Consider the following 52,961-nt stretch of genomic DNA (forward strand, 5'->3'; position numbering starts at 1 on the left):
GTGGGAGTTACCTATATTGTCGATGGTATACCCCGCTCGATAAATGACATTGACCCCAACGATGTGGAGAACATATCTGTATTAAAAGATGGCGCGGCAGCCGCCGTATATGGATTGCAGGCTGCGGGAGGTGTAATTATTATTACAACCAAAAAGGGATCCGGCAGTTCGCCAACCATTACCTATACCGGTACTGCAGGTGTTTCTTTGAACGCAAATTTTCCACGCTTTATGGACGGTCCCCAGTTTGCCTATTACTACAACATGGCAGATATGATGGATAAGATGGCTAACGGTATTGTTTCCGGAAAGAATGATTATACACCTATCTTTTCCAAGTCTGACGTAGAAAAGATGACCAACGGAGACCCTACTGATGGCTGGGATAATGTTAATTACATCGATAGAGTATTTGGCAGGGGGCAAAACAGCCGGCATAGCTTATCGCTTCAGGGAGCAAAAGAAAATGTAAAATACTTTGCTTCATTTGGTATGCAGGATCAGAAAGGTAATATTGATAACTTCAGTTTTAAGCGCTATAACCTAAGAACAAACTTATCAGCGCAGGTAGCAAGAAATATTACATTTGACCTGGGCGTTTCAGGAGCTGTAACAAACAAACAAACTCCAGGTTATGCAGCAGGCGGAACAGATGCAAACTCTTATTTGGGTGAACTAGGATGGTTTTCTATTGCAAAACAAACCATTGGAATGCATCCCTATTTGCCGGAAAAATATGATGAGCTGTATACCGGGGTACCTCCAAGAAATAATGCTGCAATTCCTAACAGCCCATTAGCGGCGATATATGAATCAGGATATAAAAAGACAAATGGAATTGATCTTCAAACCAATTTAGGACTAACCTACCAGGTTCCATGGGTTCCCGGACTTAAATTAAAAGCTTATGGTTCTTATGATGCCTGGACCTCAAGAAATAAAAACCTGGATACTTATTATTATGTAAATGCAGTTAGCTTACCGGATGGTACCAAAGAACATCAGTTTGTAAAAATGCTGGATGCAAAAAGTGTAACCTACAATTCGCTTGGAGAGGGGCAAACCAATGCTCAGCAACTGGTTAGCCAAACCAGCCTTGCGTATGAAAGAAAGTTTGGTAAACATGCAGTAGACGCCTTATTGCTATCTGAGCTTAGAGATTATAAGTCTAACAGTCTTTCGGCTTATGCAAGAAATGTAATGTTTCCTGAACTACCCGAATTAGGAACAAGTACCCCTGCAAACGCTCCAATTGGCGGATGGAGCAACAGAACCCGGTCTATAGGCTATGTGTTCCGTGCAAAATATGATTACGCCGAAAAGTACATTGCTGAAATTACCGGAAGATACGATGGTTCATACAAGTTTTCAGGAAACGTTGATGGTAAAAGATGGGGATTCTTTCCTTCTGCTTCATTAGCATGGAGAATATCTAAAGAGCATTTTCTGCAAAACTATTCATCGCTTGATGATTTAAAAATCAGGGCTTCAGCCGGGCTTTTAGGAAACGACAACGTAAGCGCTTATTCTTTCCTGAGCACCTATTCTTTCGGTAATCAGTTGCCGCTAAATGGTTCTTTAAATAATGCCATGTATACAAGCGTTATTGCCAATCCAAACCTCTCCTGGGAAAAAACGCTTTCCTACAATGCAGGGCTTGATTTTAGTTTATGGAAAGGAAAACTCAGCGGAGCATTTGATGTATTTTACACTTATACCTTTGATATTTTAATGTCAATGTCTTCCGGCTATCCGCCATCAATGGGAGGCTACTACTTTACTTATGAAAACTTTGGGAAAACCGATTCGAAAGGATTTGAACTGGCATTAAAGCATCAAAACTCTTTTGGCCTGGGAGGCAAGTCCTTTAATTATTCTGTAACGCCCAATATAAGTTATGCAACCAGCAGATGGGTACGGTATAATGATAGCCCGAATGCACCAGAGATCCAGAAAATAAGTGGTAAGAAAATTGGAATTATTTCGGGATGGGTTGCCGAAGGATTATTCCGTTCGGAAAGCGAAATAGATAACGCTGCATGGTATGGAAGCCGCCCTAATGTTGGGGATATTAAATATAAAGATCTGAATGGTGATGGTAAAATTGATTACCAGGACCGTGGCCTGATCGGTCGTCCTAACAGGCCCGAATTAATGTACGGCCTTAATCTGGGTGCTTCCTGGAACGGGTTCGATTTTAATGCTCAGTTTACGGGAGGGGCGTTGTTTGATGTGTCAATGACCGGAACTTATTACAATGGTTATGATGATAACACCATCTGGACACAAACTTTTAAAGAAGGTGCAAACTCACCTCTTTTCCTGGTTGAGAATGCTTACAGTATTGATAATCCCAACGGAACATTTCCCCGTTTAACGCTTGGTTCCACTACTCATGGCGGTGATAATGGTTTGGCTTCAACCTTTTGGTTCAGGGATGGAAAGTATGTTCGACTGAAATCTGCGCAGATAGGGTATAGCCTTCCTGAAGCGTTGACAAAGAGATTGGGAATTAACCGCCTACGTGTATTTGCAGAAGGCTCTAATATATTCACTATTTCGGGTTTACCCGAAGGAATAGATCCTGAATCGCCAAGAGTTAATAATGGTTATTATCCACAACAAAAGATTTTTACCGGAGGTGTAACCTTAACTTTTTAAAAGTTAAACAATTCAGTAATCAAAACCACCGAGAACATACCCCCAGATTACCTCTGGACGGTAGCAAAAAATAAACGAATGAAAAGATTTATTATAAATATAATGGTGCTGGGTCTTTTGTCAGGACTTTCATCCTGTAAGAAATTTTTAGACCTTACTCCCACAGATTCTGCTTCCGACAAGCTTGTTTGGAGCAAAGTTGAGTATGCCGATCTTGCTGTGAATAACTTCTATCACGATATCAATTACTTTGGAAGTTTTAATTCCGGCCAATCATCGGCCGGAATGACAGAAGGGTTCACAGATATGCTAAAGTACTCTTCAATGACTTACAATGCCTACATGTACATACCGAATGAACTGGCATATGGCGGATCCGTTTTAACGGCCAATTATGTGGCCGTTTACATGGGGACATGGTCTACTGTATACGATAAAATTCGCCGGGTAAATGAAGCCTTGAGCAATTTAAAAAAGTACGGAACCGCTTTACCCAATACCGAAGCAATACGCCTGGAAGCTGAGCTGCGTTTCTTCCGTGCATTTCTTTATTTTGATCTTCTTAAACGTTACAAGGAAGTAATTATTTACGACGAAGATTTGACGAAAATTTCTAAAAATGCTTCGTTAAGCGCCGAAAATGTGGGTTGGGATTTTGTAGAAAACGACTTGCTTTTTGCCGGTAAAAACCTGCCGGTTTCTAAGAATGCAAAGGGAAGGCTGACAAGTGGTGCAGCTTATGGTTTTATGTCCCGTGCAATGTTATATGCTAAACGTTGGCCCTCAGCACAAAAAGCCGCTGAAGAGGTAATAAAAATGGGTTATTCGCTTACAGCTAATTACTCAGATGCTTTTAAAGATGGTAATTCAGAAGCCATTATTCAATACAGTTTTGACAGGCGTGTGTTTACCCATGGTTTCGATGCCTTTTATGCGCCTGGAGGAGATAAAGAGGGCAGTGGCGCATATGGCACGCCTCCTCAGGAAATGGTGGAGTCTTACGAATTAGCCGGTACAGGCGGCTTTCCTGACTGGTCTGTTTGGCATACTACCAGCGGTACAACCCAAACCCCGCCATATACTCAACTCGAACCCCGCTTTCAGGCATCTGTATTATATAACGGAGCAAGCTGGAAAGGCAGAAGTATACAGGCATATGTTGGGGGAAAAGACGGGTATGCTACCTGGAAGGAAGATGCGGTACCCGCAGGCAGAACGGTTACAGGATATTTTTTGCGTAAGTTGTTAGATGAGACGTTAGATCTGAATACAGATAATTCTATCCAGCCCTGGGTGGCGCTGCGTTTAGGGGAAGTTCTTTTAAATTATGCTGAAGCATGCTATCAAAATGGTTCGGCAGCACTGGCTAATGAAGCAGTCAGAAAAATAAGAGCGCGTGTAGGATTACCCTATGTTGATAGATCGGGCGATGCTCTGATGGCTCAGATAAGACAGGAACGGAAAGTTGAATTAGCATATGAAGGTCAGTATTATTGGGATATGCGACGCTGGGGGCTGGCCCATACTGCATTTACCGGTAACAGAGTACACGGAATAAAGATAGAAAAAAATGGAAGCGGTCAGTTTGTATACACTTACGTAGACTGTGATAAACAAGATCGCAATTTCCCGGAAAAAATGTACCGGTTCCCTTTACCCGTATCAGAAATTACTAATAATGTTTCCATTAACCAATTTCCTGAATGGAATTAATCTTTATGAACAAAGCGTTATGAAAAAGAATTTATATCTTATACTCATTGCGATAACCGCCATATTAGGCTCTTGTCAAAAAGCTGTTCTAGTTCCCGATCCGGGTGTTGCTGCTTCCATCAGCAGCATAACAGCGAAGTTCGTTTCTGGCCCGTACACAGGGCAGGAAGCGATACGATATGTTATTCCTGCTGATGCAGGCGATAAAATTGTAATTCCAGTACCCTGGTTTTTTCCCGAATCCGGTTCTGATGGAACAGATCTGTATATGAAGGAAATGAAGTTGGAGGCGGCTTTGGCAAATAATGTCACTCTCTCGCCATCGTTGGGCATTGTAGACCTTACCAGAGAGAATTCGTATACATTAACCGAAGCTGATGGAACTGTACGGCATATTACAATATCAGGAGCACGCACCAAATCAAACAAATCTGCACTGACCTTTTTTTCTATAGAGGCTTTGGGCATAACAGGCTTGATCGACCAGAATACAAAAACTGTATCGCTTATTACTGTGGAAGATTTATCGAGCGTTGATGTTGAGGTTTCAGTGTCTCCACATGCCAGTGTTGTTGAATCATTAAAGGGTATAAATTTAAATAACCCCACATCTGTTACCGTTTTAGCGCACGATGGTATCGCCAAAACAGTTTACCAAATTAAGAAAACGGCACCACCTAAAATTTCTTACGGTTTCAGGGCAGGATCTCAAAACCAAAATTTCAACCTGAAGTTAGATGATTTGGGATACAGCAATAGTTCTAAGCCCAGTTTAGCTGCGTCCGGAAATTTTATAGCTGTTTCTTTAGGAGATGGATCGGCCCCTAAATATTACAACAGGAGTACCGGTAAATATACAGGAGTAATGACATTAGGCAGTGCGAAAGGTGATGGAGCAATTACCAGCGATGACAGGGGTAATATTTTGTTGATAGATCAGGCGGGTGTTGGTGGAACCGTTAATATTTACAAGTCTGCCTCTATGACGGGCACGCCGGTTCCTTTTATAACCTGGACCAATACATCTGGCTTTCCTGTAGGAAGCAGAATATCGGTTAATGGGAACCTGAATGACAAAGCTGTTATCATTGCTACTTGTCAGGGCACCAGCGTATCCGGGTCAAAATCATTTGTTCGCTGGAGCGTTGTTGGAGGAGTAGTTGGCAGCGCGGAGGTGGTTGAAGCAACAGGTATCCCTTACTGGGGTGAAGGTATAAATGGTGGCAAAATGTCATCCAGATCAAATGATGCCAATGATGGGTCATTCATTGCTTTTTATGATAGTGGAAATGACAACCTTTACCATCTTGGTAAAAACGGTTCTGTGTCATTATCCCTGGGTGCACAAACAACAGGTAATGCATGGGGTATTAATAATAATTTGACAGATGCCAAAGAGTTTAATAATGCCAAATACCTTGCATTGTATTGTCCAAGTCATTTCCCGAACTGGGGTATCAACTCTGAGCTGTATTTATACGATGTGTCTTCAATGGGCAATTTCTCCGGGAATGTGAATGCTACTAACGCCCTGGTATACTCGGCCAGTTATGGTCAACTGGGAACAATTGTAGCTGCTTCCGGGGATTTATTAATAGCTCCTACCTCAGACGGATATAAAATGCAGGTATTTACAATCGATTTCAGTGTGGGCAACTTCGCGTGTTATGAGTTTGATTGTGTAGATATCAATTAATTATTATTCAGTAAAGATGGTGGAGAAAAGGAGAATAAAAAGCTCCACCATCTTTTAATCTATTTTATAATGGCTATGAGCAGAACCGGGATTGTGCTATATGTGTTTCTAATATTAATTACATGTTCTTCCTGCAAAAAGGAAGGGGGCCGCATACCGGAGTGGAGTTGGCCGGAACATAATGGCAGCGGTTCCGGCTCGAAAGATCCGAATCCTTCAATAGTAAGCTTAGGTTGGATAAACCAGGCGGGCCGTTTTGGAACATTACCCGGTTATATTAATGTATACAGGTCCCCGGATAGTTTGTCGGGAAAAAAGGCCATAGCTTACATAGCGGTAGCAGACATGAGCAAAGGTAAATGGGATGTATTGGGTGATATAGCTCATTCAGCAACTGCTAATGGCTTTGGTGCCGGCGCCCTTAATACTCCTGCACAGTTTTATGCGAAAAAAAATGCACCTGTTATTATCAATGCAGGGCTTTTCTTTGGTGCTAATAAATTTTATTACTCGCAAAGCCTGGTATTTCGTAATGGAGAGATGCTGGCTCCCAATCAAAATTATTATTCTGAAGATTGGATCACAATCTGGTATCCTACACTAGGCGTTTTTAGCCAGTCAGATGATGGCTCTTTTCAAACTTCCTGGACTTATTATACCAACGCAGGAATAAATTACTCATATACTGAACCCGCTAAAAATGATATGACAAAAGAACCGCTGCAAGTTCCTGGCGCTACTTTTCCTGTAACTGCAAAAGTGTTTCAGGCAAAAACGGCAATTGGAGGGGTATCTGTTCTGTTGAAAGAAGGTGTGGTTAAAAACACTTATATAGAAGAACTGCTGGATGTTTCAGGGGCAACAGATCAGCCCCGAACTGCAATTGGTATAACAGCAGACAGAAAGTTGATATTTTTTGTCTGTGAAGGGCGGCAGATGACATCTGGTGTTGCTGGATTAACCACCGGTAATGTGGCTGATGTGTTAAAAAAAATAGGTTGTATTGATGCGCTTAATTTGGACGGTGGCGGATCAAGTTGTATGCTTGTTAATGGTATGGAAACGATTAAGCCAAGCGACGGCAGGCAACGTTCTGTATTGACGGCATTAAGTCTTCAGTAAAATATAGTTTCCACGATTATTGTTCTTTTTGAATAGTATCTGAATAAAATAAAAACAAACTGATGAAACATAAAAAATTTTTTTTCGGCATCTTTTTTTTAGCCGTAACGGCCTTTTGTTTTTCTTCCTGTAAGAAGGACGATAAAAAACTGGATTGGGGCTGGGGTGGTGATGGTTCTGGAGGAACAGACCCCAAAAAAGATAAACCGAGAATCGTTTGGATTGATGCTGCTGCCAATTTCCCCGACTATGCTAATAACAAAGCCAAAATTGAACAGGACGTCAAAAGAATGAAAGAAGCGGGCCTGACAGCCTTTGTCCTGGATGTTCGCCCGACAATGGGAGATGTTTTGTTTCAAACCTCTTATGCAGATCAGGTTAAAAAGCTGGACTATTGGAGTGAGGCGGGATACACTTTTTATGAACGAACTGAAACCTGGGACTATCTGCAGGCCTTTATAGATGCGGGTCATGCTGCAGGCCTGAAAGTGTATGCTGCCATTAACACATTCGTTGCCGGCAATAAATATTCTTACGGTCTGGGACAGCAGGGCTTGCTGTTTCGGGATAATTCAAAAAAAGACTGGGGAACTACTCTTAACTTGGCTTCGGGATTAACCAATACTATGGACGTTAGTTCAATCATTGATCCCGACAATGCCTATGGAACAAAGTTCCTTAATCCCAACCACGAAGGTGTTCAACAGTTCTTATTAAATATATTGGGTGATCTTGCAAAGTATAATGTGGATGGTATTATACTTGATCGGGCGAGATTTAATGATTTTCAGGCAGACTTTTCACCACTTACAAGAACCTTGTTCGAAACATATATTGGCGAATCGGTTCCTAATTTCCCTAACGATGTTATTGTACCCGGAACGAATTATTATCCCTTACCGTCTTCTATGCCCAAATACTTTAAACAGTGGATGGCTTTTAGGGCAAAAACCATACGCGGATTTATGGAAAAGGCAAGAGCGAAAGTAAAATCAGTTAACAATAAAATAGATTTTGGCGTATACGTAGGAGGATGGTATTCTACCTACTATGACGTAGGTGTAAACTGGGCCAGCCCAACGTATAATACAGGGCAGTTCTATCCGGCATGGGCAAATGCTGATTATAAAAACTATGGATATGCTGACCTCATGGATATTACACTGATTGGTGCCTACGCGTCTACAAGTAGTATTTACGGAAGCGGCGAGTGGAGCGTTGAAGGTTTTTGTAAACGGGCAAAAGATATGATTGGTAAAGATGGAATAGTAGCCGGCGGACCTGATGTGGGCAATGGCACTGGTTGGACGGGAGGTGGCAAACAATCCCAGGTTTCTCAAACCGTTGATGCAGCCATCAATGCATGTGACGGCTATTTCATTTTTGATCTGGTTCACGTAAAAAAATATGATTATTGGAACGCTATAAAGAAAGGCGTTGATGCCTATCTGGCGAAATAGTAAAGTAACGTTTAGATATTATGGGATACCGTATTTTAATTGCTCTTTTATTGATGCTGGGCTTGTACGCTGACGCGCATCCGGTAATAACATTACGTTCTGTAAAAGGTCGCGTAACATGTAACGGGAAAGGTATTGAAGGGGTTGTAGTAAGTAGCGGGGTTTCAGTAACAAAAACGGACAGGATGGGTGAGTATATGCTTTATCCGAATTCTGATGAGGCTTTTGTTCAGATATCGGTACCATCAGGATATATAGTTGAACAGAAATCTACTATCCCTTGCTTTTATCAGGAATTAGCTACAAACAAGAACGTGTATGATTTTAAGCTGATGTTAAATCCGGCAGATGACAGAAAACATGTTTTTTTCGCACAAGCAGATGTACAGGTTACAGAGCAGAAGGATTTGGCAACTTATCGTAATGAAGTAGTCCGCGACATGAAGGAACATCTTACGATCTATAAGAACCAGGATATATTTGGAGTTGACCTGGGCGATATGGTAGGAGATATGCCGAATTTGTTCCCGGAATATATTTCCTCAATGTCACCACTGAATATTCCCTTTTATCGTGTTATCGGTAATCACGACATGGCTTATTGGGGAAGGAGTTTTGAAACGTCTGAACGTACATTTAATAACTATTTTGGCCCAGCTGTATATTCTTTCAATAAAGGGAAAGCGCATTATATTGTTATAAATAATAATTTTTATGTAGGCCGGGATTATTTTTACATGGGCTACGTTGATGAAAAAACCTTTCGTTGGCTAGAGCAGGATCTTGCTTTTGTTCCAAAAGGAAGTATTGTTTTTTTGATGATGCACATTCCATCCCAACTTCAGCAGAAAACGCAGCCATTCAGTTATAATTATACCACTATAGCAGATCAAACCGTAAATGCTGTTGCACTACATAAAACTTTGGAGGGATACCAGACACATATTCTTTCAGGGCACATGCATTATAACTTAAATATTGTTTACAATGATAATTTATTTGAACACAATACAGCGGCTGTTTGTGGTACCTGGTGGAAAGCTCCGGTTTGTTTAGATGGAACGCCTCGTGGTTATGCGGTATATGAAGTAAATGATGATTCGGTCAGGTGGTATTACAAGAGTGCGGGTTTTGGTAAAGACCACCAGTTACGCATTTATTACGAAGAAAAAGCAGGGGTGCCTGAGCTGATAGCTAACGTTTGGAATTATGATGATAAATGGAAAGTGGAATGGTTTGAGAATAGTAAGCTGATGGGTGATATGGAAAGATACAAAGGATATGATCCACTGGCATTTGAATTATGTTCGGATAAGGAAAAGATGAAATATGACTGGATTAGCCCGGTTGAAACCGAACATCTGTTCAGGGCCAAAGTGAAAGACAGTAATGCTTCAATTCAGGTAAAAGTAACGGATCGTTTTGGCAGGGTATATACAGAACAGTTAAAAAGAAGAAAATAGAACAATATGAGCAAAAGATTAGTCTTCATTGCATATATTTTATTTTTATTATTAAACATTGATGCGGCAGCAAAGGTCAGGTTGACGTCTATTTGGAGCAGTAATATGGTGCTGCAACAAAACAGTGAAGTGCTTGTTACCGGAACAGCCCGGGCCTCCGCCAGGCTTTATTTTTCTGGGTCGTGGAATCTCACAAAAAAAGAAATAGCTTATACTGACAAGGAAGGAAACTTTGAGCTGAGAATTAAGACGCCCGGAGCGTCTAAAAATAGCTATACGATTTGTTTTGATGATGGAGAACCATTATATCTTACCAATATTTTAATTGGCGATATTTGGTTTTGCTCCGGTCAGTCTAATATGGAAATGCCGGTAAAAGGCTTCAGGGGGCAACCTGTGTACGGTTCTCTGGATGCAATAACCGAAGCAAAATCTAACCGGCTGCTCCGTTTGTTCACAGTGAAAAATGCCTGGAGCATCAAACCTTTATCTGATGGAATAGATGGTCGGTGGACAACTGCTGATCCTGGAAATGTTGCAGCATTCAGTGCCGTGGCTTATTTCTTTGCCAACAAATTAAATCAAATTATAGATGATGTTCCTATAGGTGTAATTAACTGTTCATGGAGTATGTCTAAAATAGAAGCATGGATGAGCAAAGAAATGTTATCCGCTTTTCCCGGAATAGCGTTACCCGATCTTCAGCAAAAGGAGTTTGGGTGGGCAGCAGGAACACCAACTTTGCTGTATAATGCCATGGTACATCCATGGAAAGGCTTTGCAATAAAAGGCATGTTGTGGTACCAGGGAGAGGCTAATACACCGGATCCCCAACTTTATAAAAAGCTATTCCCGGAAATGCTTAAGGGCTACAGGAATTTATTCCGCCATGAGAAAATGCCTTTTTATTATGTTCAGTTAGTGCCGTGGAAGTCAGTGGGTAACGATTCGCTGGACTGGGCGTATTTCAGGCAGGTTCAACTAGAGCTTTCTCAGGAACTGGAGCATGTGGGAATGGTTCATACAGGGGACTTGGGAGATGAAGTTTTTATTCACCCTCCGCGTAAAAGAGAAGTAGGTGAGCGACTGGCTTTTTGGGCGTTGTCAGATACATACGGCCTCAAGGGATTTTATCCGACCGGACCGGTCATTCAATCGGCTGTAATGAAGGATCATTTTGTAGAGATGACTTTTAAATATGGAGATCATGGCCTTAACCCTGAAAATGAAGCAATTACTGGTTTTGAAATTGCCGGCGCTGATGGCATTTTTTTACCGGCTAATGCCGTTATATTGAATGCGACCCCCATGGTCAAAGTCTGGAACGATAGTATAATACAACCTTATAAGGTGCGTTATTGCTTTAGTAATTATAAGACCGGCAATCTTACAAATAATTACGGCTTTCCGGCAGCGCCCTTTTTGTATACTTTAACAAGCCGTGTTAAAGATAAATGAGCTGGCAGATGACACATACTAAAATTGAATGATGAAAAGAAATTATAGTATAGATCTGTTTAGGGGCTTCGCCATTATTGGTATGGTGTTATCTGCTGTATTCCCATGGAGTGACAGGTTCCCTGCATGGATGTATCATGCGCAGGTAGGTCCTCCTGATTTTAAATTCAATCCATCCATTCCCGGGATTACCTGGGTGGATCTTGTTTTCCCTTTTTTCCTTTTTGCCATGGGTGCTGCCTTCCCGTTGGCGCTTACAAAAAAAATGACAGACAAAAGTTATCGTACCATCATCTTCGGGTTACTGAAAAGGGGAATTTTATTAGTTTTTTTTGCAATAACACTGGCTTTTTTGAACCCCGTTAATCTGAATGGAGCATCATGGCTGAGGGCACTAACAGCACTGCTAACGTTTTTTGCTTACTTCCTTATCTTTTTACGTTTCCGGGGAACACCTGTAAGGCGTTATGGTATTCAGATGGCCGGTTTTCTTATTATATCAATCCTTATTTACTACCACAGCAGTTTGATGGGTAAGCACTTCGATATATTCCATAGTGACATTATTATACTCATTCTTGCAAATATGGCAGTGTGGGGATCTGTAATTTGGTTGCTTACCGCAAAAAGCATATTGGCAAGAATTGCTGTTATGGCAGCAGTATGCGGATTGTGGTTAACAAAAGATGTTGCCGGAGGGTGGACTGAGGCGTTCTCTAAGCTTGGGCAAAACTGGAAGTGGATATATAATTTTTCATATTTACAATATCTCTGCATCGTACTACCTGGCTCTGTTCTGGGCGATCTGCTGCTAAAGCACCGTGAAGCAACCGCAAACTCCGAAGGTACTGAGGAAAAAACTGTTCGCTGGTTCGCTCTGGGCTGTTTTATCGTATTAGTATTTCATGTTGTTACGCTTTATTTACGATGGTTAAATATAAACGTTTGTGGCCATTTTCTGATAGGAATATTGTTTTTTATCAACTTCAGGAAGTGCCGGCAGCAACAGGTTGCTTTTTATAAAAAATTATTTGTGTGGGGCTATGCGCTTGCCAGTATTGGATTATGCTTTGAACCCTGGCAAGGTGGAATCAAAAAAGATCCATCGTCGTTTAGTTACTGGTTTTTATCCGGCGGATTGGCTTTCATATTTTATATTGTTTGCGATTACCTGACAAAACGTTACGCACGGTCAGTTATTATCTCTTCAATTGTCAAAACAGGCCAAAACCCAATGCTGGCATATTGTGCTATTGCTTTTTTCATTGCTCCCTTGTTAGAGCTATTGCATGTGCGTCCATTGTTGGGTATACTGGCAGATAAGCATCCTTTTTTAGGTTTAATTCAGACAGTGGTTTATTTGCTGTTGATGATTATAGTTACCGTGTATGCAACAGATCGTAAGTGGTTTTGGCGATCCTGAGCTCATCGAAGTGATAAGAAATTATCAGCCTGGCAATTTGCTGGTAAAATATAATAGAACGATGTTAAGATTGAATATAAAAGTAGCAAGTGCTTTAATGATAGTAGTTTTATTGTTAAGATGGACTACAAATGTCCGTGCACAAGTGAAACAATCACCGGCAATTTTTACATTACTTTCTCCTGATGGTAAATTGAAAGCTGTAATAGACACACACGGTAAGTTATCACTTCAACTGATACACGAAAGCGACACTTTATTAAAGCCATCGCAAATAGGTATAGAAGTTTTTGCTAATAATGCAGGAGGGACTACACTTCCGAAAATTATAGCAAGTAAGAAGCTAAATAATGTTCATCATATTATTAATAGTCCTTTTTATAAAAAAGCAGCATTAATTGATCATTATAACGAACTTACATTATTCTTCAAAGGAAATTGGAACCTTACTTTCAGGTTGTATGATGAAGGCCTTGCTTATCGTTTTGCGACTACATTCAGCAGCGAAATTTTGGTAAAACATGAGACTGGAGTTTTTGGTTTTGCTGATGGTTCAAAAGCTTATATACCTTATGTAAAATCAACTGGCGAGCTCACATTGGAACGGCAATTCCATAACTCATTTGAAAATACCTATACCTGCTCTAAAGTATCGGAAATGGATACAGCCCGGCTGGCATTTTTGCCATTGCTGACAGAGGTTAAATCCGGTAAAAAGCTATTGATTACTGAAGCGGATCTTGAGAATTACCCGGGTATGTATTTACAAAACAAAGAAGGCCATAATCAACTAACGGCAGTATTTGCACCATATCCTAAAACAGTTGAACAGGGTGGCTATAATCAACTGCAGCTTTTAGTAAAAGAAAGGGAACATTATATTGCCCAATCTACTGGGGTTCGCAACTTTCCCTGGAGAGTTTTTGCAGTTGCAGCCAAAGATCAGGACCTGTTGGAAAATGATATGGTTTACAAGCTGGCTACACCGTCAAAAATTAAAGATCCATCATGGATAAAACCCGGTAAAGTAGCCTGGGACTGGTGGAACGCCTGGAATCTGCATGGTGTTGATTTCAGGACTGGTATCAATAATGATACATATAAGTATTATATAGATTTTGCAGCAAAAAGTGGTTTGGAATATGTACTGCTGGACGAAGGGTGGTCCGTTAATCTTCAATACGATTTAAAACAGGTGGTTCCTTCTATAGATTTAAAAGCACTCATCAAATATGCAAATGAGAAAAACGTAGGTATCATTCTATGGGCAGGGTATTATGCTTTTGAACGCGATATGGAGGAAGTGTGCAGACTCTATTCTGAAATGGGAATAAAGGGATTTAAGATCGATTTTATGGATAGAGATGATCAACTGATGGTTGATTTTTTTTACAGAGCAGCAAGCACTGCCGCTAAATATAAATTGCTGGTAGATTTTCATGGCTCTTATAAACCTACAGGGCTGCAAAGAACCTATCCTAATGTTTTGAATTTTGAAGGTGTACATGGCATGGAACAAATGAAATGGTCAGATATTGCTGTTGATCAGGTTACATATGACGTAATCTTTCCCTTTATCAGGATGGTGGCAGGACCGGTTGATTATACACAGGGAGCCATGCGTAATGCAACTAAAGATAATTACAGGGCCATAAGCTCAGAAGCAATGAGCCAGGGAACGAGGTGCAGGCAATTGGCAGCATATATAGTATTTCATTCACCCTTGGTTATGTTGTGCGACAGCCCCAGCAATTACGAAGCAGAACCAGCGTGCACTGACTTCATTGCAAAAATTCCTACCGTTTGGGATACCTCGCTGGCCATAAGTGGAAAGATTGGCGACCATATACTTGTTGCACGGCAAAAAAAAGGTACCTGGTACATTGGAGGATTAAACAACTGGGAAAAAAAGTCATTGGATATAGAGCTATCCTTTCTCAGGAAAGGAGATTTTGAGGCAGAGATTTTTATGGATGGTATAAACGCAGATCGTGTGGGAAAAGATTATAAGCGTAAAACCATATTAGTTTCCAATCATTCTGTTTTAAAGCTGGATATGGCTCCCGGCGGTGGTTTCGCTATACGGCTTACGGAAATAAAATAATTTTTTATGGTGCTTTTGGTAAGGCTTTTAAAAAATGAATAACTAAATACGATGACGGTGACTTACAAAATAAAGTTGATGTTGATAGTACTGATAATGTTCCCCTTTTATGTAATAGGCCAGCAAATTGATAGCAGCTACGATAATTGGTATTACAAACAACGAATGGAACATTTTAAAAACACGAAACCTGAAGAACAGGCTATCGTGTTTTTAGGCAATAGTATTACTGAAAGAGGTCCGTGGGACCAGCTATTGGCGGGTAGCGTGTTCCCGGTTATTAACAGAGGGATAGGAGGTGATAACTCTTTTGGCATCCTGGCGAGAATAGATGAGGTTTTACGGTTAAAGCCTAAAGCTATTTTTTTGATGGATGGCATTAACGACCAGTTTAAAAAAATACCTTATGATATAAGTATCAACAATTATCGTCTCATAATAAAAAAGATCAAGACAGCATCGCCTCTAACAAAGATTTATATAGAAAGTGCGCTACCTATTAATGAAGCGATCCTAACAGAAGAATACGCCAGAGGTTGTAACAAGTTAGTTCCGGCGTTTAATAAAAAGCTGAAACAATTAGCAGGTGAGCAACAAGTTACATATATTAATATATGCCCTTTATTTCAAAATAAAAAAGGTGTTTTAAAAGCAGCATTTACAATGGATGGAGTGCATTTAAAACCTGAAGCATATATCAGGTGGGTTAATTTCCTAAAATCCAAAAAGTATCTATAAATGAAAATAACAGGAACTTTTATTGATGAAATTTCACACGATATCCCACATCAGAACTGGGGTAAAAAAGAGTGGGAAAAAGATTTCGAATATATGAAAGCCATTGGAATTGACACTGTAATTATGATCAGAAGTGGTTACCGGAAATTTATCACTTACCCATCACAGTGGTTACAAAATAATCTGGGCTGTTACCGTCCTCCGGTTGACCTGGTAGAAATGTTCCTTCAATTATCTGACAAGTATGGTATGAAGTTTTATTTCGGGTTGTATGATAGCGGCCGGTATTGGGATACCGGTAATATGCAACACGAAATTGATGCCAACCGGTTTGTTATTGATGAGGTATGGAAAAGCTACGGTCACTATACAAGTTTTGCTGGCTGGTACTTAAGTATGGAGATCAGCCGTAAAACTAAAGGCGCGGCACAGGCTTTTCGCTTGTTGGGTGAACAGTGTAAAGGTGTAAGCAACGGGTTATCAACTTTTATCTCACCGTGGATAGATGGTAAAAAAGCGGTACTGGCTGCATCTGCAGATCTGGCTAAAGAAGACGTTATATCTCTGGCAGAGCATGAAAGAGAGTGGGACGAAATATTCCAGGAGATACATAAGGCGGTGGATGCTGTTGCCTTTCAGGATGGCCATATTGATTACAGTGAACTGGACGATTTTTTTTTGATAAATAAACGACTTGCTGATAAATATGGCATGCAATGCTGGACCAATGCTGAATCCTTCGATAGAGATATGCCTGTTAAATTCCTGCCAATTAAGTTCGAAAAATTGAAGCTTAAACTGGATGCCGCGCGTAGGGCGGGTTATGATAAGGCTATTACGTTTGAATTTTCACATTTCATGAGCCCGCAGTCGGCTTATTTACAGGCAGGGCACTTATATAACAGGTACAAAGAGTATATCACTGCTTTGTGATATGGTAACGGATATTTGGTACGAATAGAATAATGATAAATAAATGTAAAAGAATGAAAAGTTACGGAGAGAAGTACAAAAAAGAGCTATTACAAAATGTAATGCCATTTTGGGAAAAAAATTCATTAGATAAAAGCAATGGAGGTTTTTTTACCTGCCTGGACAGAGAGGGAAAGGTTTTTGATACCGATAAGTTCATGTGGTTGCAGGGAAGACAGGTTTGGACGATGGCTATGCTGTATGCCGAATTAGAGGCTAAAGAAGTATGGAAAGAAATGGCCATACACGGTGCAAAATTTATGTTGAAACATGGACGTGATGAAAACGGCGACTGGTATTTTTCGTTGGACAAAAGCGGGCGGCCACTTATTCAGCCATATAATATTTTTTCTGACTGCTTTGCCAGTATGGGTTTGGCGGCACTGTATAAAATTACAGGTGAAGAGGAGTATGGTGATGTTGCTTATCAAACTTTTAATCGTATTCTTAAACGACAGAACAATCCCAAGGGTGCATATAATAAAAGCTATCCGGGAACCAGACCTTTAAAAGGTTTTGCATTGCCGATGATTTTGAGCAACCTCTCTCTTGAACTGGAGCATATTGTTGGCGCTGCAACAGTTGATGCCCTAATCGATAATGTGGTGCATGAGGTTATGGAAGTTTTTTATCAACCATCATCTGGTTTGATTATGGAAAGTGTATTCCAGGACGGCACTCTTTCTGATTCGTTTGAAGGTAGGTTAGTTAACCCGGGCCACACAATCGAAGCCATGTGGTTTATGATGGATATTGCGGAACGCAGGGCCGACAAGAAATTAATGATGCGATGTGTTGACATAGCCTTGCGTGCTTTAGAGTTTGGATGGGATAATGAATACGATGGTATTTTATATTTCAAAGACATTTTAAACAAGCCCCCTCAGCAATTAGAGTGGGATCAAAAATTATGGTGGGTACACGTTGAAGCTTTGGTTTGTATGGCAAAAGGTTTTGCATACACCGGCGAAGAACGTTGCCGTCAATGGTTTAAAAAACTGGATAGCTATACATTCTCAAAATTTTCTGATCCATTATATGGCGAATGGTTTGGTTATTTAAATCGCCGGGGAGAGCCACTGCTTACCCTGAAAGGGGGAAAATGGAAGGGCTGTTTTCACGTTCCGAGAGGATTATTTAAGGTTTATTCTGTATTAAAATCGGTTGATGTGGAAGCATGAACCATGTGTTCAATTATTGATTATTCACGACATTAATAGATATTTAGAATGGCACGATTAAATTTATTAGAAGAAACCCGATTTGAAAAGGTTCCTGTTAAGGTGTATAAAGATCAGGCAACAGCCTCAATTAGTGTAGCAAATCGGATTGCAGCAATTATTAAAAAAAAACAGGCAAAAGGAGAGAGGGCCATATTAGGATTAGCTACAGGAGCTACTCCGGTTAAAGTTTATAAAGAGTTGGTTCGTCTGCATAAAGAGGAAGGGCTCAGTTTCAAAAATGTAATAACCTTTAATCTGGATGAGTATTACCCCATGATGGCAGATGCGGACCAGAGTTATGTAACCTTCATGAACAAAAACTTGTTCAACCATATTGATATTGAAAAAGCCAATATTAATATTCCTGATGGTACATTATCTGAAGAGGCTATTCCCGCTTTTTGCGAGGCGTACGAACAAAAAATATCCGGTCTCGGCGGATTGGATATACAAATTCTGGGTATAGGCCGTACCGGTCATATTGGCTTTAATGAGCCGGGGTCAGCTCCGAATTCGGGTACACGGTTAGTGGTGCTGAACGACCTTACCCGGCGTGATGCGGCACATGATTTTGGTGGTAAAGAAAATGTACCTGCAAAGGCCATTACAATGGGAGTGGGTACCATTTTTAAGGCTAAGGAAATTATCTTAATGGCCTGGAATGAAAAAAAAGCAGCGATTGTTAAAAAAGCGGTAGAAGGAAATATCTCTGCTGATATACCTGCTACTTACTTACAATTGTCCAATAATATAGAATTTATATTGGATAAAGGAGCTGCTTCGCAATTAACCCGTTTCGATTTGCCATGGCTAACGCATAATGTGGTTTGGACTGATGAGCTAATTAAAAAAGCGGTAGTATGGTTGTCGTTAAAGGTAGATAAAGCAATATTGAAGCTGACCGATGAAGATTATAATAATAATGGTATGGCGCAGCTTGTAGCTGAAAAAGGACCTGCTTATAACATTAATATAAAAATTTTTAATGAACTTCAACGCACCATTACCGGGTGGCCCGGGGGGAAACCTGGCGTTGACGACTCTAACCGGCCGGAGCGGGCCCACCCCGCCCGGAAAAATGTAGTTCTTTTTTCTCCCCATCCTGATGATGACGTCATTTCAATGGGAGGAACCTTTATTCGTTTGGCAGATCAGGGACATAATGTACATGTAGCCTACCAAACTTCTGGCAATACGGCTGTATGGGATGATGATGTATTACGTTACCTTGAGTTTGTGCAGGATTATACCAGGGCAGTGCACAACGATGACGCAACTACTTCAGGAATTTATAGCGAAGTGAGGGATTTCTTTAAAGTTAAACAACCCAACCAATTAGATCCCGAAGTTGTTCGTACTGTTAAAGCCCTTATCCGGAAAGGAGAGGCTATAGCCGGAGCTCGCTTTGTAGGCCTGCCCGATGAAAATATTCACTTTCAGGATCTGCCATTTTATGATCGTGCAAAGCTGGCAAAAGAAGTTTCATTTGAGGATGATATTTTGCAAACTATAGCATTGCTTCGTAGTATTAAGCCTCACCAGGTTTTTGCGGCAGGAGATTTTGCCGATCCTCATGGCACACACAAAGTTTGCTTTGATATTTTATATGAAGCACTTAAACGGCTGTCAAAAACAGATGAATGGACAAAAGATTGTTGGTTATGGTTGTACCGTGGGGCATGGCATGAGTATCCTATTCATGAAATTGAAATGGCGGTACCATTGTCTCCCCAGGAGGTAAACCGAAAGCGCCTTGCTATCTTTAAGCATCAGTCGCAGAAAGATCTTCCGGTCTTCCCCGGCGACGATCCCCGGGAATTCTGGGTCCGGGCTGAAGACAGAACTCATGAAACAGCAGAAATATATCACAAGCTGGGACTTGCTGATTATGAAGCAATCGAGGCTTTTGTAAGATGGCATTATTAATGTTGCCTCGCTGTTATAAATATACATAACCGCTGTTAACAGGTTCGTGGCAGCAGGTGTTAAAATCGACTTTTTTAATGAAAGTATGAAATGGTGTGATCAGTTAGAACGTATTGTTGCCGGTATTGACATTGGTGGAACCAATACAAAGTATGGATTAGTAGATGATAAGGGCAATATTTTATTTCGCGGCGTGGTTGATACTAATTGTACTGCCGATTTTGAACTATTTGTTGCAGCATTGCATACGTTGTTACTTAATGGACTTAAAATCTTACAGGGCAATTATAAGCTAGTTGGTATGGGTATTTGTGCTCCTAACGGAAGTTGCATTACAGGACAGATCAGCTATGCGCCTAACCTCCCCTGGAAAAAAGATGTAGATGTGGTAAAGGAATTTGGTAAGCAATTTAAGGTTCCTGTTATTTTAGCAAACGATGCCCATGCAGCGGCATTGGGAGAAATGATGTATGGTTCAGCAAAAGGTCTGAACGATTTTTTAATGTTAACGCTTGGAACAGGAGTTGGCGGAGGTATTGTTAGCAATGGTAAAATTGTTCACGGTCATAACGGCTTTGCAGGCGAGCTCGGTCATATCATAGTAAGGCCGGGAGGAAGAAAGCATTGGGGAACGGGTCAGTATGGAACTTTGGAAGCATATTGCTCTGCAACCGGGATAGCCATTACGGCCAGGCAGATGCGTGATAAAAACCCGGCTTCTTCTTTAAGTCAGATCAGCGACGAACAAATAAATTCAAAAATCGTATATGACCTTGCTGTGAAAGGGGATGCCACAGCTATTGAGGTATTTAGATTTACAGGTCAAATACTTGGGGAGGCGTTAGCGGCGTTTATTACTTTTTTCTCTCCCCAGGTGATTGTATTATTTGGCGGTGTTGTAAAAGCAGGAAAATATATTGTAGAACCTGCTACCTATCACATGGAAAACAATCTGCTTCCTGTTTACAAAGAAAAAGTCAAACTTTTTATCAGCGGATTAAATGAGGCAGATGCTGCTATCTTGGGAAGCAGTCCATTAGCATGGGAATGATATTCAAATTGTAATACGTGCTGTTTCTAAATTAAGAATACGGTTTTTTCGTATAATCTAATTGTAGAACAAATGGTATAAGTACATTGTTTGTCTGTAATAGTGTTAAAGTCACAATTTTTTTATATAGAACAGAATATGAAATCCCCGTGGATAAATTTTACGGGCAGAAAGTGTGGATGGCATCACAGGAAAATGATGGAGCTGTGGCCGCGTGTTCTTAAATACTCTCATTTTTAGAAAGCTGCTCACTGTTGAAGTATTCCAGTAGCTCCCGCCTGTAGGTAACGCCTACCGGAAGGAGGGTGCCATTCTCCAGACAGACCTGCCCGCTGCTTATTCTCTTGATTTTTTTAAGGGCAACAATGTAGGATTTATGGATTCTTTTGAATGGCGCGCCCTGAAGGTTTTGTTCGATCTCGGTTGTGGTAGCAGGGGTGACATAAACCGAATTATGCGTATAAACCTTTACATAGTTTCCAAGGCTTTGTATATGACTTATTTCATCCAGCACCACCCTCACGATATCCTTGTCGCAGCTGCAAATTTCTCCGGTGCTGAGGACCCTTTCGCCTGGTCTTCACTGATTCGGCGGCTGCTGCTGTCAGGGCTCATTTTTAGGTATCCATTTAACAGCAGTTGGGAAATACGGGCAAGATCAATGCTCGGAGTTGGTTCCAGTTCCTATTTCGCAGCCTACCGGGGCAGCCCCTTGTGTGTTCGCAACAATAACCATTTTACAGCGTTGCTGGGAATCGAACTTCAAAGAAAGATGGATGAAAAATTTGCGCTGAAAGCTTATCCTAATTATAATCCCTTAAAGGGTCATATCAGTTCTCACCAAAGAGAGATTCCCATTCCGGGCCGTACAAAACCGGGAGTTGATTGGGGAGGCGGTCTTTCTTTTGGTTTTTAAGTTATTTTGACCTGTTTGCGTGATCCCCTGAAAATAGCTTTGTCCGCATCTTACACAATCCAACATTTTAAAAACTCCAAATTGCTGAAACACTGCCAGGCTTAGCCAGGCTTTCCCGCATTTCGGTTTCCAATTTCATCATTACAGCCCTATAAAAGAATGCCGGTAGAAGATGTGGACTATATTTGGCCTGAAAATAAAATCGTTTATTCAGCATATTGGATCGTTCTTTTATCGCAATTTCCCGGAACCCGGAAGAGTTGCAGGAACCGCGGCAAAAAAGTGTAAAAATGAATGTATAATGTAAAACCATATTCCAGTGAAATATTTTGAAACAGTAAGGCTGACCGTCCGCCGTTTTAAAGAAAGCGATGCGCAGGCATTGTTCGATTATTTTGAAAACCCACGCGTCCATTGTTTTGCTGACGAAAAAGTATCTTCGATAGAAGAAGCCCGCACTGAAGTTATTAAAAGAAGCAAAGATGCTTCACAATTTGCGGTATGCCTTAAAGAAAATGATCTGCTCATCGGAAATCTTTTTGCTGTGAAGGAAGGCGATACGTACAGCGTTGGCTGGAATTTTAATTCCAGATTTGAAGGAAAGGGATTGGCAATAGAAGCGGCGGGCGGGTTGCTGGAGTATTTATTTACACAGAAGGGCGCCAGAAGGATTTATGCGTATGTAGAAGAAGACAATACACGCTCCCAAAAACTCTGCGAACGTCTTGGAATGCGCAAGGAGGGATTATTCCTGGAATATATTTCATTTGTAAAAAATGCAGACGGAACCCCGGAATATGAAAATACCATCCAGTTTGCCCTGCTTAAAAAAGAATGGGAACAAGTGAAACGGTAATACAGGTGAGTTAGAATAGTCTGACTTCACTAAGGGCTGTTGATTCCATAATTTCTTTCCTGGATGAAGAATTGGTTGCGTTTTTTAATTTCTTTATTGCAAAATGAAAAAAATATAATCAGACTCCTGTTTTGTCAGCTGTATTATTTTTTTACGGTTTTTCGGGGCTACGGTTTGTTTGGTCTTTTAATCTTGCTGTGGCGGATATACAAGCTCCCATAAATGACCGTCAGGGTCAGAAATATACCCAATCTACCCCTGACCACTAAAATATCAACAACAATTAGGGCAGGGGACACGCCCTAATAAAAAATAATATGCCTGACCGACAGACGACAATAACAACCCGCAATACGCTGGATGATGGGTGAGCCTGGTTCGGGTGCCCGAAAATGCCAGAAATTCTTTTGTTCTAATTTTTTATTTAGCCCTGTAACGATATTGAGCGGGAAGCATACGATTCAGCCTTTGCCGGGTTATCTCTCAAAAGCGAACTTTAATACTTCCTGGTGAACATCACCCATTCAGTTTTCAGTTCTTTCTGAAGAAAGATAACGCAGGTAAAGGAACAGCTCCGGTATGTTTATGTCCACTCCGGAAATTGAGAGATATTCAGATCTAAAGCTGCAATTGCTTTCATTTCAGACTTACTGAGCTTAAAGTCGAAAATGTTTAAATTCTCAATCATATGTGCCTTTTGAACCGTTCTGGGTATAGCCACTACGCCACGTTGGTAATGCCACCTTAAACTTACCTGGGCATTGGTCTTATTGTGTTTTTTGCCAATATCAGCCAAAGTTGGATTGGTAAACAGTCCGTTTCTACCCTCTGCAAATGGTGCCCAGGCTTCCATTTGTACGCCGTTTTTCTTCAAATCATTATAAGAGTCTATCTCGTGAAAGAATGCATGCGTTTCAATTTGGTTAACTGCGGGCTTAATTGTCGCCACTGACATTAAGTCGTTATATTGAGCCGGGGTAAAATTACTGATGCCGATGGCTTTTATTTTACCGGCTTTATAGAGCTCTTCCATCATTTTCCAGGAACCTTTAAAATCTCCTCTTGGCCGATGAATAAGGTATAAATCTAAATAATCGGTGCCCAGTTTTTTTAAAGAGGTTTCAAAAGCCATTTTTGTCTTTTCATACCCTGAATCATCTACCCAAACTTTTGAAGTGATAAAGAGTTCATCTCTTTTTATACCAGTTTGTTGAATTCCTGACCCAACAAATGTTTCGTTTCCGTACCTGCTGGCTGTATCGAAAAGGCGATACCCTACAGCAATAGCTTCAGCCACCGAACGCTGGCATATATCACCTTTTAATGAATAGGTGCCAAAGCCAAGAATGGGCATCAATAAACCATTATTGAGTTTAACGGTTGGAATGGAGCTATTGTTTTTTATAGTATTTGATGCACCATATGCATGATTGCCCAAAAAGGGTAAGAAGATTGCAGAAGTTGCTAATACCGCAGTTTTTTGTAAAAAGTCACGGCGTTTAATTGGGTTTTGTTGATTCCTGGTATCCATAATATTTTTATCAATCCGGTTTTATTTTCACTGCCTGGTTAAACCCTTAAGTGTTGCTGCAAAATTTTCCTGGGGGTGCCACAGTTGTGTTTATTGCCGGTATACAAGAGGATTATGTAGTGATTTTATTGATGTTCATTGTGGTAAATGTAGTAAATAATGTTGTGATTATGTCCTGTAATTTCGCGTTATGTTACAGTAGCTGATCATTTAAAATTCGCCTTCTGTAAAAGACATTATTTTTTTAAAAGGGAATTCGTTAACCATCGCTAAAAGCTGGTCATAGATAGTTTTTTTATTTTGTATAGTTCGAAATTAGCCGCAATTATTCTCTCAGTCTGTTTTTTAAGTCCATTCCTGAATGAAGAATTCTCACCATCTCAACTTGTCCGGGTTTTAGTATCCTGTAAAAAATAATATGCTTGCCTACTTTAAAGCCCAATATCTCTTTTGATAGCGCCGCATAGCTTTTACCCAAACCTGGACTTTCCGCTATTTCTTCAAAGGCTGAAATAAGCAACGCATAATACTTATCCGCCTGGTTTTCCGACCAGGCCTCATAAGTATAATCCCAAATCCTGGTGAGGTCTTCAACGGCCTTATTGGTCAATACATATTTAGCCATCTTTTTTCTTTGCAGACTTTAGATGTTCTAAATGTTTTTTTGCGTCAAAATTTTTAGCAACGCCGCTATTAATGCCTTCTTCAATGGCTTTTTTAAGCGCCTGAACCTTGTTTTCTTCCTCTTCCAGCAATCGCAGCCCCGCCCTTATAACCTCACTGGCATTGTTATACCTGCCTGCCGCTATACTGTGCTCTACGAAATCTTCAAAGTAATCGCCCAATGATACAGAGGTATTGCGTCCCATAACATTTCCTTTTACATAAAGTTACCAAAATTTGGTAACTTTTTCAAATGCACGCCCATCATCCCTGCTCATCAAACAAATCCAACTGCCTTCCCTCCGGCTCCTTCACCTTCCCAAAAACCGTCCTCCCGCCATATTTCCAGGATTCCGCTCTTTCGTGAGCGATCACCTCGTCAATACTACCATCCGGAATAAAATCTTTAGATAGCCGGTCCGTTATTTTCGACAGCGATTGTATCGCCTGCATTTTATCCTGCCGGCCCAGCTTCGCCCTTTGTATGGCATGCTGTAAGGTGTCGATCGTTTCATCATACACTTTAGTAGGTACCGGGAAGGGGTGACCATCCTTACCGCCATGGGCAAACGAAAAACGCGCCGGATCCTTAAACTGCGTGGGCTGCCCGTAGATCACCTCGCTCACCAGCGCCAGCGACTGCAAGGTTCTAGGGCCCAGGCCTTCCAGCAATAGCAGCTCTTCAAAGTGCTGCACCTGCTTTTCCCGCGCCAGCCATAGCACCGCGCCCAGGCGCTTCAGGTCCACATCCTTGGCCCTCACATCGTGGTGACCGGGCATTACCAGGTGCCTCATCTTCGCTATTTCCGGCAGCATCCGGTCCGGGTTTTCCGTGGCCACTTCCATCATAGCCGTTTTTAATGGTTGCGCCAGCTTATCGGTAAGGTTGAGGATGTTGCCCTGGTTGGCCCCGTAAATGCTGGTATGCGGCGTTTCGGTAAACGATTGTACCGATGGGGAGTGCCAATGATACCGCCGGGCCGTAGCGCTGCTGTCGCGCATGCCTTGCTGTATCACCGTCCACTGGCCCTCGTCGCTCACAATGAAGTGATGCTGGTACAGCTGAAAGCCATCCTGCACGGCCGTATTATCCACCTTGGCGCTGAGCTTGCTGCTGCGCACCAGGTCGGGCGCGTTAAGGCCCGTGGTTTCGGCAAAGCGCAGGATATCCTGGGGCGTGTTGCGCGAGTGGCGGCCCTTACCGCCGCAGATGCAGATGCCCAGCTCCCTGTCCAGCGGGTTGATGCTCCTTTTTAAAGCCCCCATTACCGAAGTAGTAATGCCCGAAGAATGCCAGTCCATACCCATCACTGCGCCCAGGCTCTGGAACCAGAAGGGGTCGCTGAGCTTAGACAGCAGGGCGCTTTTACCCTGGCTGGCAATAATTTCTTCCACAATCGCCTTGCCCAATGCCGCCATGCGCGCTGCCAGCCAGGGCGGCACCTGGCCGTTATGAAGGGGTAAATCTGCACTGCCGGATCGCTGCATCATATACTAACAAAATTAGCATTTAAATTTGATTGGCCTCATGGCTGCGATAGTGTATGTCCGGTGTGGGCGAGGGGTGGTCTGTATGGATTGGTTTTTATTTTTTTCTTTTAGGGCGTGCCCCCGGTATGGGGCCGATGGGCAACAGTGCAGCAAGGTACACCTTGTAGCCTTAGCGAAGTAATAAAGAGCCGCTCCCAAACCCCATACCGGGGCCGGGCTATCCGCTTGTAGTCCTCGCCCCGGCTTAGGCCGCGGCTGTGGGCTACCGCTGCTATCCCTCACGCGGGGGCAGGCCCTCCGACAGGCGATAATAACAACCTGCAGCCTTAGTATCAATCAACGCGACTTTGATTACACGCCGCGTGCGGATTTGTTGATATTCCTCACCGTGTATATGAATGATATAAACCCCGTACTGTACCTGATATCCAGTATGGTTTTACCACGCCCGACAATATATTTCTGGTGAACGAGCAGCCCGGAGCTTTGCGCCATTTTTCCACGTGGCAGATCAAGGTATTTACCAAAGCCATCGAAACGCTTAGCCATTACACGCTGGATGCTGTAAACGAGCTGTAGAGCCACCTGCGTCCGCCAGGCAATTATATTCCACAGTTGATTTGCCAAGCACACCGTCCAATAGATATTCCCCCCGGAAATCGCCCTGGCAACCGATTTCCGGGGTCTTTTTTGCTCCACTTTTTGGACAAGCAAAAAGTGGATAATAAACAACTACGCGAGCGCCCGACTGGAAAAATGCAATTAAAGACTTACAGGCATATTGCAGTTTTTACAGGCCAGCGAGCGACCATTAAAAAGAGAAAAAAGAAGCGTTGGCAAAAAGGCAAAAATTTTAAAGACGCTACAAACGCGGCGTGAACATGGGTGCAGTAAAAAATCCTGTGTAAGTTTTCAGTTCGACACCGGAATTTTTACCAGCCCATGGAGCGCCTGCCATTACGGCTATTTACCCGCAAGGGCAAGGGCTGCCCAGAGATACATAAAAATTAACCAAACCATTCTAACGCACTATAAAACCTAATTGATATATAGGCAGCCCGCAGACATAATACTAAATTATAGCTGACAAACGGATAAGGCGCCGCCCCAGCGGTGCCCCGTTTTGTCCTATAATTTATATTATGTTAAATATAAAAATTGAAATATAATGCAATTTCTATTCTCCATCACATACTCTTTTCCTCTTTAATGAACTCTTTACGAATCCCTTCCAGCAGGTCGTTTTGAAGGATAACTTTTGAATCGCGTGCATAGCATTGTAAGGTAGCATAATGCACCGCATTGAGAATGGACGCCCCTGTCATTTCGTACTGACGCGCCAGCTCACGTAAAGAAATTCCTGCATCGGCAGTTAAGGAAGCCGGCATGGCTTTTTGCCACAATTGTAACCTTTCATTCACATTAGGCAAAGGAAAATGAATGATCGCATGAAACCGCCTTAAAAAGGCATCGTCGAGATTGGATTTGAAATTGGACGCCAATATCAGCAGCCCCGGGTAATCTTCCACGCGCTGTAATAAATAACTTACTTCCTGGTTGGCATATTTATCGTGCGATGACTGTACATTGGTACGTTTACCAAATAAAGCATCTGCCTCATCAAAAAATAATATCCAGTTCTTGGACTCTGCCCGTCTGAATACCGTTTCCAGGTTCTTTTCTGTTTCACCAATGTACTTGGATACGATCTGCGACAGATCGATCCTGTACACGTCTTTTTGGAACTGCTTGCCTATAAGTGCTGCTGTGAGTGTTTTTCCCGTTCCTGACGGACCATGAAACAAAACCCTGTAGCCGGGCTTTATTTTATTTTTCAGGTTCGCATCTTCTTTAAGCGCATCGTGATGCTGCATCCAGGTATTGATATCCCTGATCTGTTCCGCCGTTTGCTCATTTAAAACCACATCTTCCCAACTCATCTGTGTAGTGATACGCCGGGCAGGAAAATCCAGGCCAAAGCGGGGCGCTGTTTCTTTACCATATAAGATCTTTTCAACAAAATCTGAGGCCAGTACCATGCGGCCGCTCATAAAAGGTTCCCCTTCTTTTACAGGTTCGAGCCACAGCATATTGCTACCGTAAAAAAAATGATCCTCGGTAAAATATTGCTGTAATTCCAGCCGTTTTTCCAATTGCCTGCCGGCTAATACAAACTGTACCGTCTCCCCTGTTGGCAGCATACCGCGGTGGCTACTGCCTCTCACCCCGCCAAATTCGGGGAAATCACCACCATTCGGCAGGTATTGTGCTATAGCCGATTCAAAAAAATGGGGAAGAATATGGGGAGCTAATGCCATCATAATAATGGTAAATTCTTCTGCATTTGCCCCCTCCCCTGTTTGCTGGCGTATGTACGTTGCAAATTGGGTATCTTCGTAAAAATGATGCAATACAGGTTGAAAGTCTGCAGACTGATTATCAAAGTGTTGCTGCATCCTATGTCCAATAACATTTTTCAGACCGTTCATAGCTTCATCAATGATCTGGGCGTTTTTCTTTTCGGGGTATAAGGTATATAACACGATAACAGGTTTAATTGGTTGCTGAATGTAAAAAATAATAGCCGGATTTATTGACTTTGCTTCAAAAAAATCTTATCTTTAGTATTCTTTGATGGAAACTTATGAACAATACATTCCCGTTTCGAGTATACGGGCCGGTTATAGTCGTCAAGGCTATAATGTGGGTGGGTCGGCCACAATGTAATGGACGTTGGTGTCTGATTGAAGTATGTCAAGACGATCTTGTACAAAAGCCCGCAACGGTTATCGTAGCGGGTTTTTGCTTTATCCCCATTCCCCTATTCTTGTATATATAAGAGAATTTATCCAGAAAAAAATGGACCTGCTACAAATCAGGACACCATATCGGAATAGGTTTCTTTCCAGTACCCGGCTTGCTGGTTGTATAAAGCCTCGTTAGCCAGATGAACACATATTGCGGTTTTGGCGCCTGTGTAAACATTGGAATCGGGCAATTTTCCGGATTTAACCGCCTTGTAAAAATCCATTAATGCATACCATGTACCATCTTTTGTAGGTTCCGGAAGAATTGAAATGCCTCCCTCCTTATTCCAGGCTATTTTGGAAGCACCGGTTACGCCATCAACCACTTCGTTTGGAGGCGCAGCATTCTTTTCAGGATAAAAAACACCCCGATCTGTTAGTAAAGAAATAGTGCCTTTGGTTCCCTTTATTTTAAACAAATAACCGTCGTAAGCATTGCCACAGGTAGCCCCGAAATTACCAATAATGCCTTCTTTAGGGTAACGTACCATCACCTGCGCATTGTCGTATGTTTCCCGTCCATCTTTAAAAATATCAATACCCCCTGTTGCCTGAAATGTTACGGGGTGGGTGTCGAAAGCCCAATTAATAAAATCGATCTGGTGCGATAACAGCTCTGCTACCAAGCCTCCCGAATATTCTTTATACATCCGCCAGTTGATGCGGCGTTCCAAAGACGGGTCAGGCACCGGCCTGCGCCAGTTGCCATTCCTGTCCCACCTGCAGTCTATCTGATTCACCTTACCCAGCAGACCATTTCCTATAACTTCTTTCACTTTGTAATAAAGCGGAGAATAGCGGTATTGGTGTCCGATTTGTACCACTTGTTTGGAGCGCTGTTTTGATATTTCTACCAGCTTTAATGCCTGCGGTATATCAAAGGTCATCGTTTTTTCGAGATACAGGTGCTTACCAGCCTGCAAGCTATCTGCTGCAATTGGATAATGCATGTGGAGGGGCACTGCCACTACAACCGCATCCACATTTTTATCTTCGAGCAGCTTCCGGTAATCTTTATAAGCCCGGAAAGTACCGCTCTGAAGGATTTTACGGGTTTCATCCAGCCGGAAATCAAGCGTATCACATATTGCGGTAATGCTGAATTTCTCCTTCAGCTCCTGGGTCACATGTATCATTCCTTTTCCTCTGTCACCGCAACCTATAATACCCACTTTTATAACAGATGACTGATTATTTGCGAGCACATCTACATTTCCCATCAGGGCTCCGCCCGTTAACAGCCCCGCACCTTTTAAAAAAGTTCTTCTTTTCATATATTGTATTTAGTCCAATATCGGATCCTGTTTTTGACCACTGATAAAACAGACCTTCAGATCTTGTGCAATGGTATCTGTCAAACGTACATGAAATTTTTCATTCATAATATATAAAGGAGGAATGAAAAATTTCAGAAGCATTTTTACCGGCCAAAATATTAAAGCTGCATACATTCAACAAACATGGCTTCCGATTTGAAAAATATGCATTGTCTTACAAAAAAAATCCCAAAATACTGCTCCGTTTATCATGGATTTTGCACCAGAATATATTTAAGCTTAAGGCTTATTTGAGAACTATGATCATTTACTGGTTTTTCCTGATTAAAAATGTAACCAGATTTCCTTTATGATCAGTAGGCCATACTCCTTCCGGAACAATAAATGAATCCTGCGAATCATTTGCCGTTATTTTTCCGTATGATATGGTTTCCGCAGGCCCAACAATAGACGCATGCTTTAATAACCATGCACTGTTGGGATAATAATATATAAAATCAATCCGGTCTCTTTCATCTGCCTCAGGCGCCCAGGTAAGCTTGCTTATTGCTGCTCCCGGGTTAGCAGATGGAAAAGTAAAACCCGGATTTTTTACTGCATCCGGAAATATTTTCCTGTAGGAATCTATCATACCCATCTTAGTAAGCATCACAGAACAATCCCAGTTTACAACCAATCCATTATGATCTCTAAGGTTTTTGGTATCGGCTTGCCAGTCCAGGTGAGACGGCTCGTTAAAATCTCCGCCCAATAAGATTAATCTTCCATTGTTTATTTCCTGCTTTGCGTCTTTAATAAATGCAGTTATTGTTTCATCCCGCTGCGAGAGCCGGTTTGCTTTTAATACAGTGTCTGCATTTAATACAGGCGCAGGTAGCTTTTTCCAGGTAGTACCACTATACCCTCTTGGAAGGTAGCAGGCATAATTGGTATAATCAAGGTGTGCAGCATAAACTACTACGGTATGGCCGGCAACAGAAATATACGTTTTTGTCATAGCCCCCTGCACATCTGAGTAACAGCATAGTTGCTGATCTTCAATTTTATACTTTGAGATCATTCCTGCACTTTGACCAGACGGTTTGCCATAATAGATTTGTCCTTCTTTTTTAAGGGTATCTATTAACCGTGCAATTAAATCAGTTTTTTGAGCATTCTGAAGTTCGCAGAAAAGTACAATGTCCGGATCTGTTTGTTTTATAAGACTTACCAAACCACCAAAGCCGCCGGGCACAGCATAGGTACCATGCCATAGATTAAGCTGTAGCACCTTTAGCTGCTGGATTTTTTCTTTTGCAGTGCTGCCAAGCAGCAAAAACGCAAATACAATAAATACTAATAATTTTATTTTCTTCATCATGGAATCAATCATAAAATGCAACAATACATATCATCAAACCAGTGCTAAAATACTTATTGTATCCTTCATTTCCTGCAAAGCGAGAACTACCCTTCGAGAAGCTGTTAATAATAAGTAATTTAAATAAAAAAAATTAATGTGTCCTGGTTCTGACGAAGGGCATCAATATCTATCGCCTGCGGCTTTGTCAACAGTTCGACAGGCTCACTGTGGCCATCTGCCTGACAGCGTTACTTGTCATTCAAAGAATTTTAATCCCTTTACTGAACTTCACGGCGACAGACAAGCTTTTAATTGGCACGACATTGGTTCATTTAACAGGCATCTTTTACTCAATGCTGTTTTTAATCATAAGTGATATACATTATTTTTCCAGTAAAGCTGCAACGCACCATAGATAAGGACCCTGCCCGTGATAGTCGCCGGTATTTCGCGGTCGGTCGTAATAATACTGTTTATCGTTCTTTTTATTTGTTCCCACGCACACTTCGGATACAGCGCCTTTATCATCTACATAGTCCACCAGGGCCATCCAGGCTTTGCGGGCTGCCGGGGCATATTTCCTGGCATTTAACCATCCTTTTTTAACTCCTGTGATGAACGCATACGTAAACATGGCTGATCCGGATGTTTCTGCCCAGCAATCCGGCTCATCAATGAGTTGGTTCCACATACCATTGGGCCGCTGATAATTTTTCAGGCTTTTCATCATTTTTTGATAGCCCTGCAGAATACGGGAGTAATATTTATTATTTACAGGTAAATAGCGTAATAATTCCGTTACACCTGCCGCCATCCATCCATTGCCGCGGCCCCAGTAAAAAGGCACATCAGGCGCATGATAGAAAAGACCGTTGGGGCGTTGCAGCTCATCTAAATAAAGGGCCATTTCCCTGGCTGCCCGGTCGATATACTTCTTATCGCCAGTTGCTTGATAAGCCTTGGTTTGCACAATAGTAATCATATACATATCATCTATCCATAGGCGCGTTTGCCAGCTATACCCTTTATCTGCCCATACTTTTTCCTCAGGGCTCGCGTTTGCAGGTAATTCCCACTGTGTGTTGGCATAGGGCAAACCCAGGTCAAAATAACGTTGCTCCTTCGTAAGCTGCCAGAGCGTTAACGGCAGGCTGCCAAACATGTTGAGGTCTACATGGTTTTGAATGGGCAACAGCTCTTTTTCTGTTGAAAACAACGGCTCAAATCTTTTTTTAAGGAACCCCGCCAGCATATCATCTTTTGTCAGACGGGCAAAGTTAAGTGCACCATTCCAGTAAAAGGTTTCAGGATACCCAATCCATTTGCCGGCATGAAGCGCATGTTTTGAGTACACAAAACGGTAAGCAATAAGTCTTCCCACTTCTTCGGGTGTATAACCTTTGGGAAAGCCGGTCAGTACATCCTTCTGCGCAAACAAAAACTGAAAAGGAAGTGATAACAATAATAACGTAAAGATTCTTTTATTCATTATGCTCATTTTTTTAAATATCGTTCCATCCGGTGTGCATAACATTTGAAATGAAGTGGTGCGTGTTTGCATACCCACTACAAAGCCCGGTTGGTGCCCGCACAAATCGGGAAAAATGTCATGTACCATCTGTTATTTAATCTTTATACCTGAAAGTAGACACTTCTGCCAGGCCAGGCTGCTTCTCGCTTGCTACATGGCCGGATTTGGGCACCAGTCTGAAATACCGGAACTGCTTGCGTTGCGGCAGATCAATATACAGATTCCGCACATCAAAATTATTAAGTGCAAACACGCCAAGGGTTTCCCAGGTGTTATTGTCATTGCTAATAAGTATCTGCAGCTCCTTTATTTTTCGATCGCCTTCTTTCTGGTTTACAATAAATCCGTTCACCCTTGCTACTTCGCCCATATCCACTGTGATCCAGTGGTCGGGATAATCAGTTGGGTTGGAAGTATAGCGTGCTACCCAAAACGTTGCTGTATTACCATCTATAAGCCGGTTCCGGCTGTTAGCGGTTTCTTCTGAACTAAAGCCTGCGACAGACCATTTGGTTTTGGGATGTATATAGCGCAGCGTTTCACCGGAGGGCCGGTTCTGCGGTATATCAATATTTGTTGGCGTACCGAAATTGGGAGTACCATCAGTGTTCCAGGTAAAGCGCTGAATGCGGGGATTACGGCCTGCATTGCCATCGTTGGCAACGCTGCGTGCATGGTAAATGATCCAGTCTTCTTTACCATCAGGCGATTTGAAGAAACCATTATGGCCGGGTCCATAGGCCTTGCTAGTTGCCAGCATGGAAAAAACAGGCTGTGAGTTCTTTGTCCAGTCAGCAGGATTCATAGGGTCCCCGTTATTCTTCAAAGTAAGCAACCCGAGACAATATCCGTCAGACCAGTAGCCGCTGCCGGAGTATACCACAAATACACGGCCATCAGGATTGATTAGAACCTGTGGCCCTTCGTTAATCGGGTTGCCTTTCTTTTCCCAGTCATAGTTAGGCGTAGCAATCATTACCTTTTCTCCGGTAATCGTCCAGGGATTGCTCATTTTAGCAATATAAATATTTTGTGGCGGCGCGCCTGCATTTCCGCCCGACCATAACATATACAACTGGCCTTTATAGTCCAGTACTGTACCATCTATAGCCCACAGGTTGGTAGGGTCAGAAATTTTTCCCCGCAGTGCCCAGCTCCCCTGCACAGGATTGGGTGAGGAGTTTTCCAGCACATACATGCGGTGGTTAGCATTTGTACCGTCATCGGCGGCAAAATAGAAGTACCATTTACCGTTAATTTCGTGAAGTTCGGGGGCCCATACATTTTTTGAATAGGATTGATTTGCAGGCGGAGTCCACACATCGGTACGGCGCCCGGAAGCCAACTCTGATAAGTTTTTTGTTTCGATGATCACCAGCTTGCTGCCCTGTGTAAAGGTATAGTAGTAAGTGCCGTTTTTCTGCACTACCCAGGGATCGGGCCCGCCCGGCATAACAGGATTCGTGAATTTCTCGTCTTTGGTGAATTGGGTCAGATCATCCTCTTCTGCTGGAGGACCAGGCGTAGGCTTTACCGGATCCGGCTGTTTCACCGAAGCATCTGATTTCCCGCAGGATGTGCAGAACAATGTACTAGTGAGGATACATACAATAAGTATTAATCGTTTCATTCGTATATTTTTTTCGTTTTTCTATAAATCCAGTATCGTGAGCCGGAAACATTATTTTGTTGGAGCATACCACTAAAAGGCCTGCAAGCGGAAGGATTCAATTGCATTCGTAACTGTTTATTGTTCTTGGCCGAATGCCTGCCTGTTGGCAGACAGAGAGTCTCGCCAGGTACAAAAATTTTTGTTATCCTGTTTGATAATATGAACATTTTGTAATGAATGTTTCATTGACAGGTAATGTCTAAATTTCACAGACAATCCATTTTAAACCTCGCCACGAGTACGAGGTACAACGAAGTAAGCACATGTACCTGGGATATTTTGTTCAAGGTTTTGTCAAATCGTTTCAAACTCTAAACAGTTGTCAGAACATGGGTACGCTATACACCGCTTCTTGTGAAGCGATAAAAAATAGTTTTTACGTTTATTAGCCTTTCAGGATTTATATTTTAGAATGATCCTGCCCCGAATAATAATTCGGGGCAGGATCGTTTCACTTTCTCTAAACTAACTGCCTGCCGGCTGATAGTTAGGTTATGTTTTAAAAGAAAACTTACAGGCTTTAGGGTGTAAGACCAAGGTATAATTCTTGCATTTGCACGGTATTACCTTGTGATGTGTACGACGACTGGTAGAAACATTGTGCTTTCTGCGCATAGAATTTCAGGTATCGGTACTTAGATTTCGGCAGAGGTATATTAACAGATTCCTGCAGGGATGCTGTTGCCGCATCAGGAATGACCACGTTTGTTGCAATCACCTCGAAATTCGTACCATCGTTGCTACCCTGTATTTCGTCAAAAGCATACCATCTTATAAATGCTTGCGTTATATCTCTGTGACGTATCCTGAAATAATTTACCTCCTGGGCAGTCTTCATGTCTACGATAAAGTAAATAGCTGCACCAGAGGGCACCGTTACCTTAGTAGTGGTACCGGAGGTTTTACCTGGCCTTACAAGGCAGAAATTGGTAGCCAGGTCACCGTCAATTGCAGCGGCTAACGAGTTCCCTTCCGGATTACCAGTTGCTATCATAAGCTCATGAGAGGCTGTCATTGTCCAGCCGGTCCTTGGGTAATCGCCGCTAAAAGCCACTACATTTACCGTTACCGCTGCCTTGATTGAGGCATTGTGCTTTGATGCTACGGTAACTATAGCAGTGCCTTTTGTTACACCGCTCAGCATTCCTTCCGCATTTACCGTTACCACTGCAGGATTGGAAGAAGTATAAGTCAACCCGTCGTTTGCATCAAGCGGCGTAAGCTTTACCTCGCTAAACAGGTTATAGGTGTCTCCTAATTTCAGGTCCATTTCAGACTTAAGCAACTGGACTCCCGTAGCCGGTATTAAAAATTTATCAACCACTGTTACAGGGAACTCAACACTATGCCCCCCTGCACCTACCGATATAGTAATGGTGGCGGTACCTTCGCTAACGGCGGTAACAATGCCTAACCCGCTTACGGTAGCTACGGCGGGGTTAGATGAAGAATAGTTTTCCGCCCTGTCCGTGGCATTTTCGGGGAATACGTTTACTTGCCAGCTTGCATCAAGCGTAGTGCCTGTAAGCAAGGTATTGTCTCCTTTAAGTGCATCTTTTAAAGTAACGCTTTCTACTGCTACTTCCGGCGCTGTTACCATGTTTTTGTTGCAACCAGCCAACAGGCCGCACAGAAAAAATACAGCTGCGAAGATGAATATTTTACTTTTTTTCATGTCTTTGTTTTTTTATAATTGAAAACTGAGATAAAAGTCCCTACAAAGTGGTTCAACGTTGTAAGTACTGGTCTTCCCGAATGGGGGCCTAATGCTGCTGGAGGTGAAGCGATAAAACACCGCAACAACCGGGAAGCCCTTAATCTCCCCCCTTCGGGGAACGTTGAAACCTGTGCTCTAAGCCACTGCCTGAGGGCTTCTACTTGTCCCAGCCGGGGTTCTGTACCAACATGCCTTTCGTACGCTGCATTTCTGTCAGTGGTATGGGATACAGGTAGTTTTTACGGCCGAAATAACGGGTCTGGAACCTCCTGCGAGTGTGGAACGCGGCTTTGTTCCCATCGGGGTTCATGCCGGTAAATTCACCGCCCTGGCCACCCTGGCCCACGGGGTTTTCGGCTATCATCCACCTGCGCACATCAAAGTAGCGCTGTCCTTCGGTGGCCAGCTCAATGCGGCTTTCGCGGCGTATGGCTTCGCGCTGAAGGCTCTGGCTGCCAGCTATGGCAGGGTTCAGTTCTTCCAGCTTGGGCAACCCCGCGCGGTCGCGCACCAGGTTGGTATAGCGTAACACATCAGGGTTACCGGGCTCTACTTCATTCAGCATTTCGGCATATAGCAGGTAAAACTCTGCCAGCCTGAAAATAATAGATGGCCGGTACCTCCTGGTTACAGCTCCTGTAGCGGAACGCCCATACACGGTGCGGTTCATCCTTTTGTATAAAAGATAGCCGGTAACAGGTGCACCGTCCACTACATTTTTATCAGCATTGCCACCGAGGTAAAACTGTGTTTCGGCGTTGCTGATATGCCATTTCTTACCTGAAAAAGTGATGGTATTATAAAAACGAGGCTCGCGACCGATATACATCTTGGATACTTCTATCCCCTCATATGTGCCAAAGCCGGTTTCGCTGTATGAAGGTGAGGCAGGAAGAAAAGCTGTGTTCTTTATCGGCAACCCATCCGCCATATAAAAATCATCTACCAGTTCCTGCACTACGTGTATGCCGCCCAGCCCCGATGGCTCGTTCCTGGGAGTTACAAACTGGTCAAAAGCACCGTTGGTGGCGGTACCCCAGGCATCTTTTGAAGTGGCCCAAATGATCTCTTTATTGTAATCCTGGAACACTCCGTACACAGACAGCGCAGGGTTGAAAGTGCCTGTATTCTTAAAAAGCTCGTAACGGCCTTGCTCGGCGTAATCTAAAAACTCCCTTAACGCTGTTACGGCTTTCTGCACTTTGCTGTTGTCCCGGTCTGGGAACAGACGCTTGCCATCGTTGTTGGCAAGCGGCAAGGCTTCTGTAAACCCTCCGTTAAAGAGCGGGCTGGCCGCATATACCCATAGCTTCGCGCGCAATGCCATGGCCGCGCCTTTGGTAGGCACTGCTGCATAGTCCAACTGGGTGTGGTAAGGCTCCTGCTCCATGCGCGGCATGGCTTCCCGCAGTTCCGAATCAATAAAGTTAATGACTTCATCCAGGGAGTTGCGAGGCACATCGAGTTCGTCCTGCAGGGTTTTGGATTGGGTTATGATGGGCACTGGGCCGTACTGCTCCATCAGGTAGTAGTAATACGCTGCCCTCATGAAGCGAATATTAGCTTTGTAACGCTCTACTTCAGCTTCAGTAAGCACGGCCGCGTTTACACCCGTAGCAACGATGGGTTTCACTTTTTCCAGGAAGATATTGGCCTGCCTTATGCTTTCGTACAGCGTGCCCCAGCGGTGGTTGTTGGAGTTGGACGAGTTCCAGTTACCATATTTACCTGTATTATTTGCCAACCTGTGGTATAGCTCATCAGTATAGCCTGCCCAGGCATTGGCCATGGAAGATCCGGATACCCATATTGCGGAATAATCGGGCACATTGTTATATACCTGCCCGTACCATTTTCTTGTGCGGTCTACGTTATCAAACACCTGTTCAACATCGGTAATACCGCCAGCCAGCTCATCGGACACATCCAAGAACTTATTACAGGATGTAAACCAACCGAGGGAAAGGCTAATTAACCCTATTTTTATAATATTAGTTTTCATTTGTATTCCTCTTTAATTTTATAAGTTTACTTCAACGCCTAATGTGAATGTGCGGGACATGGGATAGCTTACGCCCTTGTTACGGTCTCCCATTTCAGGGTCCTGTAATTTTATCTTATCCCATACATGAAGGTTGTACCCCATAATGTAAGCCCTGGCACCGCTGATGCCCAGCCTTTCCACAGTGTTCTTGGGAATCGTATATCCAAATTCCAGGTTTTTGAAACGCAGGAAGCTGGCATCACGCATCCACCAGGTGCTGCCTTCTTTGCTTATATTGTTCCCGTAGCCGTCGTGCAGCCTGGTCATCAGTACATCCTGACGTGGGTTGTCTGCTGTCCAGCGGTCTAACAAAGCGGTACGGTAACCTCCCTTTTCTATCCCCCAGCTATAAGGCCAGAAAGTATACACTTCTGTGCCGGAACCTTCTGTACCCATTACGAAGGATGTGTTGGCGGTTCCCTGGAAGAATACAGCTAAATAGAATCCTTTGTATTCTAGGTTCAGGCCAAAACCGTAGTTGATTTCAGGGTTTTCAGGATGGCCTACGCCTCTTTTGCGGTCGTTATTATCTATAATGCCGTCGTTGTTGAGGTCGGCATATTTAATATCGCCGGGGCCCATGACATTGCTACCTTGCATGGTAGGCACAGGTAATCCCGGTTTTAGCTGGTAGCGGTAAGTGCCATTCGGGTTTTGTGTTCTTATAAAATCATCCTCGGTATAAAGTCTTTCGGCTATGTACACGGTTTGCTCCCCTACCCTTGTGCCGGTAACCTGCATCCAGGGATAGTTTTGAGGTAGTTCATCATACTCAAGCACTTTGTTGCGGGCAAAGGTGAAAGTACCCCTGGTGCTTACGGCGAACTCGCCTATCTTATGACTGCTTTTCAGGCTGGCGTCCACACCTTGGTTATGCACAATACCGTAGTTCTCCCAGGGGGCGGCATGGAAGCCCGCAGAGCCGGGAATGGTACGACGCTGAATAAGGATACCTGTACGCTCATTATTAAAGTAATCTACCGTAAGCTCAATTTTATTTCTGAAAAACCCTAAGTCAAGCCCTACGTTGCGTTTCTGCTCTATTTCCCAGCCTATAAAGTTATTAACAAACCGCTCATCGTATATACCGGCACCCAAGGCATTGGTACCTCCGTTGGTGCTAATACCCTGGTTGAAGTTAAACCCGCCTGTGTTAAAAGTGGGACGGTAAAGGAAACGGGAGCCGCCTGTATTATCGTTACCGGTGCGGCCTACGGACAACCTGATTTTGGCGCTGTACAGCACATCTTTCAAGGCATCGGGGTAGAAAGGCTCGTTAGATACAAAATAGCTTACGCCCACTGCAGGGAAAAAGCCGAAACGGTTGCCTTTGGCAAATGTTTCACTACCAGTATAACCAAAGTTACCCTCAATAAAATAGCGGTTGGCAAACGAATAAGTGGCGCGGCCTACAAGACCCTGTTTCCTAAAGGGCAGCACACTACTTCCGCGCAGGTTTTCCTTCTGCATATAAAGCAACATACCTCCTACATTGTGCTGCTTAAAGGTGCGGGCGTAGTTGATAGCACCTTCCATGTATATATTACGGTATTCATCCCTGCCGTTATCAGTATAAGCTGGGTCTTCTAACTGAGCGTTGCCCGATACTACTTCATTGAACTGAAGATTGCCGTCCGCATCGCGGCCTGAGGCATTGTACAGGCTGGGCCAGTAGTTGCGCAGCGTGGCGTTATTACCCTCATAGTCAAGGCTGATATTGGCTCTGGCACTTAAACCTTTGGTAATTACTTTTAAATCCTGGTTAATACCCACGTTGGATTGTATACGTGTGCTAAACTCCTTGCGGTAGCCCTGGTTGTAGAGCATATTGAAAGGGTTGCGGTTGTTACCATCGCCCGGCACCTTATAAGTGGCCAAAGTGCCATCGCTGTATATAGCAGGGAACAGGTGCGGCGGTGTGAAAAGCATAAACTTGAATATATCATCTGGCGAGCGGTTGGCAGTAAGCCGGTTAATATATTGCCCGGCCAGGTCTATATTCAACTGGGTGGTATTGCTCACTTTCAGGTCTATATTGCTGCGCAGGTTGTAGCGCTGGTAGTTAAAATCGCTATTATACTTACCCAGCTCGTTCTTTTTAAAAACGCCATCCTGGTTGAAGTAGGCCATGGATACAAAGTATTTAGCGTTTTCTGCGCCACCCCTGAAGTTTACGGTGTAGCGCTGGTTTTTTACGTTCTTTGCCAGCAGCTCTTTCATCCAGTTGGTATTAGGATACAGGTCATTATCCTCCCTGCTACGGTATTTTTCAATCTGCTCCTGTGTTATGTAGGGGTCAAGCCCATCGTTGAAGCGGGCTTCATTAGCCAACTCAAGGTAGGTCCACGAGTCTACAAACTCAGGCACCCGTTGCGGCTGCGCGGTGGAAACCTCCGCACGGAAAGATATGCGAGGCTTGGATATAATACCCCGCTTGGTGGTAACGAGTATAACGCCATTGGCGCCTTCGGCACCGTACACGGCTGTTGCCGCCGCATCTTTTAGTAATGAAAAAGTTTCAATTTCATCGGCTTCTATCTCGCCTATCTTACGCGGAATACCATCTACGAGTACGAGCGGCTGGGAGCCTCCGGCAAAAGTGCTGATACCGCGGATCCAGAACTCGGCATCGTCCCTGCCCGGCTCGGCATTCCGCTGGATAGCTATAAGCCCGGAAAGCTGCCCGGCCAGGTTGCCGGTAATGTTACCAGTGGGCACCATCAGCTCCTTTGCCGTAACACTACTTACGGAGCTAACCATGGCGGCTTTCTTTTGCTTACCATAGCCTACCACTACTATCTGCTCGGCCATCTGGATATCGCGGTCCAGCACCATATTCAGTACTTCGCTACCGTTTACCACCGTATCGCGCGACACATATCCTGTGTAACTGAACGTAAGCACATTCGTGGGAAGCGCATCAATAACGTAAAGCCCGTCATTGTTGGTAGTGGTACCGATAGTGGTATTCTGAATACCCACGGAAGCACCTACAAGAGGCTCGCCGGCAGCATTGGTTACCTTTCCTGTAATCCGTTTTTTGTTTTGCGAAGTTGATCCCTGTACCGTAGTGTTGTCATTTTGCGCGTAAGCCATTCCGGTGCATATACACTGGAACAGCATCGTAAGCATCACAACATACAATACCCTGGCATCTCTGAAGAGCCTTCTGTCTTGCTTAGTTTTTCTTTTCATTCGTATACATTTTATTTTTTAGTTTGGTCAAATGGAACGCTTTATATAATCAAGTCTGCTTCAAAAAATTATTTAATAACATTACTTAATTTGCTTTGGTGAGGCTGGATAAAGCATAGGCGCACCACATAAGCCCTGCCTGGCCATGATAATCTCCTATCCATTGCCTACGATTCAAATAGTATTGGGAACTGTTCCCAGCCCCGGTACCTTCGCATACATTACGGATATCGTAGTTCGGTTCCAGGTACTTTAAAAGTGCAAGCCATGCTTTACGGGCAACAGCGCCATATTTTTCTTTATTGAGCCAGCCGTTCTTTACGCCTGCGATCATGGCGTAGGTGAACATGGCAGAACCTGAAGTTTCTCTCCATGAAGACATATTGTCAATAAGCTGCCCCCACATACCATCATAAATCTGGTACATCGCCAGAGTGGACATCATATCCTGGTACCCTTTCATTATCCGCTCCCGATAGGCATCGTATTGCGGCTTTTTAGGTAATATACGCAGCACCTCTGTCATTCCTACAGCCATCCAACCATCGCCACGTGCCCAGAAAAACGGCGCACTAGGCGCATGGTAAAACAAGCCGTTGACGCGTTGCAGCCGGTCAAGATACAGCACCATTTCCCGTGCAGTACGCTCGATGTACTTTTCATCCCCTGTGGCCAGATATGCCTGGGCCTGGAGCGCAGTTATCATAAACATATCGTCTATCCACAGGCGGGTTTGCCATGAATAACCATCGTTGTGCCAGTCTTTTTGCGACTGCGTTGCTTTGGAAGGAAGCGTCCATTGCCCGTCGGCATATTTCATACCCAGATCTTTGTACCTGCTTTCTTTTTTCCTGCTATATATTTCAAGTGGAACAGCTCCAAAAACATAATAATCCACTTTATTATCCGCCGTTGTGTTCAGGTTGGGCTGCAGCTGTTTTTCGGTTGTGAACAATGGCTCAAACCTGTTGATCAGCCGGTTGTATAGCTCATCGTTTTTGATACCTTTTGTAAACCAGAATGCTCCCAGCCAGGCGCATACATCGGGATAAGTAATATGATCTGCTGTATACTGGGAATAAATATTCCCCCAATAGGAATGTTTTGTCTCCAGAAAACGTTCGGTCAATTTTATACCGATCTCTTCCGGCCGGGAACCAGCCGGAAATTTCTCCAGGTCATACACCGCAGTATCTGCTTTCGGTTTCACGCCAGGTCCGGGCTCGGTTTTGGAATTGACATTTCCTTTGCTACAGCTCATCAAAAAAATCCCGGCTAAAAAAAAACCAGCTATCAGCACTGATATTTTCATATGCATATATTTACATTTTTAATGTCCAGATTGCTTCGTGCTGGCAGACAGAGAACACCTGCTATACACTCACATACCCATTGATATTTTACGTTTCACTGCACCGGAAAAAAAGCTTTATTTACCAATTGGACCAAATCGGTAAACATATTGTGAAGCATGATATAGCGATACAGCATTGCTCAGTTTATCAACCGTCGCAACAACAGACATCAGAAAATTTTCCATTGCTTTTTAGGTATGCCAACACTATTATATAATCACCGGATTATACATTTTTCAATCTTTAATTTTGCTTAATAATGGCAATTTTTTTGAAACGCAAACAATCAATACATACTCATAAACTTTGTTATAAAATTTCATGGACAAACAACATATTAAGTTTAAAAGCCAAAATCGTTTTAGCTAGTTTTATTACAACACAAAATAAATAAATGCGAATGATAGCTTTTGTTCAACGTTTTGTCGAATCGTTCCAAGTTGTGTATTTAGCAGCAGTATCCTATTTTCAGCCGGGCTATTTAATCAGGCTTAAAGGGGGGCCGCTATAGGATTTTTTCATCCCTCCCATATCTATAACTATTTTCTGGATGATCATACCCGGATCTCCGGTTATGATTTTCAGCCTGTGAAACCCCGGCTTACCGATGTACAATACGGATTTATTGATCGATGCATTGCGTATTACATTATCAGCCCATGTCTGGGTATATTCAGAATTAGAGGAAGATGGATAGCTGACCGCACCATCGTCTATGCAAACGCCATACCTTGTTTGTGAAGTGGAAAACTCATGAAAAGCAAGATTACGGTCTGTTGATAGCGGAAAGACAGGCAATACATACGTATATACATTTACCATGCCGCGGCCAACCGTATAGAAATCATATTCAACATAGGGAGCATCGCTACGGCGGGGATCGTTTACGGGACCGGTGGGATCGCCCATCAGCACAGAACGCCCTTCAATGCCCAGCTCATCCACTATAGTTATTTTGATCGTATTGCTTTCTTTTTTCCTGTTGAATGCCGCCCCGGGTATGGAAACATACCCGTTTGTTTCCAGGGCTATATCCTTTAGAGAATCAATGGGGGGCAGGGATGGGTAGGGCACGGATACATAGAGCCATTGCTCTGTACCCTTCGATTTTATTTTAACTACGCCCTGGTATTCCCTCCCCGGTTGTAACCGGTTCCAGTTCACATCTACTGTAATGCGCTCCTGTTTTTCCAGCTGGCCGCTTGCTTTACTAAGTTTAAGCCATTCCTGATCAGAAGAGATAGTAAAAGGTATAACCTGTTGACCGGTATTATAGAGCTCAAAATAAACGGGTTGTTTACCGGCCCCGCTAAAAGCAGGGAGCACATACTGCATCCCGTTTGTAAGGCCGTTTGAACCTGCCGCCTGAATTTGAAGTATCCCCTGTTGCGGAACAGTAAGCGAGTCTAAAACCGGTTTTTCAAAATAAGATGCCGTTACCCCCTGACGCAACGACATAACGCGGTTCCATTTGCCGTTTAAAAGCGTGTTATACTGCTTTGTAATATAATCAAGGCTGTCCTGATACAGCAGCGCTTTTTGCCGGATATCATTGGTGGATGCACGTTTCTGGTGAAAATACTCCCGGCTAAGCTGCGCATATAACCACTTTTTGTTCATGTATTCCGCACCTTTTGAAGGGTAATACACTAATTGATAAAAAGCTGGTTTCCATTCTTCCGGCAGTTGCGTATAAAGCCGCTCCACCAGCTGTCCCAACTCACTGTACTGTTTCAGCCTGTTTTGTGCTTCTTCATAATTATTAAAAGAGAACTCTGTATCCGTGGGCCGCTCACGCGGGTATTTGTTAGAGTTCCATTCAAATCCCCAGCCCATATGCTCGGGCTTGCGTATAAATGCCAGCCGGCTATAAAGCTGTGTAATTTTTACCAACTGGTCATAATACCGGGCGCCAAATTGTTCTGACAACCATTTTGCAGGGAAAAGCGGCGTATTATTGAAATTGAATGAATCAATGGAATAGGCCATCTGTAAGAACAGGGTTACAGGCTGCTCACAGGATTTTATATCCCCGGCATTCAGCAACCACAGCCTGTTAGCGCCGGTTTTGTAAGCTTTGCTCAATTCTTCGAACATAAGATTGGGTGTGGAAGAGCTCAGCCATAAATAATCGTGGGGAATGCCCAGGTAAGAAGCATGATAATATACACCTGAACCGCCGGGCCTTTTCCGCTCGGTTTCATTACTTAGCCGCTTCATGTAACCATAATTGTCATCCGGCCATACGATCGTTACATCTTCCGGGATTTTAAGTCCTGCGTTATATAACTCCAGCACTTCTTTATAAGGTACAAATATCTGTGGAATTTCATCTAATGGCTTGTCAATATATTTTTTTAAAATGTTGCGCTGATCAGTTATAGCCTGATCTACCAGGCGCAACCGGTCGGACAGGCTATAATCTCCGGACATCTGTTTGTCGTGCAGGCCCCGTAATGCAAGGGTATATACATTTTCATATTTTGAGTTTTCACTGACTCTTTGATCAAGCGCTGCCACAATATTTTGCCTGTTGGTCATATAATTCCAGTCGCCCATCTTTTTTTTATCCCACTCGCTGGCATTATTAAATAATAAAGGTTCGGGATGGGTGGATCCCATTACAATGCCGAAGGAATCGGCCAGCATTTTGTTTTCAGGATATTTATTAAAAGCGCCTGAAGCCTCGTGCATAGCCGGGCATAGGTAGTTGGCTTTTAACCTGAGCAGCAGCTCAAAAACCTTTGCATAGGTTTTGGGACCAATATCTTTTAACTGCGGATCAAAAGTGTTTTTTGCCCAGGGCAGTAATCCCCAATCTTCATCATTGATAAAGAGACCCCGGAACTTAACACTCGGTGAAGGCGAAATAAAATCGTGTACCCGAAGGCTGATCGTTTTATTTTTCTTTACAGGAACATCTGCCCACCAATACCAGGGTGAAACCCCCAGCGCTTCAGAAATGGAAAACAGTCCAAAGGAAACCGCACGCCGGTCGCTGCCTGCTACAACAAGCGCACGACTCACCTTAGGAAAAGGACGATCTATTATAAAGATACCATAACGCTCCCATTGACCCTGAAGCAAATCCACTTTCATTTTTCCGGCTTTTACCAGTTCCCTGATCCATCTGCTGTTTAAGGTTCCGGCTATCACCATTATCTCTGCATGCACAGGGGTGGTATAGGTACCGGGCAGTGATCCCGTTACCTGCTGTACATCTTTTGCGAACAACTGCACAGTAGTTTTTACAGATGCAGCATCTGCTGTATCGTATAATATTTTTATGGCCGGGAAATAAACGCCGGCTGTGGTCCTCTTTCCTTCCACCTCAAATTGAGCTGCCGTATAAAGCCCGCACATTAAAAATAAACCAAGCGCTATAATCTTTGTATTCATCCTAAATATTATTTAGAAGCCTTTAACAATTAATGGTGTCAAAATAGGGTACCCTACCATCACCATTTTTATTTTTGAAGCAAAACTGCCCTGGCAGCAGGCAAGGGTAACCGGAAATTGCCGCAAGCTATTTCCGGCAGGAATTACTATCATCCGTATATCTGGACCTGGCACATCTGCTTTTGAACAACTGTCTGCCGGCCACAGGCTGGCTTACGACTGTTATCCTGATACTTATTTTATAAACGGATAAGTTGTTTAACATCGCTCCTTATTGATTATCCAAAACGAAGTTTTTGAAATATGCTGCCTTCCCGGCAGTCCCTTTTGAAATCAATCCTACACGCACCGCCCTGTCCCACGGGGGCAGGTAAGAAATATCAGCCGCTTTATCATTTAGTATTTCAAACTGTGTACCATCGGTACTGAACATAAAAGTGGCCTGGGTATTGTTCTCTACCTTTACCTTTAACACTAACTGCACTGGCCTGTTGATTGTTTTTTGAGCTATCACTTCAGCCTTATCCTTTTTCAATTGTACGAGGCAGATCATGTTTTTATAAACCGTTGCATATACCATGTTTTTATCATCTCCTATCAGGGCCAGTCCCGCCTGTGATCTGGATTGTTTGAGTATGGCAACCTCGGCAGTATAATCCTTTGCCAAAACAGTCCTGCCGAGATACGCGCCACAGGCAGCCGGGAGCGCATTCAGCTTTAAAGTATTTTTTGATATATTATGCTTTACTTTTTGGAATATGCTCCAGTGCCAGGCACCGGCAAGAGTAGCACTTGAAAAGTTATCTGCTATTTTTTTTTGCGTAGCAGATGCGCCATAATTGTTACCTTTTAAAAAGCGCAGCCAGCCGTCGGGCGTAAACTCAAATTCATCTAACAATCCCTGCCTGCCGCCATAAGCCCCGCTGCCTGTGCTATATGCGTGATATAAAAAATAAAATTTACCTTCCTTTTCAACCGGGGTTCCATGCCCAGGGCACTTCCAGCTCGCATTGCCTGCCAATACAGGGTTGCCGGGATATTTTTCCCAGGGACCCAGCAGGTTTTTTGCCCTTGCAATACCGGTGCCGTAGTTGCAGGTTTTGCCGCAACAGGCAGCAGCAGCGTAGATGGCATAAAAATAATTGTTGTGCTTTACAATTGATACGCCCTCTACTAACCCTTTTTCCCAGGACGCGTCTGCACGAAAAAGCTCTTTCTTTTCACCTACGAGAGCGGTTCGGTCTTCTTTCATTTCCGCCGCCCAGATGGGGGTGGGCTTACCAACGCTGTTACCATCTTCTTTCCAAATCATATATAATTTTCCATTCTCATCACGCACGGCAAACGCATCTATGGAGCCATCCTGCTGGCATACAAGCGGGCCCAAATCTTTGTAGGGACCTTCTGGCCTGTCTGCCACAGCCGCTGCAATACAAAGACTTCCATCTTTTTTATGTGCTGTATAATATAAATACACTTTGCCATTGTCATAAGTGATTTCGGGTGCCCAGAAGTAATAGTCGGCCCAGGCAGGCCGTTTTGTAAACACATGTCCCGTGGGTTGCCAGTTAGTCAAATCGCCGGAGCGATATAAGGTAAACACGGGAAACCAGTTGGACGTGGTGCCGACAGCCCAGTATTCATTACCAATTTTAACTACTGAGGGATCCGGGTGGTCGCCAGGCAACACCAGCTGCTGGGCATTGCTTTTAAAAACAAAAAATACTAACAGTAACGATAAAAGCAAGCGCATAATACTCATTTATAGTAAAAACCAGACGTTCCGACCTGCCATTCTTTCTGCCTTGTAAGATGAATCGCTGTCACGCATCTTTTTGCCTGAAAAAGGCACAGTACTGGATAAACATCAAAATAAGTAAACCCAAGCTGAATACTTTGTTCAATATTTTGACGAATTGTACCATATACATATCAGGCACTGAAGCGATTGATACAATTCTGTTTTAAAACCATAATATTTTAAACTCATTATTTATATTTGAGTTTAGTAATTATGAAATTTTTCTATCGCATTGTTTTGCTGAATTTGTTATTGCAGACTATTGTTTCTTCCTGTTACGCCCAATATTACTTTAAGCATTACCAGGTAGATGACGGCTTAGTGCATAATGCAGTAACCGCTGTAATACAGGATAGTAAAGGTTTGATATGGATTGGAACGCGTGGCGGCCTGAACCGTTTTGACGGATACTCTTTCAAAGCCTACAAAAACAATAAAGACAAATTCGGCAGCTTGGGAAATGATGTTATTAACTCTATAGCGGAGGATAAAAACCAGATGATCTGGATAGGTACCGGCAAAGGTCTTTTTAAATATGACCCATACAAAGAAGTGCTTATTGAGATGCAAACTGTTCCCAAAGAATATACCAGCAATATTGTTATAGACAATGATAATAACCTGTGGTTTCTTATTCAGTTTTCCCTTTACAAATACATACAGGCAGAGAACAGGATGGAGCATTTAAAAATACCGGCATCCTGTATTGCCCTGGACTCTAATATGAATTTATGGCTGGGGGATAATGATGGTAACATCAGTATTTACAATCCCCAAAAAAAGCCCGCTAACAAGATAAGGGTCGTTAATAAATACCTGCCTGCAAATGCGCGGTCTATCAGCAAAATATTCCCCATCCGTAATAACGAGCTATTGGTAGGCTGTTTTAAGCAGGGATTAAAAAGCTGCGATACCAAAACCGGTATTGTCAGATCCTTACCCCTGGATGCTGATAAAAATAAAGATATATTTGTCCGCGATATTGCAACGGGCAAGGACGGGCAATACTGGATCGCTACCGAATCGGGAATTTATATTTATGACTTAGCCGCTCATACGAGCATCAACCTGAGAAAGCGCGCCGGTGACCCTTATGCCGTGGCAGACAATGCCGTTTATGCATTATGCAAGGATAAACAGGGCGGTATGTGGGCCGGTACTTTTTTTGGCGGGTTGAATTATTATTCAAAGGACAATGCGCGATTTGAAAAGTATTATCCGCTGCCGGATATGAATTCTATTTCTGGAAATGCAGTGAGAGAGATTTGTTCTGATAGCAGTGGTCACCTATGGATCGGCACAGAAGATGCCGGTATTAGCAAACTGGATTTGAAAACGGGCATATTTACAAACTATACAGCTACTGGCAGAAAGGGAAGTATCTCCTACCCCAATATACATGGCCTGCTGGCATGGGGGAACCAGTTATTTATTGGCCCCTTTCTTCAGGGCATGGAAATAATGGATATGCGGACCGGCCTGATTACGGACCGGTTTAAGCTTATCAGCGATAAGAATGGTGGTCTGGTAAGTGATTTTGTTATTTCGATCTACCGGACAAAAAATAACCGCCTGCTGGTGGGCACCGCCTATCGTAACGCCGGTTTATTTGAGTATGATACAAGGTACAAAACATTTAAACGTATATCCCAGATACCCTTCAATACTTATGTTTATGATATTTTTGAAGACTCGGAAGGGAATATATGGACAGGGAGTGTAAAAGAGGGCGCATTTTATTATAATCCCAAAACCGGCCAGCGTGGCAATATACATTTTGGCGATACAACCAGGGGCCAGATTATTAACGAATTCCCAGTGTATAATATTTTTGAAGACAGCGACCATGCTTTATGGTTTACCACTACCGGCTGCGGCCTTATAAAACTAAACCGCGACCGGAAAACCATTAAAAGATATACGACAGCAAACGGCTTGCCCAGTAATGTACTATACAGTATATTGGAAGACAGCTCCAAACATTTATGGATCAGCTCGCTCAAAGGTCTTATTTGTTTTGACCTGCGTACGGAACAGATAAAAGTGTACACACGAGCCAATGGGCTAATAACCGATCAGTTCAATTACAATTCGGCCTATAAACATACTGATGGCAAAATGTACTTCGGCTCGGTTAAAGGAATGATCGCTTTTAACCCAGCCTTATTTAACCAAAAAGAATCCAGCCCACCCACTTATATCACAGGTCTCCAGATTAATAATATAGAAACAGCGCCCGGTGAGCATAACAGCCCTCTTTCCAAATCTATTTTATACACAGATACTGTTATATTGAAATATGATCAAAACAATTTCAGTATTGAGTTTGCCGCATTGAACTTTTCTTCTCCGGAAGTGACCCGATACAAATACATGATGAAAGGTATTGATCAGTCCTGGACCTATCTCAACACCAATCGCAAAGCCTATTTTACCGATCTTACCCACGGCTCTTATGAATTTATTGTTCAGGCCGAAAGCAATACAGGAAGCTGGGCAGGTAAAGAACGGCGGCTGCTCATTAAAATTCTCCCCCCCTTTTGGAAAAGCAATATCGCTTACCTGTTATACCTGCTGCTCTTAGGTACCGGTATATTTATCGCAGACCGTTTATACCGGCAATATCTTGAACGAAAAAACCTGAGAAAAATACAATTGTTCGAGCACGAAAAGGAAAAAGAAATCTACCAGGCCAAAATCGAATTTTTTACTAATATCACACATGAGATACAAACTCCGCTTACGCTTATCGCGGGGCCTATAGAGTGGTTGAGCAAAAAATTTGGCAAGGAACCTGATGTTAAGAAAAGCCTCTCGATAGCTGAGAAAAATACCCGGCGCCTGACAGAGCTGACCAGCCAGCTGCTGGACTTTAGAAAGACCGAAGCAGACCAGTTCAGCTTAAACTTTGTAAAAACAGATATAATTACGCTGGTCGCTGACCTTGTAACAGGATTTAAACAGCAAGCCGATAACAATAATATTGATTTGAACCTGGAATCGCCGCCAAGCCAATTTATGGCGTTTGTGGATAGAGAGGCTTTCATTAAAATATGTACCAATATGGTATCGAACGCTATTAAATATGCGGCTACCATGGCTACCGTAAGCATAGGCACTGTAAACGATGCCGATGAATATTTTACGATTAGTTTTAACAACGACGGTAAAGGTATACCCGAAGAATTCAGGCAGCAGATATTTGAACCCTTTGTGCGATTGCAGGCAAATAATAAGCCTGGAACCGGTATCGGACTATCACTTGCCAAATCGCTTACAGAACTGCACAACGGATCGCTGCGATTGATCTCCGGTGAAACGGATTTAATTATTTTTGAACTCCGGCTGCCCATACATCAAAAGTTTGAATTTCAATTAAGCAGTTGGAAAAAGATAAAATAGTATGACTGAAAGTATTCTTATTATTGATGATAACGAAGATATCCTGGAATTCCTGTCTGTGGTTTTGGGAGATACCTACAAGATACATCTTGCAGTTAACGGAGAAATTGCACAGACCATTTTGGATAAAGAAATTATTCACCTGATTATATCTGACATTATGATGCCGGGAATTGACGGGTTTGAACTGTGCAGGCTTATTAAATCCACTGTTGAATACTGCCATATCCCTATCATTTTATTAACTTCTAAAAATACGTATAAAGCTCACATTGAAGGGCTGGAAGTTGGAGCAGACGCTTATATACAAAAACCATTTTCATCAGAATTGCTGCAGGTGCAAATTGCCAACCTGCTTAAAAACCGCCGGAAAATAAAGGATCATTTTGCCAGTTCGCCTTTTGAGGATGTACGGGTAATGGCGCATTCAAAAACAGATGAAGCCTTTTTGAAAAAGCTGGATGAATATATCCGGGAAAATATTAAAGACCCCAATATTGATATAGATATGCTTGCCGAGCACATGTTCATGAGCCGCACCACATTATACCGCAAGATCAAATCGCTATCCTCACTATCTCCAAAAGAATTAATTGATATCACGCGTCTTAAAAAGGCCGCCAGTTTAATTGCTGAGAATGAATTTACATTCTACGAAATTTCGAAGATGGTAGGTTACAGCTCTCAAAGCCTTTTCAGCCGCAACTTTCAGAAGTACTTTAAAGTGTCTCCTATAGAATATTTCAATTCATTGCCAAGAGCGTAATCAGATCAGGTATATATTATGCTGCATTACAGATTATATATCCGCTCTGGAGAGAAGTGCCCTTCGCGCGCGGACTGTATAAATAGGGTCTTCCTGAAAATATGTAATGCAGTGTAGGCTTGTATTTTATTAGCAAAAGAATATAAAAAATGCCTCATTTGGAGCAAAAATTGCTTTAAGTGAGGC

Annotated in this window: 35 protein-coding genes (1 of these 35 running past the window's edge); 18 read left to right on the forward strand and 17 right to left on the reverse strand. The window is 42.8% G+C overall.

Annotated features, from left to right (window positions below; translation table 11 throughout):
- From ACYVBM_RS05710 to ACYVBM_RS05775, 14 genes are all read left to right on the forward strand, one after another.
- A protein-coding gene (locus ACYVBM_RS05710; RefSeq protein ID WP_460684663.1) for a SusC/RagA family TonB-linked outer membrane protein crosses the window boundary here: on the forward strand, window positions 1–2,661 show its 3' portion. It extends 540 nt beyond the left edge of the window; only the last 2,661 of its 3,201 coding nucleotides appear in the window; its start codon lies off the left edge, out of view; its stop codon occupies window positions 2,659–2,661.
- A gap of 78 nt (window positions 2,662–2,739) precedes the next feature.
- A complete protein-coding gene (locus ACYVBM_RS05715) occupies window positions 2,740–4,374 on the forward strand; it encodes a RagB/SusD family nutrient uptake outer membrane protein (protein ID WP_460684664.1) in 1,635 nt (544 codons plus the stop codon).
- Between the two features lie 19 nt (window positions 4,375–4,393).
- Window positions 4,394–6,070 carry a DUF5018 domain-containing protein gene (locus tag ACYVBM_RS05720; RefSeq protein ID WP_460684665.1) on the forward strand — a complete coding sequence of 559 codons (1,677 nt, stop codon included), beginning with the start codon at window positions 4,394–4,396 and terminating at the stop codon, window positions 6,068–6,070.
- A gap of 69 nt (window positions 6,071–6,139) precedes the next feature.
- Window positions 6,140–7,192: a phosphodiester glycosidase family protein gene (locus tag ACYVBM_RS05725; protein WP_460684666.1), complete on the forward strand. Its 1,053-nt coding sequence runs from the start codon at window positions 6,140–6,142 to the stop codon at window positions 7,190–7,192.
- Window positions 7,193–7,254: 62 nt separating this feature from the next.
- Window positions 7,255–8,652, forward strand: coding sequence for an alpha amylase family protein (locus ACYVBM_RS05730; RefSeq protein ID WP_460684667.1), 1,398 nt, complete (start codon window positions 7,255–7,257; stop codon window positions 8,650–8,652).
- Between the two features lie 20 nt (window positions 8,653–8,672).
- Window positions 8,673–10,115 carry a calcineurin-like phosphoesterase C-terminal domain-containing protein gene (locus ACYVBM_RS05735; protein ID WP_460684668.1) on the forward strand — a complete coding sequence of 481 codons (1,443 nt, stop codon included), beginning with the start codon at window positions 8,673–8,675 and terminating at the stop codon, window positions 10,113–10,115.
- Window positions 10,116–10,121: 6 nt separating this feature from the next.
- Window positions 10,122–11,573 carry a sialate O-acetylesterase gene (locus ACYVBM_RS05740; protein ID WP_460684669.1) on the forward strand — a complete coding sequence of 484 codons (1,452 nt, stop codon included), beginning with the start codon at window positions 10,122–10,124 and terminating at the stop codon, window positions 11,571–11,573.
- 28 nt (window positions 11,574–11,601) lie between these two features.
- Window positions 11,602–12,996 (forward strand): DUF5009 domain-containing protein, encoded by a 1,395-nt coding sequence (locus tag ACYVBM_RS05745; RefSeq protein WP_460684670.1) that lies wholly within the window; start codon window positions 11,602–11,604, stop codon window positions 12,994–12,996.
- Window positions 12,962–15,100 carry a glycoside hydrolase family 97 protein gene (locus ACYVBM_RS05750; protein ID WP_460684671.1) on the forward strand — a complete coding sequence of 713 codons (2,139 nt, stop codon included), beginning with the start codon at window positions 12,962–12,964 and terminating at the stop codon, window positions 15,098–15,100. Before ACYVBM_RS05745 ends, ACYVBM_RS05750 begins: the two co-directional genes overlap by 35 nt.
- A gap of 78 nt (window positions 15,101–15,178) precedes the next feature.
- Entirely contained in the window at window positions 15,179–15,838 is a 660-nt protein-coding gene (locus tag ACYVBM_RS05755) for a GDSL-type esterase/lipase family protein (protein WP_460684672.1), read from the forward strand.
- Window positions 15,839–16,771, forward strand: coding sequence for a DUF4434 domain-containing protein (locus ACYVBM_RS05760; RefSeq protein ID WP_460684673.1), 933 nt, complete (start codon window positions 15,839–15,841; stop codon window positions 16,769–16,771).
- 53 nt (window positions 16,772–16,824) lie between these two features.
- Window positions 16,825–17,991 carry a n-acyl-d-glucosamine 2-epimerase gene (locus ACYVBM_RS05765; protein ID WP_460684674.1) on the forward strand — a complete coding sequence of 389 codons (1,167 nt, stop codon included), beginning with the start codon at window positions 16,825–16,827 and terminating at the stop codon, window positions 17,989–17,991.
- A 48-nt stretch (window positions 17,992–18,039) separates the two neighbouring features.
- On the forward strand, window positions 18,040–19,959 hold the full coding sequence (nagB, locus tag ACYVBM_RS05770) for a glucosamine-6-phosphate deaminase (protein WP_460684675.1): 1,920 nt from the start codon (window positions 18,040–18,042) through the stop codon (window positions 19,957–19,959).
- A 46-nt stretch (window positions 19,960–20,005) separates the two neighbouring features.
- On the forward strand, window positions 20,006–21,010 hold the full coding sequence (locus ACYVBM_RS05775; RefSeq protein ID WP_460684676.1) for an ROK family protein: 1,005 nt from the start codon (window positions 20,006–20,008) through the stop codon (window positions 21,008–21,010).
- 220 nt (window positions 21,011–21,230) lie between these two features.
- Here ACYVBM_RS05775 and ACYVBM_RS05780 read toward each other — a convergent pair whose 3' ends face one another.
- Window positions 21,231–21,503, reverse strand: coding sequence for a LytR/AlgR family response regulator transcription factor (locus ACYVBM_RS05780; protein ID WP_460684700.1), 273 nt, complete (start codon window positions 21,501–21,503; stop codon window positions 21,231–21,233).
- Between ACYVBM_RS05780 and ACYVBM_RS05785 the strand changes: the two genes are divergently transcribed.
- Window positions 21,387–21,926: a hypothetical protein gene (locus ACYVBM_RS05785; protein WP_460684701.1), complete on the forward strand. Its 540-nt coding sequence runs from the start codon at window positions 21,387–21,389 to the stop codon at window positions 21,924–21,926. The genes ACYVBM_RS05780 and ACYVBM_RS05785 overlap by 117 nt on opposite strands.
- Window positions 21,927–22,245: 319 nt before the next feature.
- Window positions 22,246–22,782, forward strand: a complete 537-nt coding sequence (locus tag ACYVBM_RS05790) for a GNAT family N-acetyltransferase (RefSeq protein ID WP_460684677.1) — start codon at window positions 22,246–22,248, stop codon at window positions 22,780–22,782.
- Between the two features lie 583 nt (window positions 22,783–23,365).
- On the opposite strand, the gene ACYVBM_RS05795 is transcribed toward ACYVBM_RS05790, so the two are convergent.
- The 16 genes from ACYVBM_RS05795 to ACYVBM_RS05870 form a co-directional block, all read right to left on the reverse strand.
- Entirely contained in the window at window positions 23,366–24,313 is a 948-nt protein-coding gene (locus tag ACYVBM_RS05795; RefSeq protein ID WP_460684678.1) for an aldo/keto reductase, read from the reverse strand.
- Window positions 24,314–24,638: 325 nt separating this feature from the next.
- The gene (locus ACYVBM_RS05800; RefSeq protein ID WP_460684679.1) at window positions 24,639–24,938 is read right to left on the reverse strand and encodes a type II toxin-antitoxin system RelE/ParE family toxin; all 300 of its coding nucleotides are present in this window, start codon (window positions 24,936–24,938) and stop codon (window positions 24,639–24,641) included.
- Window positions 24,931–25,182 (reverse strand): type II toxin-antitoxin system ParD family antitoxin, encoded by a 252-nt coding sequence (locus ACYVBM_RS05805; protein ID WP_460684680.1) that lies wholly within the window; start codon window positions 25,180–25,182, stop codon window positions 24,931–24,933. Before ACYVBM_RS05805 ends, ACYVBM_RS05800 begins: the two co-directional genes overlap by 8 nt.
- A gap of 58 nt (window positions 25,183–25,240) precedes the next feature.
- The gene (locus ACYVBM_RS05810; protein WP_460684681.1) at window positions 25,241–26,467 is read right to left on the reverse strand and encodes a DUF763 domain-containing protein; all 1,227 of its coding nucleotides are present in this window, start codon (window positions 26,465–26,467) and stop codon (window positions 25,241–25,243) included.
- Window positions 26,468–26,818: 351 nt separating this feature from the next.
- Entirely contained in the window at window positions 26,819–27,094 is a 276-nt protein-coding gene (locus ACYVBM_RS05815; protein WP_460684682.1) for a hypothetical protein, read from the reverse strand.
- A gap of 560 nt (window positions 27,095–27,654) precedes the next feature.
- Window positions 27,655–29,010, reverse strand: a complete 1,356-nt coding sequence (locus tag ACYVBM_RS05820; RefSeq protein WP_460684683.1) for an ATP-binding protein — start codon at window positions 29,008–29,010, stop codon at window positions 27,655–27,657.
- A 332-nt stretch (window positions 29,011–29,342) separates the two neighbouring features.
- Entirely contained in the window at window positions 29,343–30,548 is a 1,206-nt protein-coding gene (locus ACYVBM_RS05825) for a Gfo/Idh/MocA family protein (RefSeq protein ID WP_460684684.1), read from the reverse strand.
- A 310-nt stretch (window positions 30,549–30,858) separates the two neighbouring features.
- The gene (locus ACYVBM_RS05830) at window positions 30,859–31,911 is read right to left on the reverse strand and encodes an endonuclease/exonuclease/phosphatase family protein (protein WP_460684685.1); all 1,053 of its coding nucleotides are present in this window, start codon (window positions 31,909–31,911) and stop codon (window positions 30,859–30,861) included.
- A 364-nt stretch (window positions 31,912–32,275) separates the two neighbouring features.
- Complete coding sequence (locus ACYVBM_RS05835; RefSeq protein ID WP_460684686.1) at window positions 32,276–33,382, reverse strand: glycoside hydrolase family 88/105 protein; 1,107 nt, start codon at window positions 33,380–33,382, stop codon at window positions 32,276–32,278.
- A gap of 136 nt (window positions 33,383–33,518) precedes the next feature.
- Complete coding sequence (locus tag ACYVBM_RS05840) at window positions 33,519–35,054, reverse strand: family 43 glycosylhydrolase (RefSeq protein WP_460684687.1); 1,536 nt, start codon at window positions 35,052–35,054, stop codon at window positions 33,519–33,521.
- Between the two features lie 562 nt (window positions 35,055–35,616).
- Complete coding sequence (locus ACYVBM_RS05845) at window positions 35,617–36,771, reverse strand: Ig-like domain-containing protein (protein WP_460684688.1); 1,155 nt, start codon at window positions 36,769–36,771, stop codon at window positions 35,617–35,619.
- A gap of 199 nt (window positions 36,772–36,970) precedes the next feature.
- Window positions 36,971–38,815, reverse strand: a complete 1,845-nt coding sequence (locus tag ACYVBM_RS05850; RefSeq protein WP_460684689.1) for a RagB/SusD family nutrient uptake outer membrane protein — start codon at window positions 38,813–38,815, stop codon at window positions 36,971–36,973.
- A gap of 18 nt (window positions 38,816–38,833) precedes the next feature.
- Window positions 38,834–42,052: a SusC/RagA family TonB-linked outer membrane protein gene (locus ACYVBM_RS05855; protein WP_460684690.1), complete on the reverse strand. Its 3,219-nt coding sequence runs from the start codon at window positions 42,050–42,052 to the stop codon at window positions 38,834–38,836.
- Between the two features lie 85 nt (window positions 42,053–42,137).
- Window positions 42,138–43,364, reverse strand: a complete 1,227-nt coding sequence (locus ACYVBM_RS05860; RefSeq protein ID WP_460684691.1) for a glycoside hydrolase family 88/105 protein — start codon at window positions 43,362–43,364, stop codon at window positions 42,138–42,140.
- Between the two features lie 520 nt (window positions 43,365–43,884).
- On the reverse strand, window positions 43,885–46,806 hold the full coding sequence (locus tag ACYVBM_RS05865; RefSeq protein ID WP_460684692.1) for a glycosyl hydrolase 115 family protein: 2,922 nt from the start codon (window positions 46,804–46,806) through the stop codon (window positions 43,885–43,887).
- 271 nt (window positions 46,807–47,077) lie between these two features.
- Window positions 47,078–48,559 carry a family 43 glycosylhydrolase gene (locus tag ACYVBM_RS05870; protein ID WP_460684693.1) on the reverse strand — a complete coding sequence of 494 codons (1,482 nt, stop codon included), beginning with the start codon at window positions 48,557–48,559 and terminating at the stop codon, window positions 47,078–47,080.
- A 261-nt stretch (window positions 48,560–48,820) separates the two neighbouring features.
- Here ACYVBM_RS05870 and ACYVBM_RS05875 point away from each other — a divergent pair, with 261 nt between their 5' ends.
- Window positions 48,821–52,009 (forward strand): ligand-binding sensor domain-containing protein, encoded by a 3,189-nt coding sequence (locus tag ACYVBM_RS05875; RefSeq protein ID WP_460684694.1) that lies wholly within the window; start codon window positions 48,821–48,823, stop codon window positions 52,007–52,009.
- Window position 52,010: 1 nt separating this feature from the next.
- Window positions 52,011–52,775 (forward strand): response regulator transcription factor, encoded by a 765-nt coding sequence (locus ACYVBM_RS05880; protein WP_460684695.1) that lies wholly within the window; start codon window positions 52,011–52,013, stop codon window positions 52,773–52,775.
- The last annotated feature ends 186 nt before the right edge of the window (window positions 52,776–52,961 follow it).

This window comes from Niabella aquatica (assembly GCF_054779315.1).

What these genes read in the sequence shown, in the direction of transcription:
- ACYVBM_RS05830 (WP_460684685.1), bottom strand. Translation starts at nt 31,911, where the DNA reads ATGATGAAGAAAATAAAATTATTAGTATTTATTGTATTTGCGTTTTTG.
- ACYVBM_RS05840 (WP_460684687.1), bottom strand. Translation starts at nt 35,054, where the DNA reads ATGAAACGATTAATACTTATTGTATGTATCCTCACTAGTACATTGTTC.
- ACYVBM_RS05870 (WP_460684693.1), bottom strand. Translation starts at nt 48,559, where the DNA reads ATGCGCTTGCTTTTATCGTTACTGTTAGTATTTTTTGTTTTTAAAAGC.
- ACYVBM_RS05785 (WP_460684701.1), top strand. Translation starts at nt 21,387, where the DNA reads ATGGATTCTTTTGAATGGCGCGCCCTGAAGGTTTTGTTCGATCTCGGT.
- ACYVBM_RS05740 (WP_460684669.1), top strand. Translation starts at nt 10,122, where the DNA reads ATGAGCAAAAGATTAGTCTTCATTGCATATATTTTATTTTTATTATTA.
- ACYVBM_RS05725 (WP_460684666.1), top strand. Translation starts at nt 6,140, where the DNA reads ATGGCTATGAGCAGAACCGGGATTGTGCTATATGTGTTTCTAATATTA.
- ACYVBM_RS05825 (WP_460684684.1), bottom strand. Translation starts at nt 30,548, where the DNA reads ATGAAAAGAAGAACTTTTTTAAAAGGTGCGGGGCTGTTAACGGGCGGA.
- ACYVBM_RS05765 (WP_460684674.1), top strand. Translation starts at nt 16,825, where the DNA reads ATGAAAAGTTACGGAGAGAAGTACAAAAAAGAGCTATTACAAAATGTA.
- ACYVBM_RS05730 (WP_460684667.1), top strand. Translation starts at nt 7,255, where the DNA reads ATGAAACATAAAAAATTTTTTTTCGGCATCTTTTTTTTAGCCGTAACG.
- ACYVBM_RS05845 (WP_460684688.1), bottom strand. Translation starts at nt 36,771, where the DNA reads ATGAAAAAAAGTAAAATATTCATCTTCGCAGCTGTATTTTTTCTGTGC.
- nagB (WP_460684675.1), top strand. Translation starts at nt 18,040, where the DNA reads ATGGCACGATTAAATTTATTAGAAGAAACCCGATTTGAAAAGGTTCCT.
- ACYVBM_RS05715 (WP_460684664.1), top strand. Translation starts at nt 2,740, where the DNA reads ATGAAAAGATTTATTATAAATATAATGGTGCTGGGTCTTTTGTCAGGA.
- ACYVBM_RS05795 (WP_460684678.1), bottom strand. Translation starts at nt 24,313, where the DNA reads ATGGATACCAGGAATCAACAAAACCCAATTAAACGCCGTGACTTTTTA.
- ACYVBM_RS05745 (WP_460684670.1), top strand. Translation starts at nt 11,602, where the DNA reads ATGATGAAAAGAAATTATAGTATAGATCTGTTTAGGGGCTTCGCCATT.
- ACYVBM_RS05760 (WP_460684673.1), top strand. Translation starts at nt 15,839, where the DNA reads ATGAAAATAACAGGAACTTTTATTGATGAAATTTCACACGATATCCCA.
- ACYVBM_RS05805 (WP_460684680.1), bottom strand. Translation starts at nt 25,182, where the DNA reads ATGGGACGCAATACCTCTGTATCATTGGGCGATTACTTTGAAGATTTC.
- ACYVBM_RS05855 (WP_460684690.1), bottom strand. Translation starts at nt 42,052, where the DNA reads ATGAAAAGAAAAACTAAGCAAGACAGAAGGCTCTTCAGAGATGCCAGG.
- ACYVBM_RS05850 (WP_460684689.1), bottom strand. Translation starts at nt 38,815, where the DNA reads ATGAAAACTAATATTATAAAAATAGGGTTAATTAGCCTTTCCCTCGGT.
- ACYVBM_RS05810 (WP_460684681.1), bottom strand. Translation starts at nt 26,467, where the DNA reads ATGATGCAGCGATCCGGCAGTGCAGATTTACCCCTTCATAACGGCCAG.
- ACYVBM_RS05735 (WP_460684668.1), top strand. Translation starts at nt 8,673, where the DNA reads ATGGGATACCGTATTTTAATTGCTCTTTTATTGATGCTGGGCTTGTAC.
- ACYVBM_RS05835 (WP_460684686.1), bottom strand. Translation starts at nt 33,382, where the DNA reads ATGAATAAAAGAATCTTTACGTTATTATTGTTATCACTTCCTTTTCAG.
- ACYVBM_RS05750 (WP_460684671.1), top strand. Translation starts at nt 12,962, where the DNA reads ATGCAACAGATCGTAAGTGGTTTTGGCGATCCTGAGCTCATCGAAGTG.
- ACYVBM_RS05800 (WP_460684679.1), bottom strand. Translation starts at nt 24,938, where the DNA reads ATGGCTAAATATGTATTGACCAATAAGGCCGTTGAAGACCTCACCAGG.
- ACYVBM_RS05720 (WP_460684665.1), top strand. Translation starts at nt 4,394, where the DNA reads ATGAAAAAGAATTTATATCTTATACTCATTGCGATAACCGCCATATTA.
- ACYVBM_RS05875 (WP_460684694.1), top strand. Translation starts at nt 48,821, where the DNA reads ATGAAATTTTTCTATCGCATTGTTTTGCTGAATTTGTTATTGCAGACT.
- ACYVBM_RS05865 (WP_460684692.1), bottom strand. Translation starts at nt 46,806, where the DNA reads ATGAATACAAAGATTATAGCGCTTGGTTTATTTTTAATGTGCGGGCTT.
- ACYVBM_RS05860 (WP_460684691.1), bottom strand. Translation starts at nt 43,364, where the DNA reads ATGAAAATATCAGTGCTGATAGCTGGTTTTTTTTTAGCCGGGATTTTT.
- ACYVBM_RS05880 (WP_460684695.1), top strand. Translation starts at nt 52,011, where the DNA reads ATGACTGAAAGTATTCTTATTATTGATGATAACGAAGATATCCTGGAA.
- ACYVBM_RS05755 (WP_460684672.1), top strand. Translation starts at nt 15,179, where the DNA reads ATGTTGATAGTACTGATAATGTTCCCCTTTTATGTAATAGGCCAGCAA.